This window comes from Monashia sp. HAY1-11D, from assembly GCF_056868035.1.
In genome coordinates this window covers 2959479-3017149 of sequence record NZ_CP200320.1, presented here as the reverse complement: position 1 = coordinate 3017149, position 57671 = coordinate 2959479, and the positions used below count along the sequence as shown (strand labels likewise).

Sequence of the window (57671 nt, the reverse complement as noted above, 5' to 3'; positions counted from 1 at the left end):
GGTCCGCCTGCAGGTAGATCTGGCCGTCGGTGATCGAGATGACGTTGGTCGGGATGTACGCCGAGACGTCACCGGCCTTCGTCTCGATGATCGGCAGACCGGTCATCGACCCGTGGCCGAGGTCGTCCGAGAGCTTCGCGCAGCGCTCGAGCAGCCGCGAGTGCAGGTAGAAGACGTCGCCCGGGTAGGCCTCGCGGCCCGGCGGGCGGCGCAGCAGCAGCGACACGGCGCGGTAGGCCTCGGCCTGCTTGGACAGGTCGTCGAAGACGATGAGCACGTGCTTGCCCTGGTACATCCAGTGCTGGCCGATGGCCGAGCCGGTGTAGGGCGCGAGGTACTTGAAGCCGGCAGAGTCGGACGCCGGCGACGCGACGATCGTCGTGTACTCGAGCGCGCCGGCCTCCTCGAGGGTGCCGCGGACCGACGCGATGGTCGAGCCCTTCTGGCCGATGCCGACGTAGATGCAGCGGACCTGCTGGTCCGGGTCGCCGGACTCCCAGTTGCGCTTCTGGTTGATGATCGTGTCGATGGCGACGGTGGTCTTGCCGGTCTGGCGGTCACCGATGATGAGCTGGCGCTGGCCGCGACCGATCGGCGTCATGGCGTCGATCGACTTGATGCCGGTCTGGAGCGGCTCGTGGACCGACTTGCGCTGGACGACCGTCGGGGCCTGCAGCTCGAGCGCGCGACGCTGCTCGGACTTGATCTCGCCCAGGCCGTCGATCGGGTTGCCGAGCGGGTCGACGACGCGGCCGAGGAAGTCGTCGCCGACGGGGACCGAGAGGACCTCGCCCGTGCGCTTGACGGTCTGGCCCTCCTCGATGCCGGCGAAGTCACCGAGGACGACGACACCGATCTCGTGGACGTCGAGGTTGAGCGCGAGGCCCAGCGTGCCGTCCTCGAACTGGAGCAGCTCGTTCGTCATGGCCGAGGGCAGACCCTCGACGTGGGCGATGCCGTCACCGGCGTCGGTGACGCGACCGACCTCTTCGCGGGAGGCCGCGCCCGGCTCGTAGGACTGGACGAAGGAGTCCAGTGCGTCCCGGATCTCCTCCGGACGGATCGAAAGCTCCGTCATGTCAGATCTTCTCCTCGGTTTCGACCCGGGGTTGCGGGCCGGTGGGTGTTCACAGCTGGTGGTGGGCCTCAGGCGCCCATGGCGCGACGTGCGCCGTCGAGCTTGCGGATGACGGTCCCGTCGATGACCTCGTCACCGATCTCGACCTTGACGCCGCCGAGGACCCGGGGGTCGACGACGGTGCTGACGTGGACCTTGCCGCCGTAGATGGCGGAGAGGCCGGCGGCGAGGCGCTCGCGGTCGCCGTCGCCGAGCGGGACCGCGGACGTCACCGTCGCGGTCTGCTGCTCCCGACGGGCGGCCGCGGTCTCGAGGTACCTCTCGACGGTGCGGTCGAAGCGGCGTCCGCGCGGCGACACGACGGCCTGGCGGGCCAGGACGAGCGTCTCCGGGGCAACCCTGCTCTCGAGGAGCGTCGCGACGAGCGCGGACCGGCGCTCGGCCGGGGCCGACGCGTCGGTGAGCGCGGTGCGCAGTGCGGGGTCGGCGGCGACGATCCGCTCGAACCGGAAGAGCTCGTCCTCGACGCGGTCGGCGCGGTCGGCCGTCTCGGCCTCGGCGATGACCGTCTCGACGGCGTAGCGCTCGAGGGTGTCGGACAGGTCGCGCTCGGAGCTCCACCGCTGGGCGGCCACGCCCTTGAGGACGACGAGCGCCTCGGCGCTCACCTTGCCCGCGAGCAGCCGCTCGACGAGCGAGGACTTCTCGGCCCCCTCCCGCGAGGGGTCCGCGACGGCGCGACGCAGGGTCACGTTGCCGTCGAGGAGGGCGACGACCGCGAAGAGCTCCTCGGCCAACCGCGAGCGGTCGGCACCGGCCACGAGCGCGCCGGTGAACGCGTCGCGGCTCGCGGCCGCTGCTGCGCGTGAGGATCCCTGCATCAGCGGTCCCCGACCTTCTCACGGACGACGTCGCCCGACTCGAGCTCGGCCAGGAAACGCTCGACGATGCCCTTCTGGCGGGTCTCGTCCTCGAGCGACTCACCGACGATGCGGCCGGCGAGCTCGGTCGAGATGCGGCCGAGGTCCCCACGCAGCGAGACGAGGGCCTGCTGGCGCTCGGCCTCGATCTGCTTGTGCGCCGTGTCGGTGATCCGGGCTGCCTCGCTGGCGGCGTGCTCGCGCATCTCGGCGATGATCTGCGCGCCCTGGGCCTTGGCGTCCTCACGGATGCGGGCGGCCTCGGCGCGGGCCTCGACGAGCTGGGCCTGGTACTGCTCGAGGGCGGCCTGGGCCTGGGCCTGGGCCTCCTCGGCCTTGTTCATGCCGCCCTCGATGGCCGCGGTGCGCTCGGCGTAGATCTGCTCCAGGCGCGGCACGACCTTCTGCTTCACGACGAAGTAGAGGATCGCGAACACCGCGAGACCGAAGAGGAACTCCAGCGGGTGCGGGATGATCGGTGCCGCGGTGGCCCAGAAGCCGCCCTCACCGCTCTCGGCGGTCATGGTCACTGCATGCATGCGGGTCTCCTAGAGAAAACGTACGGAGCGTCGACGAGCTGGTGGCCCGTGCGGGCGTCAGGCCTTGAAGACGAACGCGAGCGCGATACCGAAGATGGCAAGGGCCTCGGTGATGGCCATGCCGAGGAAGGCGATCGGCTGGAGCATGCCGCGGGCCTCGGGCTGACGGGCGACGCCGTTGATGTACGCGGCGAAGATCAGGCCGACACCGATACCGGGGCCGATGGCGGAGAGGCCGTAACCGAGGATGGCGATGTTGCCGGTCATGTTGATTCCATTTCCTTCTTGTCGGTCCCGCTGGCGGTTACCAACGGGGCTGGGTGAAGCGTCGGGGTGGAACGGTCGAGCGGGTGGAGCTGGTGGAGCTGTCCGTGCGGCCGTCAGTGCTCGTCGGCCAGGGCGCCGCCGATGTAGAGCGCGGCGAGCAGCGTGAAGACGTAGGCCTGCAGGAACTCCACGAGGAGCTCGAACAGGGTCATGACGAAGGCGAAGATCCACGTGACCCCGCCGGCGACGACGAGCACACCGCCGTTGGTGAGCATGTACCAGCCGCCCGTGATGAACAGGACGATGAGGATGTGGCCGGCGAACATGTTGCCGAAGAGTCGCAGCGCCAGCGTGACGGGCCGCGTGAACAGGTCGGTGATGAGCTCGAGGATGAAGATCGGGACGATCATGCCCTTGGGCAGACCCGCCGGGACGAGCGACTTCCAGTAGCCGACGAAACCGTGCTTGCGCATGCCGACGACGTGGAAGATGACCCACACGAGCAGCGACAGGGCGATCGGGAAGCCGATGCGGCTCATCGTCGGGTAGCTGAACGGCGGGACGACGCCGAACAGGTTGTTCACCAGGATGATGATGAACAGGGAGAAGAGCAGCGGGACGAACTTGAGGAACTCCTTGGAGCCGATGAGGTCCTTGGCGATGCCGTTGCGCACCATGCCGTAGACGGCCTCCGTGGCCATCTGGCCGCGGCTCGGCACGATGGCCTTCTTGCGCGTCGTCGCGAGCAGCCACCAGGCGATGAGCAGGCCGGACACGACCATGAGCAGCATCGGGCGGGTGATGGCCCACGCGCCGTCACCGATCAGCGGCTGCCAGAACTCGCCGACGCCAGGCGCCTCGAAGTCCGACGGTGCGGCGGCAACGATGCTCACGGGTTACTCCTTCGTACGTTCTGGGCTGCTCGGCCGACGACACCGGTCATCGGCACGGGGTGAGGTCCCGCGGTTGGGGTGGTGGGGTGCCAGGCCCTCGTGCTGCGCGTGCTGCTCGGCGGGCCGGGCGGCGTCGCGCCGGCTGGCGACGCGGGGTCCGCCTGGCTCAATGGGTACCGTATCGGAACCAGATCAGGTAGAGCGACAGGGCCATCCCCCCGACGATCCCCACTCCGACCAGCCACGACGTGCCCAGCCAGTGGTCCGCGAGGGCCCCCAGGCCGCCGTAGACGAGGGGCCCCGTCAGCAGGTAGGCCACGGATCGCCAGGCCGAGTCGGCCTCGCGCCGGTTGACGGCGTTGACCCGCTCGCGCGCCTCCTCCTCCTGCTCCGCCGCGGTGGGCGGACGCGTCGGCTCCTCGGGCTCGGGACCGGGTGGCGGTGTCGGTGGGGTGCTCATGGTGACCTCCCTGCTCACGACTCATCACGCGGCTCCCGCGGCGGCGTCGAGGGGCGGTCTGCGGGGGCATCGGACGCGGCCTCGGACCCGTCGTCGGTCGTGGGGTCGAAGGCGAAGATGCGCAGGTGACGGTAGGCACGCATCTCGAAGAAGAGCCAGACGACGGCGCAGACGGTGACGGACACCCCGATGGCGTACCCCGAGGCCCACGTGACGTCGCGGAGGGCGAAGAGGGTGACGGCGAGGACGAGCACCTTGAAGGTGTAGGTCAGCATGACGACGACCATGACCATCGTGGGTGCGAGGTGGGCCGTGTAGCGCATCGCGAGCAGCGTCAGCGTGAAGAAGAAGACGACGAGGGCCGCCCCGATGGCGGCCGACCAGGCGGCCTTCGGGCTGGAGAACAGCCCGACGAGGACGCAGACGACACCGGCGACGAGGGTCGGGGGCAGCGACCCGCGCAGGAGCTGCGCGAACGCATCGGACTGTGATGCGGTGCGGGCCGGGGTGGTGCTCACGGTGGACCTGCCTGGTGCGTCTGGTCGGCGGGGGCGAGTGGGCTGCGAACGGGCGCTTGGTGCTCGATCGCCGTGTGGGGCAAGGCGATCCGCGGCCCGGGGAGCGTCCTTCTCAGACTCCCCTCAGGTGCTTGTGAATGCTATCACAAGCGTTCGGAGGGCCTCCACCGCGGGAGCCAGACCGTGAGCACGACACCGGCGACGGCGGCCGCGCCGACGACGACGAGCGGTCGCCAGCCGTCCCAGATGACGAACGAGACGGACCCGAGGGCGACGATCGCGGCCCACAGGTAGAGGATGAGCACGGCCCGGCGGTGGCCGTGACCGATGCGCAGCATGCGGTGGTGCAGGTGCATCGCGTCGGCGTGCCAGGGCCGCTGGCCGGCGCGGGTCCTCCGGACGATGGCGAGGACCATGTCGAGCAGCGGCAGGAGGAGCACCGCGAGGGGCACGATGATCGGCAGGAACGCCGCCGTCACCTCGTTGCCGCTGACCTGCCCGGGGTCGACGTTGCCCGTCAGCGCGATCGTCGCCGCCGAGAGGAGCAGGCCCAGCGTCAGGGCCCCGGAGTCGCCCATGAACAGGCGCGCCGGGTGGAAGTTGTGCGGCAGGAAGCCGGCGCACACGCCCACGAGCGCCGCCGAGATGAACGTCGCCGTGGAGAAGACGTTCGCCGGCACGAACGAGCGGGACACGATGTAGCTGTACATGAAGAACGCGAGCGCGGCGATGCCGACGACACCCGCGGCCAGGCCGTCCAGGCCGTCGATGAAGTTGACCGCGTTGGTCCACACCATGACGACGATGACGGTGAAGAGCACGAGCACGGGAGTCGGCAGGATCGTCGTCCCGAAGATCGGCAGCGACAGCAGCTGCACCCCGGTGTAGGCCATGAGGCCTGCCGCGAGGATCTGCCCCGCGAGCTTGGTGATCCAGTCCAGCTCGCGGATGTCGTCGAAGGCCCCGAGGAGACAGACGATCCCGCCGGCCACGACGACGCCGATGATCTGCTTCGTCGAGAAGAGCGTGCCGAGGTAGGGCAGCGCCCGCGCCACGAGCGCCGCCGCGACGAACCCGATGTAGATGCCCACTCCCCCGAGCCGCGGGATCGGCGTCGTGTGGACGTCGCGCGACCGGACGGCCGTGAAGGCGCCCGTCGCGACCGCGAGGCTGCGCACGAAGGGTGTGGCGACGTACGTGACCGCCGCGGCCACGATGAGGACGAGGACGTACTCGTGCACCTACCGACCCTCGCTCGGGCGCCGACCGCGGACGGTCAGCGCGGGTAGGCGGGGAAGCGCGTCACGAGGTCGGTGACCTCGGCACGGACCTCCTTGCTCACCGGGTGGTCCGGGTCGGCGTCGCCCTGGGTCACCGACGTGTGGATCAGGCGGGCGATGGTCTTCATCTCCTCCAGGCCCATGCCCTGGGTCGTCACCGACGGCGTCCCGACGCGGATGCCCGAGGCGATGTTCGGCTTCTGCGGGTCGAAGGGGATGGCGTTCTTGTTCAGGACGATGCCGGCCGCGTCGGCGCGAGCCTCGGCGTCCCTGCCGGTGACGCCGATGCCCTGCAGGTCGAGCAGCGACAGGTGCGTGTCGGTGCCGCCGGTCGTGGGACGGATGCCGACGTCCTTGAGGCTCTGCGCGAGCTGCTTGCTGTTGGCGATGACGTCCTGGGCGTACTGGGCGTACTCGGGGCTCGCGGCCTCCTTGAAGTTGACCGCCTTGGCCGCGATGGTGTGCATCTGCGGACCGCCCTGCATCATCGGGAACACCGCCTTGTCCAGGGCCGCCGCGTGCTCGGCCTTGCACACCAGCGCACCCGAGCGCGGGCCGCGCAGCACCTTGTGCGTCGTGAAGGTGACGACGTCGGCGTAGGGCACCGGCGACGGGATCGCCTTGCCGGCCACGAGCCCGATGAAGTGGGCCGCGTCGACCCAGAGGATGGCCCCGACCTCGTCGGCGATGGCGCGGAAGCGCTCGAAGTCGATGAGGCGCGGGATGGCCGAGCCGCCCGCGCAGATGACCTTGGGGCGGTGCTCCTTGGCCAGGCGCTCGACCTCGTCGTAGTCGATGTCCTCGGTCTCCTTGTCGACGCCGTACGGGACGGCGTCGAACCACTTGCCGGAGAAGGAGACCTTGGCGCCGTGGGTGAGGTGGCCGCCCATCGGCAGGGCCATCGCGAGAAGGGTGTCGCCGGGCTTCATGAACGCCCCGTACACGGCCTGGTTGGCGGAGGCGCCGGAGTGCGCCTGGACGTTGGCGTGGTCGGCGCCGAACAGCTCCTTGGCCCGCTCGATGGCGATCGTCTCGGCCTTGTCGACCTCGGCGCACCCGCCGTAGTAGCGACGCCCCGGGTAGCCCTCGGCGTACTTGTTCGACAGCGTCGAGCCGAGCGCGGTCAGGACCGCGGGCGAGCTGATGTTCTCGCTCGCGATGAGCTGCAGGCCGCCGCGGATGCGGTCCAGCTCGGACAGGAGCACCCCCGCGATGTCCGGGTCGAAGGACTGGAGGGCGCCGAAGTCGGAGCCGTAGAACGTCGTGTCGTCAGCCATGGGGCATCTCCGGAGGGTGCGGGTTTCGGTGCGGGTTTCGGTGCGGGTTTCCGTGCGGGGCACTGGTGCGAGCGCGGACCAACTCTATGCCGTCGAGCCGTGGGCGGCGGCACCGCGTCCGTGCTGGGTGGGGTCGGCGCTCGGGTCCGGCGTGGGGTCGGGCGGCACCTCGCCGACGGGCTCGCCGGCGTCCGGGGCGTCGGCCGTGTCGGCGTCGGGGACGTCCACGCTGGCGACGGCGTCGGTTCCTGCGTCGTCGGTGGGCGGCTCCTGGGGCAGGAGCGCCGCGTCGAGGTCGGCCTGCGGGATGGCGCCGAGGCGCAGGGTGACGGGGACCTCCCCCGTGCAGTCGACGATCGTCGAGGGAGCGCCGCCCTCGGTCGGGCCGCCGTCGAGGTAGACCGCCACGGACTCGCCGAGCATGGCCTGCGCCTCGTCGACCGACCGCGCCGCGGGGTCCCCGGTCGTGTTGGCGCTCGTGACGGCCATCGGTCCGATGTCGCCGAGCAGGTCGAGGGCGATCTCGTCGTCGGGCACGCGCAGGGCCACGGTGCCGTTCGTCTCGCCGAGGTCCCAGTGCAGCGACGTCTGGGCCTTGAGCACGACCGTGAGCGGACCGGGCCAGAACCGCTCCATGAGGCGGTTGGCGTAGTCGGGCACCTGGGTGGCCAGCCCCTGCGCGGTCCGGGCCGTCGGGATGAGCACCGGCGGCGGCATGTCGCGCCCGCGGCCCTTCGCGGCGAGCACGGAGGCCACGGCGTTGGCGTCGAAGGCGTCGCAGCCGATGCCGTAGACGGTGTCGGTCGGCAGGACCACGACCTCGCCGCGTCGCACGGCCGCCGCGGCGGCGGGGATGCCCTCGGCGCGGCCGTCGGGGTCGGTGCAGTCGTAGCGCTCGCTCACCCGGCAGAGCCTAGTCGCGGCACCGACGCGGACCGCGACGTGTCCCGTGCGCGCGGGCGGCGCGTTCGGACCGCGCGCCCGGGCGTCGGGCCGAGCGGCCGGAGCGAACCGGCGAGACCCGCCCGGACGAAGCCGAACGTCGTGTGGATCCGGCCGCCCGACCCAGCGGAGTGGGTCGCGCTCGGTGCGGGGCTGACGCGTCAGGCGGGTCAGACGCGTCAGGCGCGGCGGGCGGTGGTGACCCGGGGCCGGCCGGCGAGGTCCTCGTGGTCGGTGACCTCGACCCAGAGCCCGGTGCGCGTCAGCCGTTCGGGGAGGCTGATCCCCTGCGAGTCGGCGTGCTCGACGAGCAGCAGGCCACCGGGGCGCAGCAGGTCGGCGGCCCGGCGTGCGACGGCGAGCGGGATGGCCAGCCCGTCCTCGCTACCGCCGTACAGCGCGAGAGCGGGGTCGTGGTCGCGGACCTCGGGGTCGAGCGGCACCTGGCCGAGCGGGATGTAGGGCGGGTTGACGGTGACGACGTCGACCCCGCCCTCCCAGTCGCACAGGCACGGGCCCGAGGCGTCGCCCCGGACGAGGTCGACATCGAGACCGAGCCGGTCCCGGTTGGCCACCGACCAGGCGTGCGCCTCCGGTGACAGCTCGACGGCCCGCACGGCGACGGCGGGCCGTTCGTCCTTGACGGCGAGCGGGATGGCGCCCGACCCCGAGCAGAGGTCGACGACCCGAACGACTCGTTCGGTCCCGGACGCGTCGGCAGGGCCCGGACGCGTCGGTGCACCGGCGCTTTCGGCACCGAACGACTCGTTCGGTGCGGGAGCGGGAGGAGGAGCGGGAGGAGGAGGAGGAGAAGGAGGAGGGGCGGTGGCGAGGAGGAGACGGTCGATCTCGGCGAGCGCGAGCTCGACGAGCACCTCGGTCTCGGGGCGAGGGACGAACACGCCCGGCCCGACGGACAGCGTCAGCCGGCGGAAGTGCGCGCGGCCGGTGAGGTGCTGCAGCGGCACCCGCGCGGCCCGCTCCTCGACGAGCCGCTCGAACGCGTCGGGCAGCCTCGTGCCGCCGAGGACCATCTGCCGGCGCACCTCGCCCGTGTCGAGCCCGAGCACGTGGGCGGCGAGCTCGAGCGCGTCGGCCTCGGGCGAGGGCACCCCCGCGTCCGCGAGCGCCTGCGCCGCGGCCCGGACGCCGGTGCGCAGGTCGGTCACCCTCCGGACCCCTCGGCGAGGGCGGCGAGCTTGGCGGCCTCGTCGGCGTCGAGGGCGGACTGCACGACCGGGTCGAGGTCGCCGTCGAGAACGGCGTCGAGGTTGTAGGCCTTGAAACCGGTGCGGTGGTCGGAGATGCGGTTCTCAGGGAAGTTGTACGTGCGGATGCGCTCGCTGCGGTCGACCGTGCGCACCTGCGAGCGTCGCGCCGCGGACGCCTCGGCGTCGGCGGCGTCCTGCGCGACCTGGTGCAGCCGCGCCCGCAGGACGCGCATGGCGGCCTCCTTGTTCTGCAGCTGCGACTTCTCGTTCTGGCAGGACACGACGAGGCCGGTGGGCAGGTGCGTGATGCGCACGGCCGAGTCGGTCGTGTTGACGCTCTGGCCGCCCGGGCCGCTCGACCGGTAGACGTCGATGCGCAGGTCGTTCGGATCGACGCTCACCTCGACCTCCTCGGCCTCGGGCATGACGAGGACGCCGGCCGCGGAGGTGTGGATGCGGCCCTGGCTCTCGGTCACGGGGACCCGCTGGACGCGGTGGACGCCGCCCTCGTACTTGAGCCGCGCCCACGGCCCCTCCCCGAGGCCGGGGGTACCCCTGGTCCTGATCGAGACGCGGACGTCCTTGTAGCCGCCGAGGTCGCTCTCGGTGGCATCCTCGACCGCGGTGCGCCAGCCCCGCCGCTCGGCGTAGCGCAGGTACATGCGCAGCAGGTCGCCGGCGAACAGCGCCGACTCGTCGCCGCCCTCCCCCGCCTTGACCTCGAGGATGACGTCGCGGTCGTCGTCGGGGTCGCGGGGCACGAGCATCCGGCGCAGGTGCTCCTCGGCCTCGGCGAGGACCGCCTCGAGCGCCGGGACCTCGTCGGCGAAGCCGGGGTCCTCGGCCGCGAGCTCGCGCGCGGCATCGAGGTCGTCACGGGCCGACCGCCACGCGCGCGCCGCTGCGACGGTCGGGGCGAGGGCCGCGTAGCGCTTGTTCAGCGTCCGGACGAGGTCCTGGTCGGTGTGCACGCCGGGGTCGGCGAGGCGGGTCTCGAGGTCGGCGTACTCGTCGAGGACGGACTGCACGGAGTCGAGCACCGGGCTCTCCTGCCTGGTCGGTGGCGTGGGCTCTGAAGGGCCGAGGACGACGAACGCCGGCCCCGGCGACGGACGTCGCGGGGCCGGCGTGCGGGAGACCTACTTGGCGGCCTTCTTGCCGTACCGGGCCTCGAACCGGGCCACGCGGCCACCGGTGTCGAGGATCTTCTGCTTGCCCGTGTAGAACGGGTGGCACTGGGAGCACACGTCGGCCGAGATCTGGCCGGAGGTCGCGGTGCTGCGGGTCGTGAACGTGTTGCCACAGGTGCAGGTGACCGTGGTCTCCACGTAGGTGGGGTGAAGGTCCTTCTTCACAATCGTCTCCTCGAGGTTGTCGGCCGGGTCGGTGTCCTCGCTCGCCACCCTGGTGGGTCGCTCTGCCGTGAACCGGTCCGAAGCAAGAGTGTGCCAGAAGGGCACACGTCCTCCCAAACGCGTGCCGGGCGGTCGGCATTCCCGCCGTGGCGGTGCCTCCGGGGCAGTACCGACGCGGTGCCGACGCGGTGCCGACGCGGTGCCGACGCGATGCCGACGCGATGCCGACGCGATGCCGACGGAGTGCCGCGGGGCCGCCGGGATGCCGGCGTCAGGCGTCCGCGAGGACGTCGAGGTGCGCGGGCTGGGCGACCGGCAGGACCACCTGCATCGTCGTGCCCTCCCCCTCGACCGAGGCGATGACGAGCTCGCCGCCGTGTCCCTCGACGATGGCGCGCACGATGGCCAGGCCCAGGCCCGTGCCCGGGATGGCGGCGGCGGTCGCGTTGCCGGCGCGGAAGAACCGCTCGGACAGCCGGGCGAGGTCGGCCGCCGGGATGCCGATGCCGGTGTCGCGCACGGACACGATCGTCGAGTCGCCGGCCCGCTCGGCCGACAGGACCACCTGCCCGCCCTCGGGCGTGAACTTCACGGCGTTCGAGCCGAGGTTGATGAGGGCGCGCTCGAGCTGGCCACGGTCGACGTGCACGACGAGGTCCTGCGCCACGGCGTGGCAGACGAGCTCGACACCGCCCGCGACCGCGACCGGCTCCATCGTCTCGGCCACGGTGGCGAGCAGGTCGGCGACCGCGACGTCCTCGGCCACGGACTGCAGGCCGCTCGCCTCGATCTTGTTGAGGACCAGCAGGTCCTCGATGAGGCCACGCAGGCGCGTGGCGTTGCGCCCGATGATCTCCAGGGCCACGTGCTGGCCCTGGCTGACGTCACCGAAGTCGCCGTCGGTGAGCAGCTCGAGGTAGCCGGAGATCGACGTCAGGGGCGTGCGCAGCTCGTGGCTGATGGTGGCCATGAAGTCGGTCTTCTGCCGGTCGAGCTCGGTGAGGCGGCGGACCTGCTCCTCCTGCATGAGCGTCAGGCGCAGGGTGATGATCGACTGGGCGGCGATGGCGGCGCACTGCTGTGCCGCCTGGATCTCGTGCCGGTGCCAGCGGCGCGGCCCGTCGACCATCATGATCGCGATGATGCCGAGGCCGCGGCCCCCGGTGCCGACGGGAAGCATGAGCAGCGACCGCGCGCCCGTGGCCCGGTGGAAGGCGCGGGCGCGCTCGTCCTGGTAGGCCTCGTGCGCGAGGAGGTCGCCGAGGTCGAAGAAGCCGGCATCGCGGCGCAGCTCGTCGTTGACGGTCCCGATCTGCTGGGCGAGCGAGCGCGGCAGCGGGGGCAGGTCCGGCAGGTCACCGGCGCACCACTGGAGACGGTCCTCGATGCTCTGCCCGTCGTCGGCCAGGGTGTAGAGCAGGACGCGGTCCGCCCCGAGCCCGACGCCGAGGCGGGCGCACACCCGCTGGAGCGCCTCGGTGACATCGCTCGCCGCGCGGACCCGGCGCCCGACGTCGAGGACGAGCCCTGCATCTCGAGGACGGCCGCCTGCTGGTCGACGAGCCGGGCGTTGGCGCGGGTCAGGTCGTTGAAGTCGCGCGCGAGCATCCGCACCTCGAGCGCGCCCTCCTCCTGGTTGGCCATGGCGATGACGTCGTCCTCGGCCTGGCGGCGCACGACCTCGCGCAGCCGGGCGATGGGCCGCCCCACCGCGCGGTCCATGCCGAACCCCGCCGCGACGAGGAGGAGGACGACGACGACGGTGACGCCGATGAGGACGTCGGAGGCGAGGCTCGTGCCGTTGCGGGAGTCGATGCGCGCCTCGTTGCGGTCACCGAGCACCTGGACCCCGAGGGCGGTGCTGGCGCCCAGGAACGTCGAGTAGGCGCCCTCCACGACGGCCTGGGTGGCAGGTGGCACCCCTGCCCCGGCTCCCCGGACGGCCTCGGCGCGCTCGACCTCCTGGAACCACCGGGTGGCCGCCTGGCGCTGCGCGGCGGCGAGGCGCTCGTACCCGGCGACGTCCTCCCGGGGCAGCTCCGGCTGGCGGATGGCCTCGAGGAGACGGTCGAGGTCGGCCTGGACCGTCGAACGGTAGCCGTCGGCCGGCAGGGTCGGCGGGCGGCCGACGGCGGCCAGCTGCCACGCGCCGTGCGCCTGGGTCATCGACAGGACGACGTCGTTGTTGGCGTCGTTGGCCGGCTCGAACACGAGGGTGAGTGCCCGGACCGACTGGCTCTGCATCTGGATCGTCACGACGGACACCACCGCGCCGGCCGTGACCAGCGCGACGATGATGCCGACGAAGATCCGGATCTGCGTGCCGACGGAGCTGCGCGTGAAGGGCCGCAGCCCGACGTTCACGCGGGACCCTCGTCGAAGCCCGTCCGCGTCATGACGCCCCAGACGTGCTTCTTGCCGCGCAGGCTCGCCCACCAGCCCTCAAGCCGCCACCAGACGGTCGCCTGGCGGTAGCCGACGTTCTCGAGGACCGACGCGACGACCGTGAGGCCGAGCGCCTGCCACCGGTCCTGCTTGTGGAAGGCCCACTCGTCGACGAGCATGGCCGCGAGCGTGACGAGAACCGCGTAGCCGTAGGCGAGGACGAGGAACAGGAGCGCGAACGGGATGTCGACGACCCCGAGCAGCAGTGCCAGCGGGACGATGACGATCCCGAAGAGCTCGAGCAGCGGCGCGAACAGCTCGAAGAGCCAGTAGTAGGGCAGGGCCACCCAGCCGACGCGTCCGTACCTGGGGCGGAAGAGCATCGAGCGGTAGGCCCAGAGGGTCTCCCAGAGGCCCCGGTGCCACCGACGCCGCTGGTTGCGCAGCACCTTCGCGGTGACCGGGACCTCGGTCCAGGACACCGGCTCCGGCACGAACTCGATGCGGTAGTCGCGCCCCTCGTCGCGCAGGCGCTTGTGGATGCGCATGACGAGCTCGAAGTCCTCACCGATGCTGTCCGGGTCGAGGCCGCCGACCTCGACGACGACGTCGCGACGGAAGAGCCCGAACGCCCCGCTGATGAGGATGAGGGAGCCCAGCCGCGACCAGCCGGTGCGGCCGAGCAGGAAGGCGCGCAGGTACTCGACGAGCTGGATGCGCGGCAGCCACGTCTGCGGCATCTCGACCCGCACGATGCGGCCGGCGATGACGCGGCTGCCGTTGACCGGGCGGATGGCGCCCCCCGTGGCGACCATGCGCGTCGGGTCGTCGGCGAAGGGGCGCGTGACGTGGAGCAGGCCGTCGGGCTCGAGGACGGAGTCGCCGTCGATCATCGCGACGAGCGGCTCGGTGGCGGCGTTGATCGCGACGTTGATGGCCTCGGAGCGGCCGGAGTTCTCCTTGCGGACGACGACGAGGCGGGTGCGGCCGTCGCGCGGCACGTGGACGCCGAGGATGCGCGCCCGGATCGGCACCTCGTGGGGCAGGACCCGGGGCACCTCGACGAGGTCGAACGCCTCCCGGAGGCGCTCGAAGGTGGCGTCCGTGCTGCCGTCGTCGACGACGACGACCTCGTGCCGCGGGTAGCGCAGCGTGAGGAACGACTTGACCGCCGTGACGATGCCGGCCTCCTCGTTGTAGGCCGGCACGAGGAGCGAGACGCCCGGTGCCAGGCCCGCGCCCTGCCACTCCACGGCCGTCGCGCGTCGGCGCTCCTGGGCCCGGAACTCGAGGTAGGCCAAGGCGATCAGGACGACGAGCGAGGTGTTGATGAGGAGGAAGTAGACGAGGATCGGGATGCTCGTGACGTCCATGAGCCAGACGACGGCCGAGCGCACGCCCTCGACGACGCCGGTCACGCCGACGCCCGCTGGAGCTCGGCCACGGTGCGGGCGGCGCGGACCGGCGGGGTGTCCTCCCGGCCGGCGAGCGCGGCGTGGCCGTCCGTGCCGAGCCCGATCAGCGCGGAGGCCGCGATCTCGGCCAGGCGCGGGTCGGGGTCGTCGAGCAACGTGGCGAGCACCGGCACGGCGGCTGCCTCGCCGAGGTCACCGAGCGCCGCGGCGCAGGCCCGGCGCAGGGACAGCGGCTCGTCACCGGCCACGTGGCGCGCGAGCACGGCGACGTCCTCGTCGCGGCCGAGGCGGCCGATCGCGGTCGCGCACGTCTCGCGGACGGTGAGGTCGGGGTCGGTCGCGAGCAGCCGGCGCAGCGCCGGCAGGCCCCGGGTGAAGCTGCGGTCGCCGGTGACGTGGGCGGCGACCATGCGGGTCCGCGCGGCGTCGTCCTCGAAGGCGGCGCCGAGGACGCCCGAGATGCCGACGCCCATCGACTGCAGCGTCTCGGCCGACGTGCTGGCGGGGATGCCGCCGTTGTCGGCGCCGGTGGCCGCGAGAACCGCAGCGGCTGCCGACGCGTCGCCGATGAGGCCGAGCCCGTAGGCGGCGCTGTTGCGCACCTGGACCGTGCTGTCGCCGAGGGCCTCGACGAGGAGCGGCACCGCGTCGGGGCCGCCGGCGAGGCCGAGCATCTGGGCCGCCTTGGCCCGGCGGACGAGCGAGCGGTGGCCCAGGTCGGCCTTGGCGCGCTCGACGGCGCCGTGGGCGGTGAGCACCTGCACGAGCTGCTCGGCGGGCAGGCCGCGGATCTTCGTCAGCAGGTCGACGACGACCTCGTCCAGGACGTCGCGGGTGACGCCGGTGGCCCAGGTCAGCTGCTCGGTGGCCGAGCCGTCGTCGTCCTCGCCGGACGCGACGACGATGAGCGGCCTGCGCAGGGGCGCGAGGAGCATCTCGTCGCGCTTCTGGCGGCCCAGCCGGCGCGACCGGACGGCGACGACGACGAGGACGAGGACCAGGCAGGTGGCCAGGACCGCGATCGTGGCGCCGAGCAGCAGGTGGGCGCCGATGGTCACCACGAGTGCGCCCTCACCGGGCCCGGGCGAGCATGCCGTTGACGCGATGGAGCAGCTCGCGGGGGCTGAACGGCTTGATGACGTAGTCGTCGGCACCCACCGCGAACCCGGTGTCGACGTCGGAGTCCCGGGACTTCGCGCTGAGCAGCAGCACCGGGACACCGGGGTGGTCGCTCTCGCGGATCTTGCGGAGCACGTCGATGCCGGACAGGCCCGGCATCATGACGTCGAGCACGACGAGCTGGGGCGGGTCGGCCTCGAAGGACTCCCACGCGGACGCGCCGTCCGGGACCGCCTCCACGGCGTAGCCGGCCTGGACGAGCTTGAACTCGACGAGGTCTCGGATGTCGGCGTCGTCGTCGGCGACGAGGACGCGAACCGGTCCGTCGCTGGCGAAGACGTGGTCGCCGGCAGGCGCGGTCATGGCACTCCATCGGTGGGGCTGGTGGGTCGATCCAGTTTACGAACATTTCGGACAGTTCCGACTCGAAACGCCGAGGTTCGGACGATGCGAGAGGGGCGGGACCGCGGTCGCGGTCCCGCCCCTCTCGGTGCCGGCGTCGGGTGAACGCCTCAGGCGTCGTCGTCGAGCCGGCTGCCGCTGGTCTGCTGCACCTGCACGAGGAACTCGTAGTTCGTCTTCGTCTTGCGCAGGCGGTCGACGAGCAGCTCGATGGCCTGCTGGGCGTCGAGGCCGCCGAGGACCCGACGCAGCTTCCACATGATCTTCAGCTCCTCGCTCGCGAGGAGGATCTCCTCACGCCGGGTGCCCGAGGCGTTGATGTCCACGGCCGGGAAGATGCGGCGGTTGGCCAGCTGCCGGTCGAGTTTGAGCTCCATGTTGCCGGTGCCCTTGAACTCCTCGAAGATCACCTCGTCCATCTTCGAGCCCGTCTCGACGAGCGCGGTGGCGAGGATCGTCAGCGAGCCGCCGTTCTCGATGTTGCGAGCCGCGCCGAAGAACTTCTTCGGCGGGTAGAGCGCAGCCGAGTCGACGCCGCCGGACAGGATCCGGCCGCTCGCCGGCGCGGCGAGGTTGTAGGCCCGGCCCAGCTTGGTGATCGAGTCGAGCAGGACGACGACGTCGTGGCCGAGCTCGACGAGTCGCTTGGCCCGCTCGATGGCGAGCTCGGCAACCGTCGTGTGGTCCTCCGCGGGCCGGTCGAAGGTCGAGGCGATGACCTCGCCCTTGACGGCGCGCTGCATCTCGGTGACCTCCTCCGGACGCTCGTCGACGAGGACGACCATGAGGTGGCACTCGGGGTTGTTCGTCGTGATGGCGTTGGCGATGGCCTGCATGACCATCGTCTTGCCGGCCTTGGCCGGCGCGACGATGAGCCCGCGCTGGCCCTTGCCGATGGGGGCGACGAGGTCGATGATGCGCGTCGTCAGCTGGCCCGGCTCGGTCTCGAGCCGCAGGCGCTGCTGCGGGTAGAGCGGCGTCAGCTTGCCGAACTCGACGCGCTTGGCGGCGTCGTCGGCACCGGCGCCGTTGATGCTGTCCAGGCGGACCAGCGCGTTGTACTTCTGCCGGCCGACGTTGCCCTGCGGCTGCTCGCCCTCGCGCAGCGCCTTGACCGACGTAGACGTCGTTCGGGCCGGCGAGGTAGCCGGACGTGCGGACGAACGCGTAGTTGTCGAGGACGTCGAGGATGCCGGCCACGGGCACGAGGACGTCGTCGTCGCCGACCTGCAGGTCGGTCTCGACCCAGTCCTGGCCACCTTCGCGGCCCCGGCCCCGCTTGCGGTCACGGTTGCGCTGCCGGTTGCGGCTGCGGCGGCCGCCGCGATCGTCGTCGTCGATCCGGTTCTGGTCGCGGTTCTGGTCCCGGTTCTGGTCGCGGTTCTGGTCCCGGTTCTGCTCGCGGTTCTGGTCGCGGCTCTGGTCCCGGTTCTGCTCGCGGTTCTGCTCCCGGTTCTGGTCCCGGTTCTGGTCCCGGTTCTGAGTCCCGCGGTTCGGGCGGTCACCCTGGCGCTCGTTCTGGCGGCCGTCACGTGCCTCGCGCACCGCGGCGTCCGCACGCTCGTCACGGTCCGTGCGGTCGGTGCGGTCGCCACGGTCCGTCCGGTCGGCACGGTCCGCGCGGTCGGTGCGCTCGGAACGCTCGGAACGCTCGGAACGCTCGGAACGCTCGGCACGCTCGGCACGGTCGGCACGCTCGGTGCGCGCGCCAGCGCCCCGGTCCTCACGACGCTCGCGGGAGGAGTCGCCGCCCTCGGAGGTGGGCGTCCGATCGCCCGCCGACGCCGGCGCGCTCGCCGCGGCCGAGGCGTCGGGCTCGAGCGCCGTGCCCGCCGGACGACTGGCCCGACGCGACGTGCGGACGCGGGCCGCGCCGCCCTGCTCGCCCGCGACGTCCGTGGGCGCAGATCGGGTCTCGGCCTCGACGGCGGCGCTCGACGCGCCCGAACCGTCGGACGGCGCAGAACCGGTCGCCGGCGCGGAACCGGCGGCCGGCGCGGACGAGCCGCCGGACTGACGGGCCCGGATGGCCTCGACGAGGTCGCTCTTGCGCATCCTCCCGGTGCCCTTGATGCCCATGGAGGACGCGACGCCCTTGAGCTCGTCCAGCTTCATCGCGGACAGGCCCGACACCGGGCGGGTGGTGGTTTCTGACACGAAGGATCCTTCCCCCTCGTTTGCGACCCGGGACGAACTCCCACGGGTCGGACTTGGGCCAGTGCTGGCCTGAAGGTGGTCCACGACGGCGCACGGCGCCGTGAGGCGGTGGAGAGGGCCTCGGCGTGGGGGTGATACACCGGCCTGCGAAGCTCGCGGCGTGTGGTGCACCCGCAGGATACCATCCGACCCCCTCGCGGGTGGGACGGACCTGACGTCCTCGCCGTGCGCCGGGAGCGAGCGGCCTGCTCGTCGCGGCCGCGGCTCAGAGCGCGGAGACGACGGCCCCGGTCGCGGGCACGCCGGGGGCCAGGCGGCGCCAGCCGACGCATCCCGGCGGGACCTGCACGTCGGCGCTCCGCGCGCGGGTCGTCAGGACGAGGACGCTCGGCCCCGCACCCGACACCACCGCGGCCTGGCCCCGGGCGCGCAGCACGTCGACGACGGCCATCGTGTCGGGGTACGAGGACCGCCGGGCCTCCTGGTGCAGCCAGTCGCGCGTGGCCGCGTGCAGGTGTGACGGCTCGGTGGTCAGGGCGTGGACGAGGAGCGCAGCGCGTCCCGCGCCCGCTGCGGCGTCGCGCAGCGGCACCACGTCGGGCAGCACCGAGCGCGCGGTGCGCGTCGCGAGCTGGGTGTCGGGGACGAGCACGACGACCTCGACGTCGGGGTGCAGGACCGGGCGCGCGGTGACCGTGCGCTCACCGCGGTCGGCGCCGGTGCCGTCGGGCATCCAGCTGACGGTGAGCCCGCCGAAGACGCTCGCGGAGGCGTTGTCGGGGTGCCCCTCGAGCCGGCTGGCGATGTCGTCGGCGAGGTCGAGGTCGACCGGCACGTCCGCCCCCGGCTCGGGCCATCCGTCGGTCCGGTACGAGGCGGCGGCATCCGCGTCCCAGCCCGCATCCGGCCCTGAAAGTGCTTGTGCGGCAACGACTCCCGCGACGATAGCGGTTGCCGAGGAGCCCAGACCGCGCCCGTGCGGCACGCCGTTGCGTGCGGTCAGGGTCAGTCCCGCGGGGGCCTCGACGCCGAGTCGGTCCCACGTGTGGCGCATCGCGGCGTGCACGAGGTGGCTCTCGTCGGTGGGCACGTCCCCGGCGGCCTCGCCGGCCACCGTGATGACCAGCCCCGGCGTGTCCGCCGTCGTGACGACGTACTCGTCCCAGATGCCGAGGGCGAGCCCGATCGAGTCGAACCCGGGGCCGAGGTTGGCGCTGCTCGCCGGCACGCGGACGCGCACCGAACGTCGAGCGGCGACACGCCTCACGCGTCAGTCCTCGAGGCTGAGCGCCCGCGCCGCGCTCACCGCGTCGACCGGGACCCGGACCGGGGTCACGTCGCCACCGTCGGCGGTGCGCAGCGCCCACTGCGGGTCCTTGAGGCCGTGACCGGTGACGGTGCAGACGATGCGCGCCCCAGGGGGGACGAGGCCGGCCTCGTGGCAGGCCAGCAGGCCGGCGACTGACGCGGCGGAACCGGGCTCGACGAAGACGCCCTCCTGCGCCGACAGGAACCGGTGCGCGAGGAGAATCTGCTCGTCGGTGACGGCGTCGATGCGACCGCCGGACTCGTCACGGGCCGTGAGGGCCTGCTCCCACGAGGCCGGGTTGCCGATGCGGATCGCCGTCGCGATGGTCTCGGGCTCGTCGACCGGGTGGCCGAGGACGATCGGCGCGGCCCCGGCCGCCTGGAAGCCCCACATGACGGGCAGGTGGGTCGCCGGCCCGGCGGGGGCGTCGGTGACGGGCGTGGCGAGGTACTCGCGGTAGCCCTTCCAGTACGCCGTGATGTTGCCGGCGTTGCCGACCGGCAGGCAGTGGATGTCGGGCGCGTCACCGAGGGCGTCGACGACCTCGAACGAGGCCGTCTTCTGGCCCTCGATGCGGGCCGGGTTGACGGAGTTGACGAGCTCGACCGGGTAGGCCTCGGCGAGCTTGCGCGCGAGGTTGAGGCAGTCGTCGAAGTTGCCGTCGACCTGCAGCAGGGTCGCGCCGTGGGCGATGGCCTGGCTCAGCTTGCCCATGGCGATCTTGCCCTCGGGCACGAGAACGCCGCACGCCATGCCGGCCTTGGTCGCGTACGCCGCGGCGGACGCGCTCGTGTTGCCGGTGCTGGCGCAGATGACGGCCTTCGCACCCTTCTTGGCGGCGAGGCTGATCGCCGCGGTCATGCCGCGGTCCTTGAACGAGCCGGTGGGGTTGAGCCCCTCGTACTTGAGGTGCACCTCGGCCCCGACCCGCTCCGACAGCTTCTCCGCCGGGATGAGCGGCGTGCCGCCCTCGCGAAGCGTCACGACCGGTGCGCCCTCGAGCATCGGCAGCCGGTCGGCGTACTCGGGGATGACACCCCGCCACTGGTGAGCCATCAGGAACCTTCCACGCGCATGACGGAGTTGACGCCACGGACGACCTCGAGCGTGCGCAGCGCCTCGACCGTGGCCGACAGCGCCGCGTCGCTCGCGGTGTGGGTGACGATGATGAGGGTGGCCCGGGCGCCCTGGCCGTCCTCGTCGCGGACGAGCTGCTGCCGGACGGTCTCGATGGACACGTCGTGGTCGGCGAACGCCGCGGCGACCTGGGCGAGGACGCCGGAGCGGTCGGCCACCTCGAGACTGATGTGGTACCGGGTCTGGGCCTGGCCCATGGGCAGGACCGGCAGCTCGGCGTAGCTCGACTCGCCCGGCCCGAGGCCCCCGCCGACACGGTGCCGGGCCACGGCGACGATGTCGCCGAGGACGGCCGAGGCGGTGGGGTCGCCGCCGGCGCCCTTGCCGTAGAACATGAGCTGCCCCGCGGCGTCGGCCTCGACGAACACGGCGTTGAAGGCCTCGCGGACGCCGGCGAGCGGATGGGTGCGCGGGATCATCGCCGGGTGGACCCGGACGCTGACGCCGGCGTCCCCGCGCTCGCAGATCGCGAGCAGCTTGACGACGGCGTCCATCTCGCGGGCCGCCGCGACGTCGGCGGCGGTGACCTCGGTGATGCCCTCTCGGTGCACGTCCGTGCCGGCCACGCGGGTGTGGAAGGCGAGCGAGGCGAGGATGGCGGCCTTGGCCGCGGCGTCGAAACCCTCGACGTCGGCGGTGGGGTCGGCCTCGGCGTAGCCGAGGGACTGCGCCTGCTCGACGGCGTCCGCGAACCCGGCACCGGTCGTGTCCATCTTGTCGAGCACGTAGTTGGTCGTGCCGTTGACGATGCCGAGCACCTTGGTCACCTCGTCACCCGCGAGCGACTCGCGCAGCGGGCGCAGCAGCGGGATGGCACCGGCGACGGCGGCCTCGTAGTACAGGTCGACGCCGTGCCGGGCGGCCGCGGCGTAGAGCGTCGGCCCATCCTCGGCAAGGAGCGCCTTGTTGGCCGTGACGACGGAGGCGCCGTGCTCCATGGCGCGCAGGATGAGCGAGCGTGCCGGCTCGATGCCGCCGATGACCTCGACGACGACGTCCGCCCGCGTGACGAGGCCCTCCGCGTCGGTCGTGAACAGGCCCGGGTCCACGCCGAGGTCGGACCGGTCGCGGCCGCCCCGGCGCACGGCGATGCCGGCGATCTCGAGCGGCGCGCCGACCCGCGCGGCCATGTCGTCGGCGTGCTCGACGAGCAGGCGCGCGACGGCGCCACCGACGACGCCGGCCCCGAGGAGGGCGACGCGCAACGGCTTCCGGTCACTCACAGCGCGCTCCACGGTGCGAATCCTGCCGTCCGTCCGGCCCCCGGCCGGCCATTGTTTCGCGATCCGGACATGCGCGAGACAGGATCTGCGGCTCCATCAGACATCGAGCGCGAGCAGGTCGTCGACGGTCTCGCGCCGGACGATCAGGCGGGCGAGGCCGTCGCGGACGGCGACGACGGGCGGCCGCGGCGTGTGGTTGTACTGGCTCGACAGCGAGCGGCAGTAGGCGCCCGTGCAGGGCACGGCGACGAGGTCGCCGGCCGCGACGTCGGCCGGCAGGAACTCGTCCTTGACGACGATGTCGCCGCTCTCGCAGTGCTTGCCGACCACCCGGGCGAGGACCGGCGCGGCGGTGGACGCCCGGCCGGCGAGCGTGCACGAGTAGTTGGCGTCGTAGAGGGCGGTGCGCACGTTGTCGCTCATCCCGCCGTCGACCGAGACGTAGACGCGCTGGGCGCCGCCGTCGAGGTCGACGGGCTTGACGGTCCCCACCTCGTACAGCGTGAAGGTGCTCGGGCCGGCGATGGCACGCCCGGGCTCGATCGAGATGCGTGGAACGGCGACGCCGTCGGCACGGCACTCGCGCTCGACGATCTCGGCCATGCCCGCCGCGAGGTGCTTGGGCGGCAGCGGGTCGTGCTCGGTCGTGTAGGCGATGCCGAAGCCGCCACCGAGGTCCAGCTCGGGCAGCTCGACGCCGAGCTCGCGGGCGACCTGCGTGTGCAGCCCGAGGATGCGTCGGGCCGACACCTCGAAGCCCGACGTGTCGAAGATCTGGGAGCCGATGTGGCTGTGCAGGCCGAGCAGCCGGAGGCGGTCGGGCCGCCCGAGGATGCGGCGGACCGCCTCGAAGGCCTGGCCGCCCGAGAGCGACAGGCCGAACTTCTGGTCCTCGTGGGCCGTCGCGATGAACTCGTGCGTGTGGGCCTCGACACCGACCGTGACCCGGACGAGGACCGGGGCCACCACGCCGAGCTCGGCGGCCACCCCGGCCACCCGCTCGATCTCGTCGAAGGAGTCGACCACGATGCGCCCGACGCCGTACTCGAGGGCCTGGCGGATCTCGGCGAGGCTCTTGTTGTTGCCGTGCAGGCCGATCCGCTCCCCCGGCACTCCGGCCCGCATGGCGACGGCGAGCTCGCCACCGGTGCAGACGTCGAGGTGCAGACCCTCGTCGTGGATCCATCGCGCGACCTCGGTGCACAGGAACGCCTTGCCGGCGTAGTAGACGTCGGCACCACCGCACAGGTCGTCGAAGACCTCCGCGTACGTCTGCTTGAACTCCCTTGCGCGCGAACGGAAGTCGTCCTCGTCGATGACGTAGGCGGGAGTGCCGAAGTCGCGGGCGAGGTCGACGACCGAGACGCCGCCGACCGTGAGCGCGCCGTCACCTCCCCTGCCGACCGACGAGGCCCACAGCGACGGCACCAGCGCGTTGATGTCGACGGGGGTCTGGAGCCACGCCGGCCCTCGGTAGCCCTCGGCGTGGAGCGCTCCGGCTTCGTGTGCGCGCATTCCTACATCCTCTCGGGGGCCGCCGCTGCGAGGCGGCCGAGTCCATTGCGCAAGACGACGCGAGCGGCGTCGGCGAGCGCGAGTCTGGCCCCGTGGACCGGCTCCACGGGTGCCCCCACGGCGAGCGGCCGCGTCGGGTGGTCCCACTCGTCGGCGAGTCGCCCCAGCTCGACGAGTGCGCGGACCTGGGCGGCCGGGTCGCCGCGGTGGTGCTCGAGCCGCTGGGGCAGGTCGGCGAGGGCGACGAGCAGGTGCCGCTCCGTGACGTGGGTCAGGGTCTCGAGGCGCGTCGACGGGCGGACCTGCACGCCGGCGGCCTCGGCGTTGCGGACGAGCCGGCACAGCCGGGCATGGGACAGCTGGACCCCGCGGAGCGGGTCCCGCGTCCCGCGCTCCCCCGGCCGCTCGGTCCGGTCGACGTGCGCCGTCCCGTGCGGGCAGGCGTAGGTGTCGGCCTCGCGCCGGACGACTTCGATGATCGCCGCGCGGTCGGCGTCCTCGAGCGTGATGGCGATGAGGCCCGTGGGCGCCACCTCGACGGCCGACACCGGGCGCTGCTCCGTCAGGCCCCGGGCCAGGACGCGTGCGAGGTCACGGGGCGCGAGGTCCAGGCGCGGACCCCACCGCTGGGCGACGGGGGTGACCCAGTCGGCGACGACGCCGGCGGCGCGCGGGTCCGTGGGCCGGAACAGCGGCCCGACTGGTGGTCCGGCCTCGGCCTCGTCGGGCAGCTCGCCGGTGCGCGCGGCCCGCGTCGCCACGCCGCACAGGAGGGCGCGCAGCTGCTCCGGCGTCATGGCGCCGAGTCTACGAGCCGGTGGCGAGGCGTCCTCGGCCGCCCGACGCTGACGGAGGCCGGACGGCACGAGGCCCCGAGACGGCGTTGCGCGCTGTCTCGGGGCCTCGTCCCGGCTGGTGCCCCCGGCAGGATTCGAACCTGCGCTCCCGCCTCCGGAGGGCGGTGCTCTATCCCCTGAGCTACGGGGGCGTGCACTTTCGTGCGCCCGGTGAGAGTAGCAGCCCGGCCGGACCATCCGTGAATCGCGTCGGCCCTCGCTCAGGGCCGCGGCGCGATGTCGGCACGACGGTCGAGCGAGAGGTCGACGGGGCGGTTCTCCTCGACCCAGGCGTCTATCCGTTCCCACCACGTGAAGAGCCAGTCGATGCGCTCCTCGCGCCCGGCCGGCACAGCCTCGGCAGGCACCCGCCACCACCGCATGATGATCTGCTTGTCCATCGGCAGCTCGCGCCAGACGTCCCGGACGGTGACGAGGTGGTCGAGCCCCGTGTGCGCCACGAAGACGACGTCCGCCGTGGGTGCCGCGTCGAGCGCGGCGATGACACCGCCCGGTCGCGGCGGAAGGACGTTGGTCATGTGCTCGGCGCGGGCCGCCATGTCCGCGTGACCCTTTCGGCGCAGCGTCTCGATGGACCGCGCCCGGCGCGCGGGGCTGAAGTTGCCCCCTTCCGGGAAGATGACGAAGGCGTCGTCGTCGTCGAGCCCGGTGGCGAGCTCGGCGATCTCGCGTTCCACCGCCTCGCTGTCACGCGAGGACCGCGGGTTCGGTGAGATGAACCGGGCCGGGAGCCGGTGCAGGACCAGACCGATGGCCGGGTCCAGCGCCATGGTGTCCTTGAGGACGACCCGGGGCTCGCGCCCGTACCAGCGCTGGAGCGCGTAGACGACGGTGAACGAGTCGGCGGGACCCGCGTGCCGGCACAGCACGAGCACCGGCCCGGGCGCCGTCTGGTCCGGCGCCTCGCCCTCGCGGACCACACGCAGCCGCAGCACCCGGCGGGCCTCGCGGAACATGACGACGAGATAGGTGCGCACGAGCGCGTAGTGGGCCCGTTCGAACATCGGACGCCGGATCGCCCAGCCGAGTCCCGAGGCGACCCAGAGGTCGAGCATGACGAGGATCAGGACCGCCTCGAGGAGCACGTGGACCAGCGCGATCCAGAGGAGCCGCAGCGGCCGCCGTCGGCCGGGGACCAGGGGCGACAGCGCCCCGGCGAGCACGAGCGCCAGCGGCAGGGCCACGACGGCAGCACCGGCCAGCGCCAGGAGCACCACGGCGAAGACCAGACGACGCACGGCCCCGAGCGCCCCGTGGAGCCAGGGCCGGATCACCGCCCTCGCCGGTCCTCGGCGTCGCCGGGCCGGCCCGGGGTCGGGAACGCGCCCAGCGCGTCGAGGTAGGCGCCCGCCGAGCGGTGCGCGGCCTCGATGCGTCCGCGCACGAGCGAGAAGTCGCGGTACGTGCGCACGGTGTCCACCTCGTCGGCGGCGGCGCCGGTCGGCAGGACGTGCACCTCGACGTCGTCGGGGACCTCGGCGAGCTCGCGCACGAAACGGTGCCGACGGGCGATCTCGAACGAGACCCGCGCGACGTGCCAGGGCCGCGTGGGCACCTCGAGCGGGCGGTCGACGCGGCCGACCTGCAGGACGAAGACCCGCCGCGCCCCGAGCCCCACGGCCCGCCCCAGGGGGATCGAGTTGACGATGCCCCCGTCGAGGTAGTGCTGGCCGTCGACGAGGGCGGGCGGCAGCAGGCCCGGCACCGCTGCGGACGCGACGACGGCGTCGACGACCCGCCCACCCGTGAACCAGTGCTCCGAGGCCCGCTCGACCGACGCGGCACAGCACTGGAAGCGGACGGCGAGGTCCTCGAACGTGCGGTCGCCGAGCTCCTCGGCGATGCGGTCCCGCAACGGACGCGCCGAGTGCAGGTGGGTCCCCGTCCGGATGGCTCGCCGGAGCTGCCGCACGGCCCGGTCGCCGTAGACCTCCCGGCCCTCAGCGGCGCTCTGCCACAGGGCGTGGAGACGGTCGGCCACACGGGGCGTCGGGTCGGCCGCGACGAGGGCGCCGTTGATCGCGCCGACCGACGTGCCGACGACGAGGTCGGGGACGATGCCGCGTTCGAGCAGGGCCCGGAGCATCCCCACCTCGACGGCACCGAGCAGCCCGCCCCCGCCGAGGACGAACGCCGTGCCGTGCGCAGCCACGCTGTGACGCTACCCCGGTCCGGGCCTGGCTTGCGGACACCTGCGAACTGTCCGCGCGGCTCGGAGCCCCGCGGGCCCGGGTTCTGCGAGGGTGGGCCCGTGCTCATCTCCCGACCCGTCGCCGAAGGCATCCGCGCCGGCACGGTCACCCAGGCCTTCCGCCGGTGGGACGCCCCGCGCGTCAAGGTCGGTGGCACGCAGCTGACCCCCGCCGGACTCGTGCGTTTCGACGCCGTGACGCTCGTGCGTGACGTCGCACGTCTCACCGAGCGCGACGCCCGCCGGGCCGGGGTCAAGGACCGCGCGACCCTGCTCCGGGCCCTCGAGCCGAAGCAGCGGACGCCGTCCCCCCGCGGCGGCAGGGGTGGGGACAAGGTCTACCGCGTGCGCCTCTCCTGGGCGGGTGAGGACCCCCGGATCGCCCTGCGCGAGAAGCTTCCCGAGGCCGAGGAGCTCGAGGACATCGGCCGGCGCCTCGACCGCCTCGACGCTCGTGACACCGGTCCCTGGACCCTCGAGATCCTCGAGTGGATCCGCGACAACCCCCGCACCGTGGCCCGCGAGCTGGCCGCGCTGCTCCACCGGGACCTGCTCCCGATGAAGGTCGACATCCGCAAGCTCAAGGCCCTCGGCCTGACGATCAGCCACGACGTCGGCTACGAGCTCGCGCCCCGCGGTCAGGCCTACCTGGACTGGCGCACCGCCCGGGAGGACAGTGACGGCTGAGCCCCCGCGGAGGCTCAGCGCTGGGTCGTGTCGGTGACCTCGCCGACGAGCTCCTCGAGGACGTCCTCGAGGAAGACGACGCCGGTGACGCGGGCCTCGTCGTCGATGACGCGGGCCAGGTGGGCGCCGGTGAGCTGCATCGTGGCGAGGACGTCCTCGACCTCGTCGCCCTCGCGGACGGTCGCCAGGCGCCGGACGCGCTTGGGAGGCACCGGCTGCTCGTGGCGCTCGTCGTCGGCGTACAGGATGTCCTTGAGGTGGATGTACCCGGCGATCTCGCCGGCTGCGTCCCGCACCGGGTAGCGGCTGAAGCCGTGCCGCGCCACGAGGCGCTCGATGTCGGCGGGGGTCGCCCCGAGCTCGACGGTCGTCAGCCCGCCGGCCGGCACTGCGACGTCGCGGGCCAGCTTGTCGGAGAACTCGAGCGTCTTCGTGACCAGGCCGTGCCGCTCCTCCTCGATGAGCCCTTCGCGACGGGACTCGCCGACGATGTGCGCGACCTCCTCGACGGTGAAGGCCGACGTCAGCTCGTCCTTGGGCTCGACGTGGAGCAGCCGTACGAGGCCCTTGGCCGTGGCCTCCATCGCCGCGACGATGTGCCGCAGCGTCCGGGCGACGAGGAACAGGGGCGGCACCAGGACGAGCGCCGCCCGGTCGGGGCCGGCGATGGCGAGGTTCTTCGGGATCATCTCGCCGACGACGACGTGCAGGTAGGAGACGGCGAGCAGCGCGAGCGCCAGGGCGGCGCCGCTCGCCCACGCGTCGGACAGGCCGACGCCGTGGAACACCGGTTCGAGCAGGTCGTGCAGCGCCGCCTCGGCGAGGGCGCCCAGCCCGACCGAGCACACCGTGATGCCGAGCTGGGCCGTGACGAGCATCGAGCCGAGCCGCTCGAGGGCCTGCAGGCACGACGCGGCCCGCTTGCTGCCGGCCTCCGCGAGCGGCTCGAGGGTCGAGCGGCGCACCGCCATCGCCGCGAACTCGGCACCGACGAAGAAGGCGTTCCCGAACAGGAGGAGCACCGAGACGACGTACACCCACGCGCCGCTCACGAGCCGTCCTGCCCCACGACAGGAGCGGCCGCGTCGCGCGCGCCGTCGTGCGGGCCGCCCCCGTCTGCGGCGTCCGGCAGCGACTCGGGGTCCGGGACAAACCGGAGCCGGTCGACGCGGCGTCCCTCCATGCCCACGACGTTGATCCGCCAGCCCGGTACGTGCACGCTGTCGCCGACGGCGGGCACGCGTCCGAGGGCGGCCATGACGAAACCGCCCATCGTCTCGTACGCGGACCCGTCCGGGACGTCGGCGTCGAAGGCGTCGCGCACCTCGTCCGGGCGCCAGAGCCCGGGCACGGTCCACGAGCCGTCGAGCAGCTCGCGCCCGCTCTGGCGGCTGCGGTCGTGCTCGTCGGAGACCTCGCCGACGATCTCCTCGACGACGTCCTCGAGGGTGACGACCCCGGAGGTGCCGCCGTACTCGTCGACGACCACGGCCATCTGGAACCCGCCCTCGCGCAGCTGGCGCAGGAGCGGGTCGAGCCGGATCGTCTCCGGCACGACGAGCCGCTCGGACATCAGGGCCGACACCGGCACGTCCTTGCGCCGCTCGTGCGGCACGGCCATGGCCTTCTTGACGTGCACGACCCCGTCGACGTCGTCCCAGTCGTCGCCGAGCACCGGGAAGCGGGAGAAGCCGGTGCGCCGGGACAGGCGAAGCACGTCGTCGGCCGACTCGTCACGGTGGATGCCGGTGCAGCGCACCCGCGGCGTCATGACGTCGTCGGCGGTGCGCTCGCCGAACCCGAGCGAGCGGGTCAGCATGCGGGCCGTGACCTGGTCGAGGGTGCCCGCCTCGGCCGAGCGCTGCACGAGGCTGGCGAGCTCCTGCGGGGTCCGGGCACCCGACAGCTCCTCCTGCGGCTCGATGCCCACCGAGCGCAGGAACCCGTTGGCCGAGCCGTTGAGCACGACGATGAGCGGCCGGGCGACGAGGGCGAAGACGCGCACGGGCAGCGCGACGACCTTCGCGGTCGCGAGCGGCACCGAGATGCCGAGGAACTGCGGCAGCAGCTCGCCGAAGACCATCGAGAAGACCGTGGCGAGCACGAGGGCGATGGCGCTCGCCAGGGCCTGCACGGCACCCGTCCCGAGCCCGAGAGCGGTCAGCGGCCCCGACACGAGCTGGCCGATCGACGGCTCGGCCAGGTAGCCGACGACGAGCGTCGTGATGGTGATGCCGACCTGGGCCGCCGACAGCTGCGTCGAGAGCTGCTTGAGCGACTGCAGCACGACGCGGGCCCGGGAGTCGCCCTCGTCGATGGCCCGTTGCACCGTCGGCCGGTCGAGGGCGACGAGCGAGAACTCGGCCGCGACGAAGACGGCGGTACCGGCCGTGAGCAGCACCGCACCGAGGACGAGGAGCCACTCGGTCATGCGGGCGGGCCTCCCGCGGCGACGGGACGCTGGACCGGATCGGGATCGCACGTCATGGTGCGCCCACTATAGGGAGCGGCACGGGCCGTGGACCCCGGTGTGGTTGAGTGGGCGCCACACGCGGCGGTCGGCGGCGCGGACGCGGACCGCCGACCCCCGGACCGGCGCTCGGGCCGGACGCCGGGTCGCGCCGGGAGACGAAGGGAGCGTCTGGTGGGTGCACGGTCGGGGTTCCCGGGGCTCATCGAGGTGCGCGGCCTGACGAAGCGGTTCGGGTCGCTGACGGCCGTCGACCACCTCGACCTCGACGTCGAGCCGGGCCGGATCACCGGGTTCCTCGGGCCCAACGGCAGCGGCAAGACCACGACCCTGCGGATGCTCCTCGGGCTCATCCGCCCGAGCGCCGGCACCGCGACGATCGACGGCCACCGCTACGTCGACATCCCCAACCCGCTCACCGTCGTCGGCTCGGCCCTCGAGGCGACGAACTTCCACCCCGGCCGCAGCGGGCGCGACCACCTGCGCGTCCAGGCGTCGGTGGCCGGCGTGCCGAGCCGCCGGGTCGACGAGCTGCTCGAGCTCGTCGGCATCCCCGCCGCCGCCCGCAAACGCGCCGGCGGCTACTCGATGGGCATGCGCCAGCGGCTCGGCCTGGCGGCGGCGCTCCTCGGCGACCCGCAGGTCGTCATCCTCGACGAGCCGGCCAACGGCCTCGACCCCGAGGGCATCCGCTGGCTGCGCAGCTTCCTGCGCCACCTCGCCGCCGAGGGCCGCACGCTGCTCATCTCCAGCCACATGCTCTCCGAGGTCGAGCAGACCGTCGACGACGTCGTCATCATCGCCAACGGCAGACGCGTCGCCCAGGGCACCGTTGCCGAGCTGCGCGGCGAGCCGACCGCGTTCGTCCGCACGTCCGACCCCGAGCGGCTCGCCGCCGCGCTCCGCGGTCGTGGCCTGCGCGTCGACCCGGTGGACCGAGGGGCCCTGCGCGTGACGACCGAGGACCTCGCGGTGGTCGGCGACGTCGCGCACGCCAACGACGTCGCCGTCCACGAGCTGCGGGCCGAGCAGACCCACCTCGAGGAGCTGTTCTTCAACCTCACCGAGTCGGGCGAGCACCGCAACCGCAACCTCGGCGCGACCGCGGGCCCGGACCGGGCCGACGGCGTGCCGCCCGACCTGCCCCCGCCGAGCGGCCGGCCGGTCGACCCCGCGCTCGTCGCCGACCCCTCGGACCAGGAGCGTGGGACCCGATGAGCGCCGCGATCCGGTCCGAGTTCCGCAAGTTCCTCACGACGCGGCTCTGGTGGGGCATGGCCATCGCCGTCGTCCTCACCGGTGCGGCGTTCGCCGTGCTCTTCGCCTTCGTCTTCACCAGCGACGCCGTCCGGGGTCCGCAGGCGGCGGCCGCGCCGCGCACCGACGCGGCCCTCGCCAAGGCGGTCTTCACCGGCGGCATCCAGGTCGGCTACCTGCTCACCCTCGCCGTCGGCGTCATGACGATCGGCTCGGAGTACCGCCACAAGACCATCACGGCGACCTTCCTGGCCACACCCCGGCGGGGACGCGTCATGGGCGCCAAGGTCGTCTCGCTGCTCGGCATCGGCGCCTTCTACGGCGTGCTGTCGCTGTCCGGTGCCGTCGCGGCCGGCACGCTGGTGCTCCGGTCCAAGGGCCACGAGCCGTTCGCCGACCCGGCGATCTGGCGCACCCTGGCGCTGTCCCTGCTCGTCCTCGGCCTCTGGGGGCTGATCGGCCTCGGGGCCGGCATCCTCATCCCCAACCAGGTGGCCGCGCTGCTCATCTCGGTCGCCGTCGCGTGGATCGTCGAGCCGGTCCTCAGCCTCGTGCTGGCCCTGACCGACTGGGGCAAGGCGGTCGCGCCGTACCTGCCGAGCCGGGCCACGGCGGCGATGCTCGACACCAGCGGCGGCGGCTTCAACGGCGAGGTGCTCGAGCAGCTGTCGTGGTGGGCCGGTGCCCTCGTGCTCGCCGGGTACGCCGCCCTCATGGCCGGCCTCGGTACGTGGCGCACGGTGCGCAGCGACATCAGCTGACGCGGCGTTGGTCACGTCGGGCCGGGCCCCGGCCCGACGTGACCAACGCCTCGTCAGGATCCCGGTTCGACATCCCGGCTCGGGTCCGGTATCGGAGCGCGCGGGGCTAGGCTTGACCCCTGTTAGGCACCGACGCACCCAAGCCAACGAAAGAGGCGCATTCGCCGTGTCCGATCAGTCCACGTCCGGAGACCCGATCGCAGCATTCGGTCCGAACGAATGGCTCGTCGACGAGCTCTACCAGCAGTTCCTGACGGACAAGGAGTCCGTCGACAAGGCCTGGTGGGGGTTCTTCGAGGACTACCGACCCGGTGACACGGACGCCAACGGTGCGACGTCCCACCCGACGGGTCAGGCCGCCACGCCGGCCAACGGCGCGACGAACCGCACGGCCGCGCCTGCCCCGGCCGCTCGTCAGGCGGCCCCCGCCACCAAGCCGGCGGCACCGAAGCCCGACACCAAGCCCGACACCAAGCCCGACACCAAGCCCGACACCAAGCCCGAAGCCAAGGCGGAGCCCAAGACCGACGCCAAGGCCGAGCCCACGACGCAGCCCAAGCCAGAGCCGGCAGCCGAGGCCCCGAAGCCGCGCGACATCCCCGCCGTGAAGGAGACCGGCCCGGTCAACGAGGACCAGGTCATCCCGCTGCGGGGTGCGCCCGCGCGCGTCGTGGCCAACATGGAGACCTCGCTGACGGTCCCGACGGCCACGAGCGTGCGTGCCGTGCCGGCCAAGCTGCTCATCGACAACCGCGTCGTCATCAACAACCACCTGGCCCGTTCCCGCGGCGGCAAGGTCAGCTTCACCCACCTCATCGGGTTCGCGATGGTCAAGGCCATCGCCCTGATGCCCGAGATGAACAACGGCTTCACCGACGTCGGGGGCAAGCCCGCGCTCGTGCGCCCGGCACACGTCAACTTCGGTCTGGCCATCGACCTGGCCAAGCCGGACGGCAGCCGCACCCTCGTCGTCCCCTCGATCAAGTCGGCCGAGGAGATGGACTTCGTCCACTTCTGGACCGCCTACGAGGACCTCGTCCGCAAGGCACGCGGGAACAAGCTGACCGTCGAGGACTTCCAGGGCACGACGATCTCGCTGACCAACCCCGGTGGCATCGGCACCGTCCACTCGGTGCCGCGCCTCATGAAGGGCCAGGGCGCCATCATCGGCGTCGGTGCCCTCGAGTACCCGGCCGAGTGGCAGGGCGCGAGCAACGAGACGCTGAACCGCAACGCGGTGAGCAAGATCCTCACGCTCACCTCGACCTACGACCACCGGATCATCCAGGGCGCCCAGAGCGGCGAGTTCCTCCGCATCATCCACGAGCTGCTCCTCGGCAAGAACGCGTTCTACGACGAGATCTTCGAGTCGCTGCGCATCCCCTACGAGCCCGTCCGCTGGATCCAGGACATCGACTCCTCGCACGACGACGACATCAACAAGGTCGCGCGTGTCCAGGAGCTCATCCACGCCTACCGCGTCCGCGGCCACCTCATGGCCGACACCGACCCGCTCGAGTACAAGCAGCGTCGCCACCACGACCTCGACGTCACGACCCACGGCCTGACGCTGTGGGACCTCGACCGCACCTTCGCCACCGGCGGGTTCGGCGGCGTCCCGTTCCTCAAGCTGCGCAAGATCCTCGGCATCCTGCGCGACTCGTACTGCCGAACCGTCGGCATCGAGTACATGCACATCCAGGACCCCGAGCAGCGCAAGTGGATCCAGGACAAGGTCGAGCGGCCCTACGAGAAGGCCAGCCGCGACGAGCAGATGCGGATCATGCGTCGGCTCAACGCCGCCGAGGCCTTCGAGACCTTCCTGCAGACGAAGTTCGTCGGCCAGAAGCGCTTCTCCCTCGAGGGCGGCGAGTCGGTCATCGCGCTCCTCGACCGCGTCCTGTGCCGCGCCGCGAGCGAGGACCTCGACGAGGTCTGCATCGGCATGCCGCACCGCGGTCGCCTCAACGTCCTGGCCAACATCGCCGGCAAGTCCTACGGGCAGATCTTCCGCGAGTTCGAGGGCACCCAGGACCCCAAGTCGGTGCAGGGCTCGGGCGACGTCAAGTACCACCTCGGGACCGAGGGCGAGTTCGTCGCCGAGGACGGCAGCAAGACCAAGGTGTACCTCGCGGCCAACCCCTCGCACCTCGAGGCCGTCAACCCGGTGCTCGAGGGCATCGTCCGGGCCAAGCAGGACCGGCTCAACCTCGCCGGGGAGGCCTTCACCGTCCTGCCGGTCCTCCTGCACGGGGACGCCGCGTTCGCGGGCCAGGGCGTCGTGGCCGAGACGCTCAACCTGTCGCAGCTGCGCGGCTACCGCACCGGCGGCACGATCCACGTCGTCATCAACAACCAGGTCGGCTTCACCACCTCGCCGAGCAGCTCACGCTCGTCGGTGTACGCCACCGACGTCGCGCGGATGATCCAGGCGCCGATCTTCCACGTCAACGGCGACGACCCCGAGGCGTGCGTCCGCGTCGCCGAGCTCGCCTACGACTTCCGCCAGGCGTTCAACAAGGACGTCGTCATCGACATGATCTGCTACCGCCGGCGCGGCCACAACGAGGGCGACGACCCGTCGATGACCCAGCCGCTCATGTACAACCTCATCGAGGCCAAGCGCTCGGTGCGCAAGCTCTACACCGAGTCGCTCATCGGCCGCGGCGACATCAGCGTCGAGGACGCCGAGGCGGCACTGCGCGACTACCAGCAGCAGCTGGAGCGGGTGTTCATCGAGACGCGCGAGGCCAAGAAGAGCGCGGCCGCAGCGCCCCCCGCGGCAGCCCCGGCCGACGCCGACAGCGACGCGCCCGACAACGCCGGCCTCGAGCGACCCACCGCCCAGGTGCAGGACGACGCCCGCCCCGTGCGCTCGGCCACCGACACCGGTGTCCCGGCCGGCGAGCTCGTCCACATCGGCGAGAGCTTCGCCAACCCGCCGCAGGGCTTCACGATCCACCCGAAGCTCAAGCAGCTCATGGACAAGCGCGCCAAGATGGTCCACGAGGGCGGCATCGACTGGCCGATGGCCGAGCTGCTCGCCTTCGGCACGCTCCTCAAGGAGGGCACCCCGGTGCGCCTTGCCGGTCAGGACAGCCGGCGCGGCACGTTCGTGCAGCGGCACGCGGTCCTCATCGACAAGGACAACGCGGAGGAGTGGACCCCGCTGCTCTACCTCGGCGAGGGCCAGGCCCGCTTCTGGGTCTACGACTCGCTGCTGTCCGAGTACGCGGCCATGGGCTTCGAGTACGGGTACTCGGTGGAGCGGCCCGACGCGCTCGTGCTCTGGGAGGCCCAGTTCGGCGACTTCGCCAACGGCGCCCAGACGATCGTCGACGAGTTCATCTCCAGCTCGGAGCAGAAGTGGGGCCAGCGCAGCTCGGTCGTGCTCCTTCTGCCGCACGGCTACGAGGGCCAGGGGCCCGACCACAGCTCGGCGCGCATCGAGCGCTACCTGCAGCTGTGCGCCGAGAACAACATGACGGTCGCGTACCCCTCGACCGCCGCGTCCTACTTCCACCTCCTGCGCCGGCAGGCCTACAACCGCCCGCGCACGCCGCTCGTCGTCTTCACCCCGAAGTCGATGCTGCGCAGCAAGGCGGCGGCCAGCGACGTCGAGGCGTTCACGACCGGCGGCTTCAGGCCCGTGCTCGCCGACCACGAGGGCGTGACGGGTGACGTCACGCGCGTCCTGTTCGCCTCCGGAAAGGTCGTCCACGAGCTCGACGCCGAGCGCGAGAAGCGCGGTGACCGCTCGACGGCCATCATCCGCGTGGAGCAGCTCTACCCGATTCCCGAGAAGGAGATCAAGGAGGCGGCCGCCCGCTACCCCGGCGCCGAGCTCGTCTGGGTCCAGGACGAACCGCGCAACCAGGGTGCCTGGCCGCTCATGGCCCAGTGGCTGCACGAGGACCTCTGCGAGATGGGCGAGAACCGTCCCTGGCGGGTCGTGGCCCGCAAGGCCGCCGCGTCCCCCGCGACCGGCTCGTCGAAGAAGCACGCGAGCGAGCAGGCCGAGCTGCTGGCCCGGGCGTTCGACCGCTGAGCCGGCACCTCACGACGCTCCCCCGTCCGAGGACCCCCGCCATCCGTGGCGGGGGTCCTCGCGGCTGTTCGGCCCGCCTGCGCCGACGCCCGCGACGGACGCGATAACCTCCCCACGTGTACTTCACCGACCGGGGCATCGAGGAGCTGGCGGCTCGACGCGGCGAGGAGGAGGTCACCCTCGAGTGGCTCGCCGAGCAGCTGCGCCTCTTCGTCGACCTCAACCCCGAGTTCGAGGTGCCGGTCGAGCGCCTGGCCACCTGGCTCGCCCGGCTGGACGACGACGAGGACTGACCCGTGAGCGACAGCAGCGACAGCGACACCCGAGACCCGTACGGCGTGGGCCCGGCCTACCCCTCGTCGCACACCCAGTTCACCGACTCGACGCCGAACCGCTACCCGACGCCGTCGCCGCCGGACGAGCCGGCCGCGCCCGAGGAGGCGCCGTACTACACGCCGAGCGCCGAGCTGACCGTCACCGAGGGCGTCCGCGACGTCGGCATGGTCTTCGTCGGCGCCTCGATGACCGCCGGCTACGGCGACCCGAAGGGCCTCGGCTGGGTCGGCCGCGTCGTCGCGCGGACGCAGCACCCCGACCTCGACCTCACCGCCTACAACCTCGGCGTCCGGGGCAACACCTCCGGTGACGTCGTGGCCCGCTGGGGGGCCGAGTGCCATCCACGCTGGAAGGGCCGCGGCGAGCGCCGCCTCGTGCTGTCGGTCGGCACCAACGACGTCGTGTCGGGCATGACGATGGCCCGCTCGCGGCTCAACCTCGCCAACATCCTCGACGAGGCGACGAACGCCGGCATCGGCGTCTTCGTCGTGGGCCTGGCCCCGAGCCTCGACGCCGAGCTCAACCGGCGCCTGGAGGCGCTCGCCGAGGCACAGGCGGACGTGTGCGCGCGGCGCGGCATCACCTACGTCGACTGCTTCCGCCCGCTCGTCACGCACGACCAGTGGATGGCCGACCTCGCCGCGAGCCCCGACCGTGCCCACCCCGGCCAGGCCGGTTACGGGCTCATCGCGTGGCTCGTGCTCCACAACGGCTGGAACGACTGGCTCTCGCTCAGCTGACGGGTCGTCCGCCGCGCCCGCCCGAGCCGTCGGAGCCGTCGGGCTTGTCCGTCTCGTCGGGCTCGCCGGTCTCGTCCGGGCCGTCCGGCTCGGCGCCCGGGCCGCGACGCATCGGTGAGGCCAGCGCCGCGCCGATGCTGGCCAGCGCCATCGCGGCGACGCCGAGCGCCACCGACGTCCGGCCCGAGTCGTGCAGCGACCAGGCCACGGGCAGCAGCAGGGCGTTCCACAGCAGCGTCGGCGTGCGCGGCCAGTCCGCGGCCCGGAACCAGCCTCGGGCCAGGGCGCCGAGGCCCGCGCCGAAGACGAGGATGAGCAGGCCCGAGGTCACCGCCGTCGTCACGGTGGCGGTCGCGCCGGCGGCGATCTCGTAGCCGTAGAAGGCCGCGAAGCCGACGACGACGAGCGCCTCGAGGAGGGTCAGGACGCCAGCCAGCCGAGCGGGTCCGACGGTGGTGGCCACTGGCCGTGACGGCGGGGTCGGGGCGGCGCTCACGGGCGAAGCGTACCGAGCCGTCGCGCACGCCCGGTGGACCGGTCTGGAACTGGGAGGGATCTGCCGATAGGATCTTTCCTTGGTGTGATCTGCGCCCGCGGCGTTGAACACGGACATGGATGTCGGTCACACTGGTTCACGGCCTCGACGCGTACGGAACACCTTCGTGCGCGTCGTCGTTGGTCAGGGGGTGACCCCCTGGACCACCTCCGCCGAGACCCAGGCACCGACAATGACGATGGCGCCCGAGACCTGCAGCAGGACGGCACCCCGTTCCTGCCTGCCGCAACCAACCTGAAGGAGCAAGATCCGCATGGACTGGCGCGACCGCGCTGCCTGCCTGGATGCCGACCCCGAGCTGTTCTTCCCGATCGGGAACACCGGCCCGGCCATCCTGCAGATCGAGGAGGCCAAGGCCGTGTGCCGGACCTGCCCCGTCATCGACACCTGCCTCAAGTGGGCGCTCGAGACCGGCCAGGACGCCGGCGTCTGGGGCGGCCTCTCCGAGGACGAGCGCCGAGCGCTCAAGCGTCGCAACGCGCGCGCCCGTCGAGCGGGCTGAAGCCGGCGACCACCCTCATCGCACCCGACGCGAGCCCGGTGACCTCACGGTCGCCGGGCTTTTCGTTGCTCCGGTCGAGGAGGCCCGGCCTCAGTCGAGGGGCCGCAGGCTCGCGGTGAACCGGGCGCGGGTGCCGTGCGGGAACAGTGGCTCCCACGTGATGCGTCCCTGCAGGTCGGCCACGAGGGACTGGACGATCTGGGTGCCGAGGCCCGAGCCGGGACGCCGGGCCGGGTCGATGCCCTTGCCGTCGTCCTCCACCGACACGACGACCATGGACCTGCCCCGCTCGTCGGTCTGCCGGTCGACGTGGATGCGCACCTGTCCCCCGGCGTCACCGAGGCCGTGCTCGATGGCGTTCTGCACCAGCTCGCTCATGATCATGGCCAGCGCCGTCGCGTCCTCGGCGCGGATGCTGCCGAAGGAGCCCTCGGTGGCGGCTCGCACCGGTGCCCCGTTCGCCGCCACCTCGACGACGGCGTTGAGGCCGCGCTGGGCGATCGCGTCGAAGTCGACGGTCTCGTCGAACCCCTGGCTCAGCTGGTCGTGGACCATCGCGATGGTGCCGACCCGACGCTCGGCCTCCTCGAGCGCGACCCTCGCCTCACCCTGCGGCACGCGACGCGCCTGGAGCCGCAGGAGCGCCGCCACGGACTGGAGGTTGTTCTTGACGCGGTGGTGGATCTCGCGGATGGTCGCATCCTTGGTCATCAGTTCGCGCTCGCGCCGGCGCAGCTCGCCGACGTCGCGCAGGAGCACGATGGCTCCGAACCGCTGACCGGCCTCGGTGAGCGGGATGGCGCGCATCGACACCGTCGTGCCACCGGCGACGACCTCGGTCCGCCAGGGCTGGCGGCCGGTGACGACGAGCGGCAGCCCCTCGTCGACCGGGTACGACTCGCGCACGTTGTCGGTGACGATCTGCGCGAGGCTCGCGCCGACGACCTCGCCGAGGTGACCGAGGCGGTGCAGGGCCGAGACGGCGTTCGGGCTCGCGTAGGTGACGACTCCGTCCACGTCGAGGCGGATGACGCCGTCACCGACGCGCGGGGCGCCGCGGCGCAGCCCGGTGGGGGCGCTGCCGTGGGGGAACTCGCCGCCCGTGATCATCCGGCACAGGGCGTCGGCGGTGGCCAGGTAGGTCAGCTCGAGGCGGCTCGGGGTCCGCGTCGTCCAGAGGTTCGTGTGCCGGGTCATGACGGCGACGACGTGGCCACCGCGCACGACGGGGATGTACTCCTCGCGCACCGACTGGTCAGGTCCCTGCTCGTGCTGCACGACGACCTGTCGCACCCGCAGGATGCGCTGCTCGGCGGCGGCCTCGTCGAGCAGGTCACGGGTGCGTCCCGGGTCGGCGACCCGTCCGACCTGGTCGTCGACGAAGACGAGCTGGCCGGTGGTCGGGCGCACGTGGGCGACGGCCTCCCAGCGGTCACCCACCGAGCGGACCCACAGGACGAGGTCGGCGAAGGACAGGTCGGCCACCAGCTGCCAGTCGCCGACGAGCAGCTGCAACCACTCGACGTCATGGTCCGGCAGGTCGGTGCGTCCGCGCAGGAGCTCGCTCAGGGTGGCCACTCCACGAGCCTAGTGAGCCCCCGCGGGACGTCGCGGCGCCGCCCGGCACCTGGCCCCTGAGGCGCCGGTGGCCGCGCCGGGGCATGACCTCCGGGGTCATGCCGCGACGCGGCCACCGGGCCCGGGTCGGGATCAGCCGTGCGCGTCCGCCGCGGCTGCCCGGGCGGTCGCCTTCCTGCGTGCAGCCGTGGTCCGGGCGGCCGCAGCCTTCTTCTTGGCGGTGAGCGTGCTCGGGGCGACGCCGTTGGTCGCGGCTGCCGCCCGGGCGGCAGCCGTGGTGCCCTGGCCCGCGCCCGCCGTCTCCCTGGCCGCCTTCTCCTTGGCCGCCTTCTTCGCGACCTTCCGGGCGGTCCCGCCCTTCGCGGCCGCCTTGCTGGCAGGCGCCTTCGTCCCGGCCGCCTTCCTCGCGGCACTCTTGCCGGCGGCACTCTTGCCGGCGGCACTCTTCGCGGCCGCGCTCTTGACGGTGCTCGCCTTGCGCGCGGCCCGCTTCGTGGCCGACGCCTGCTGCGTCGGCGCCGCCGGCTCGAGGGCCGGGCTCTCGTCGTGCCGGGCCGGCCGCGGCGGGGCGGAGGAGGCCGGACGGGTCACCGTACGCAGCGTGCGCAGCGCGACCGAGAGTGCGGCGATGCCCGCGTGGCTCATCCGCTCGATGCCGCCGAGCGCCTGCCGGGCCCGCCCGAGGGCGTCGGCGTTGAGCTCGGACCACGCCTCGAGGCGCGCCGCCGGCTCGGCGGAGCGGTCGCTGACCTCGAGGATCGAGCGGGTCAGGCTCTCCAGCACGGCGTAGAGGTCGTCGCGCATGGCGCCGCGGGCGAGCGCGTCCCAGCGGTCCTCGCGCGGCAGCGCCGAGACCCGCGTCAGCATCGCGTCGATGCTGAAGGTCTCGGAGGCGCGGAAGTAGACGCCGACGACGTTCTGGAGGGGCTCGCCGGTGTCCTCGGCCAGCTCGATGCAGTCGAGCAGCGAGTACGCGTCGAGCAGGGACGCCGCCGACAGCGCGAGCTCCTCGGGCACGCCCTTGCCCTGCAGGTCGCCGGCGCGACGCACGAGGCGGGCGCGCTCGCTGCCCTGGAGCAGCTCGGACATCCGGCCGGCGTACGCCTCGACGCCCGGACGGAACCGGGCCACCTCGCCGGCGATGTCGAGCTCGGCCGGGCGAGAGGTGAGGAACCAGCGCACCGCCCGGTCGAGGAGCCGACGGAACTCGAGGTAGAGCGCCGTCTGCGCGGCCGTCGTCACCTGGTTGTCGGTGCCCTCGACCCGGCGCACGAACCCGGCCAGGTCGAAGACCTCGCGGCACACGACGTACGCGCGGGCGACCTGCTCCGGTGAGGCGCCGGTCTCCTCGCTGGCACGGTAGGCGAACGTGATGCCACCGCGGTTGACCATCGAGTTGGCGACCGCGTTGGTGATGATCTCGCGCCGCAGCGGGTGGGCTGCGATCTGTTCGGCGTACTTGCGGCGCAAGGGTTTCGGGAAGTAGTCCGTCAGCGTCGTCGCCAGCCACGGGTCGTCGGGCAGCGTGGTCGCGATGAGCTGGTTCTTCAGGTACAGCTTCGCGTACGCGACGAGCACCGAGAACTCGGGCGAGGACAGGCCCAGGCCGTCCTTCTGCCGGCGCGCGATCTCCGAGTCGCTCGGCAGGAACTCGAGCGCGCGGTCGAGGTCGCCGTGCTCCTCGAGGAACTGGATGAGCCGCTCGTGGACCCCGAGCATCGCGTGCTGCTGGGCGCGGGCGTTGCCGAGCAGGACGTTCTGCTCGTAGTTGTCGCGCAGCACCTGCTCGGCCACCTCGTCGGTCATCGAGGCGAGGAGGGTGTTGCGCCGCTTCGTCGTCAGCTCGCCGGTGCGGGTCAGCTCGGTGAGCAGGATCTTGATGTTGACCTCGTGGTCGGAGGTGTCGACGCCCGCGCTGTTGTCGATGGCGTCGGTGTTGACCCGGACACCGGACAGCGCGGCCTCGATGCGGCCGAGCTGGCTCAGGCCGAGGTTGCCGCCCTCGCCGACCACCTTGCACCGGAGGGCGCTGCCGTTGACGCGGATAGCGTCGTTGGCGCGGTCGCCGATCTCGGCGTTCGTCTCGGCCGAGGCCTTGACGTAGGTGCCGATGCCGCCGTTCCACAGCAGGTCGACCGGTGCGAGCAGGATCGCCTTCATCAGCTCCGCGGGCGTCATGCTCCGGGTTCCGGAGCGCAGGCCGAGGGCCTGGACCATCTGCGGCGTCACCGGGATCGACTTGGCCGAGCGCGGGAACACGCCGCCGCCCGCGCTGATGAGCGACGCGTCGTAGTCGGCCCAGGAGGAGCCCGGCAGGTCGAACATCCGGCGCCGCTCGGCGTACGACGTGGCGGCGTCCGGGTCGGGGTCGACGAAGATGTGCCGGTGGTCGAAGGCGGCCACGAGCCGGATGTGCTCCGACAGGAGCATGCCGTTGCCGAAGACGTCACCGCTCATGTCGCCGACGCCGACGACGGTGAACCCCTCGCTCTGCGTGTCGAGACCGAGCTCGCGGAAGTGCCGCTTGACCGACTCCCAGGCCCCACGGGCGGTGATCCCCATGCCCTTGTGGTCGTAGCCCGCCGAGCCGCCGGAGGCGAACGCGTCGTCGAGCCAGAAGCCGTAGTCGGCGGAGATGCCGTTGGCGATGTCGGAGAACTTCGCCGTGCCCTTGTCGGCCGCGACGACGAGGTAGGTGTCGTCCTCGTCGTGGCGCACGACGCGGCGCGGCGGCACGGCCTGGCCCGACACGAGGTTGTCCGTGAGGTCGAGCAGGCCGCTGATGAACAGCTTGTAGGACGCGATGCCCTCGTCCAGCCAGGCGGCGCGGTCGAGCGCCGGGTCGGGCAGCTGCTTGGCGTAGAACCCGCCCTTGGAGCCGGTCGGCACGATGACGGCGTTCTTGACCATCTGGGCCTTGACGAGGCCGAGGATCTCGGTCCGGAAGTCCTCCCTGCGGTCCGACCACCGCAGGCCGCCCCGGGCGACCTTGCCGAAGCGCAGGTGCACGCCCTCGACGCGGGGGCTGTAGACCCACACCTCGAACATCGGCCGTGGTGCCGGGAGGTCGGGGATCTTCCTGGGGTTGAGCTTGAGGGAGACGTACGACTTGTCGTGGCCGTGCTCGTCGGGCTGGTAGAAGTTCGTGCGCAGGCTCGCCTGGATGACACCGAGCAGCGCCCGGACGATGCGGTCGTGGTCGAGGCTCGCGACGTCGTCGAGGGCGTCCTTGATCCGGGTGACGATCGTCTTCTGCCGTGCGGCACGCTTGTCGCGGCCGGCCTCGGTGTCGGGGAAGGCGTCGGGATCGAACCGGGCCTCGAAGAGCTCTACGAGGCTGCGGGCCAGGCCCGTGTGCGTCCCGAGCGCCGACTCGACGTAGTCCTGCGAGAACGTCGACCCGGTCTGGCGCAGGTACTTGGCGACGGTGCGCAGGATGACGACCTGGCGCCACGTCAGCCCCGCCCCGAGGACGAGTGCGTTGAAGCCGTCGGACTCGGCGCGACCGTCCCAGACGGCACGGAAGGCGTCCTCGAACCGGCGACGCACGTCGTCGGCGGCCGACCCGGACCCGCCCCACGCGTCGGCGTCGGCGCGCAGCCCGAAGTCGTAGATGCGCAGGGTGCGCCCGTCGGGACCGCGCAGCTCGTACGGGCGCTCGTCGCCGACGTCGACACCGAGGTGGGTGAACAGGGGCAGCACCTGCGTCAGCGACAGCTCGGCTCGCCGGTAGAGCTTGAAGCGTCGCTCCTGGGCGGAGTCGCTGGACGGGTCCTCGTAGAGGTGCAGCGCCGTGGTGAGGTCGCCCTCGCCGAGCCCCTCGATGCGGTCGAGGTCCTCGACCGCGGTCGCGACGTCGAAGTCCTCCTTGTACGCCTCCGGCAGCGCCTTGGCGTACGCCGCCATGGCGCGCGCGGCGCCGTCGGTGCCCCGGGCGTTCGCGAGCGCGTCGGCGAGGTCCTCGTCCCACGTCCGGGTGGCGTCGATGACCTTCTGCTCGAGCGCGGCCTCGTCGATGTCGGGGATGTCGACGCCGGCCGGCATCCGCACGACGAAGTGCAGGCGGGCGAGGACCGACTCGCTGACGCGCGTCGTGTTGTCGATGTTCTCGCCCCCGAAGGCCTCGAGGAGCAGGGCCTCGATGCGCAGGCGGACCGTCGTGTTGTAGCGGTCGCGCGGCAGGTAGACGAGGCACGAGACGAAGCGGCCGAACTGGTCCCGCCGCAGGAACAGCTTGGTCTTGCGACGCTCCTGCAGGTGCAGCACGCTCGTGGCGATGTCGGCCAGCTGCGCCGCGCTCGTCTGGAACAGCTCGTCCCTCGGGTAGGTCTCGAGGATCTGGAGGATGTCCTTGCCCGAGTGGCTGTCGGCCGACAGGCCGGTGATCCGCAGGACCTCCTGCGCGCGCACGTCGACGAGCGGGATGTCGTGGATGGTGTCGTTGTAGGCGGCCGACGCGTAGAGCCCGAGGAAGCGCTGCTCGCCGACGCACTCGCCGTGGGCGTTGAACCTCTTGATCGAGATGTAGTCGAGGTAGACGTCGCGGTGGACGGTGGCGCGCGAGTTGGCCTTGGTGATGATGAGGATCGACGAGTCGCGCGCGGCGCGGCTCGCGGCCGGCGTCAGCACGAGGCCGCTGGCGGCACGCGGGCGGTCGTAGCGCAGCAGGCCCAGCCCGGTGCCCGGCACCTGCCGCGAGATGTCCTTGCCGTCCTCGTGGGTCAGCGAGTACTCGCGGTAGCCGAGGAAGGTGAAGTTGTTGTGCGCCAGCCACTCGAGGAACCGGGCGGCCTCGCGGGCCTGGTGCGGGTCGGTGCCGGGGGGCGTGGCGGAGCGCAGCTCGCTCGCGATCGTCAGGGCGTGCGCCCGCATCTTCGGCCAGTCCTCGACGGAGTCGCGGACGTTCTCGAGGACGTGCCGCAACCGGTTCTCGAGGTCGGGCAGCGCGTCGTCGGGCAGCCGGTCGATCTCGAGGTGCATCCACGACTCGCGGACGAGGCCGACGCCGCCGCTCGGCACCGTCGTGCTGCCGTCGGTGACGATGGTCTGCAGCTCACCGGTGATGGTGCGCGACACCGTCATCTGCGGGTGGACGATGAGGTGGACCCCACGGTCGAAGCCACCGAGGGCGGCCACGACGGAGTCGACGAGGAAGGGCATGTCGTCGACGACGATCTGCACGACGGTGTGGGTGGTGGACCAGCCCTCGTCCTCGGGCGTGGGGTTGAAGGCGCGGACGTTGAAGGTGCCGACCGGCCGCTCGGTGGCGAACGTCCGGTGCGCCTCGGCGATGGTGGCGAGCTCGCGGGTCGGTCGCGCGAGGAGGTCCTCGGTGGCGACGAGCCGGTAGTACGCGAGGAGGAACTCCTCCAGCTCGCTCGTGTGGTCTCGGGTGGCCCGACCCCTCTTCGGGGCCGGTGCGACGGCGGTCGCCGCAGCCTTCAGGACGTCGATTCGAGTCTGTTCGAGTGACGCGGACATGCGCTCTTCGGATTCCTCACCGTGGGCCTCGGGCACGGCACGCCGTCGTGCCGGCCTCTCACCCTGCGAGCCTATCCCCGTTCCCGGTTGCGGCCACACCACCCCCTCGGCTCGTCGCGGGGCGGTGGAGATGGGCGGTGGAGATGGGCGGTGGAGGCGGGCGGTGGAGAACTGCCGGGCCGCGGCGCCGCGACTGCCTAGAGTGGGGCCATGACCGACGGCACCGGGCAGCGGGCGGCGCGCGACGCCGACCGCGCGACGCTCCGGGCCCTCGCCGATGCCCGGGCCGGCGCCCGCACGTGGTCCGACGCGCTCCTGACGCACCTGCCCGACGTCGGCGACCTCGCGACGCAACGGCTCCTCGACGCGTGGGTCGAGCAGGGCGCCGACACGCTCCGCGCCCTGTCGGAGGCCCTCGAGGAACGGCTCCTCGACCTCGGTGCCGCCGGCGTGACGGAGGCTACGGCGGCGACGGACGCGCCCCGCGCGGACGGAGCGTCCGGCGAACCAGGGACGTCGGGCGCGGCCGCGGTCCGCGGGGCCGGAGGGGGGACGCGGTGACGGGCACGGACGGCGACGCGGCGTCGATCTCGGCCCTCGGTGGGGTCCTGCGCACGGCCGCCGACCGCCTCGTCGGCCACGTGCACGAGCTCGACGCTCCGGCCGGCCGCCAGGTGCGCCGCGGCGGACCCGACGTCACGGCCGCAGAGCGCGACCTGCTGACCCGGACGGCCACCGAGCTCGACGGCGTGGGTGGGCTGCTGCAGGCGCTGACCGCCGCGACCGCCGAGAGCGCGGCGCGGCTGCGCGCCCTCGAACCGGACCTGCAGCGTGCAGGACTCGTCGTCGAGGGCCAGATCGTCGTCGAGGCACCCGGTCCGAGCCGCGTCGAGCCGCAGACGCGGCTGCGCGAGCGCGAGCGGCTCCAGGAGCTGCTCAACCGCATCACGGCGGCCCGTGCGCGCGAGCTCGCGCACCTGCGCCGCGAGCTGGAGCGATCGACCGCCGCGCTCGCCCGGCTCTCGGACAGGTGCCGCGCCGGCGCGTGACGGGCGCGAGCGCGCGGTCTGCAGGGTCGGCGACGGTGATGGGACGAGGGGTGCCGAGCACGTGGCATAGCGTGTCGCCCATGAAGATCTCCGAGACGATCTCGTACGTCGCCGCTCCGGACGCCGTGTTCGCCATGGTCACCGACCCGCACTTCCAGGAGCGCAAGTGCGTCGAGGCCGGGGCCCTGCGCCATGAGGCCGCCGTGAGCCCGACCGGCGACGGCGCCCGCGTCGTGACCCGGCGTGACCTGCCGACCGACGGGCTGCCCGACTTCGCCAAGTCCGTCGTCGGCGGCACGCTGTCGATCACCGAGACCTACGAGTGGTCCGGCGCCGCGCCCGATGCCAGCCGCAAGGGGACCCTGACCGTCGAGGTCGCCGGCGCGCCGGTCGCGATGCGCTCCGACGTGCGCCTGTCCCCCACCGTCGCCGGCACGACGATCAGCATCGAGGGCGACCTCAAGGCCTCGATCCCGCTGCTCGGTCGCAGGATCGAGAAGGCCGCCGAGCCGGCCGTCGTCAACGCCATCCGCAGCGAACAGCGCACGGGCCGGGCCTGGCTCGCCGAGCGCGGCTGACCCCGCGCCCCTGCACGCGGAGAGGCCGGCCGCGTGGGCCGGCCTCTCGCACCGGCGCGCGCTCAGCCCATGTGCGGGTAGGCGTGGTCGGTCGGCGGGACGAAGGTCTCCTTGATCGAGCGGACGCTGGTCCAGCGCAGCAGGTTCTGCGCCGCACCCGCCTTGTCGTTGGTGCCGGACGCGCGTCCCCCGCCGAAGGGCTGCTGGCCGACCACCGCACCCGTCGGCTTGTCGTTGATGTAGAAGTTGCCGGCCGCGAAGCGCAGGCGCTGGGTCGCATCGGCGATGGCGCGCCGGTCCTGGGCGATGATCGAGCCGGTGAGGCCGTACGGCGCGAAGCGCTCCATCTGGTCGAGAACGGCGTCGTACCGCGCGTCGGGGAAGACGTGGACCGACAGGATCGGCCCGAAGTACTCGGTGCGGAACGACTCGTCGGACGCGTCCCCGACCTCGAGGACCGTGGGGCGCACGAACCAGCCCACCGAGTCGTCGTACGTGCCGCCGGCGATGACCTCGATGCCGTCCGTGGCGTGCGCCCGGTCGATGGCGTCCCGGTGCTTGGCGAACGCCCGCTCGTCGATGACGGCGCCCATGAAGTTGGACAGGTCGGTGACGTCGCCCTGGGGCAGACCGTTGGTGATGTCGACGAGGTCGGACCTGATGCGGTCCCACACCGAGGCGGGCACGTACGCCCGCGAGGCGGCGGAGCACTTCTGGCCCTGGAACTCGAACGCGCCGCGGATCATCGCAGTGCGCAGCACGTCCGGGTCGGCGCTCGGGTGGGCGAGGATGAAGTCCTTGCCGCCGGTCTCACCGACGAGGCGCGGGTAGGTGCGGTACCGGTCGAGGTTCGTGCCGACCTCGTGCCACAGGCGCTTGAAGGTCGGGGTCGAGCCGGTGAAGTGGATGCCGGCGAGGTCCTCGTCGGCCAGGGCCGCCCTGCTGACCTCGACGCCGGTGCCGGTCACCATGTTGATGACGCCGGGCGGCAGGCCGGCCTCCTCCAGCAGCTCCATCGTCAGCGTGGCGGCCAGCTGCTGGGTCGGGCTCGGCTTCCACACGACGGTGTTGCCCATGAGGGCCGGGGCGGTCGGCAGGTTGCCGGCGATCGCCGTGAAGTTGAAGGGGGTGATGGCGTAGACGAAGCCCTCGAGCGAGCGGTAGTCCGACCGGTTCCAGATGCCCTTGGCGTGCAGCGGCGGCTGCTGCTCGAGGATCTGGCGCGCGAAGTGGACGTTGATGCGCCAGAAGTCGATGAGCTCGCAGGCCGCGTCGATCTCGGCCTGGTAGGCGGTCTTGCTCTGGCCGAGCATCGTCGCGGCATTGAGGCGCGCGCGCCACGGGCCGGCCAGCAGCTCGGCGGCCTTGAGCAGGATGGCGGCGCGGTCGTCGAAGGACAGCGCGCGCCACATCGGGGCGGCGGCCTTGGCCGCGTCGACGGCAGCCTGGCCCTCCTGCACCGTGGCGTCGCGCAGGGTGCCGAGCACCTTGGCGTGGGCGTGCGGCTGACGCACCGCGATCTCGGGGCCCGTGCCGGTGACCCGCTCACCGCCGATGGTGTGCGGCAGGTCGCGCTGGCTGGAGCCCAGCTCGGCCAGGGCGACCTCGAGCGCCTTTCGCTCGGGCGAGCCCGGCGCGTAGTCGAGCACCGGCTCGTTGGCCGGTGCGGGCACGTGGGTCACGGCGTCCATCACAATCTCCTGCGGGTTGGCGCGGTCTTCTGCCCGACACGGGCGATGGGGTGGCCCGCCTCGTGGGCGGGACCACCCCATCGTTCCATGACGTCGGGCGTGCCCGGCAGCGTCGTCAGTGCAGGACCGGGATGCCCCACGGGTACCGGAACGCCTGGCCGCGGTTGGCCGCCATCGCGGCCCGGACGTGGAACCACAGCGCGGCGGCCACGGCCACGATCCACACGATGACCGCGATGGGGATGAGGATGACCGTGAAGAACATGAGCCAGCCGACGATGATGGCGGCCCACACGGCGAGGTTGAAGTTGAAGGAGCCGGCGGCGGCCTGTCGCACGAAGGCGCTGCGGTCCTTGTAGGCGACCCAGATCAGGAGTGGGCCGACGAAGCTGAGCCAGCCCACGGACACGACGGCTGCGACGATGGCGGCCAGGTGTCCCAGGATCGCCCACGTGCGCTCGTCGCTCGTCGGGGTCAGGGCCTGCCCGGACGGGTTGGGAATCGGGTGTGTCATGGCTCCATCGTGGCCCCGACCGGGCTCCCTGCGCTGCCGGGGACGGCCCTGATCGGACCCTGACCGGCCCCTGACTGCTGCGGAGGAGGAGGTCAGGCGCCGGCGCCGACGGCGTCCTCGACGGTGAGCGAGCAGACGGCGCTCGTGTCGGCGGCGATGCCGAGCGTGCGGAGCAGGGTCAGGACCATCTCGTGGTGGCCGCGGGCGCTCGGGTGGAAGGAGTCGTCCAGCCATCCCTCGGGTGCGACCTCGGCGCCCGCGGCGTCGGCCGCCTGACGCCACGAGGCCGCATGGTCGACGACGAGGACACCGAGCGCCTCGCCGACCTCGCGCACGGCGTCGGCGTAGAGGGCGATGAGCTCGGGCGTGCGCGGACCGTCGGCGAGCACCGGGGGCGGCGTCTGGAGCACCACGGTGGCCCCGATGTCGCGCGAGCGCTGCACGATCTGGTCGATGCGGTAGCGGTAGGCGCGGATGCCGTCGGCCCCCGCGACGATGTCGTTCGTCCCGAACATGACGAGGACGACGTCGGGGCTGAACCGACCTGCGCGCCAATGGAACTCAGGGAGCAGGTCCTCGGCCGTCGTCCCCGAGACCCCCGAGTTGACGACGGCGTCACCGCGGCGGCCGAGCTCGCCACGGACGCGCTCCGCGAAGTGCTCGACGTAGCTGCGCCGGCCGTGGGTGTGCACGACGCCCTGCGTGATGCTGTCACCGAGGAACACCCAGGTGACCGGCGGGCCGGCGAGGATCTCCCGGAGCCGGTCGGCGTCCCGGCGTGCGTACTCGTCAGCGGTGAAGTCCATTACCGCAACGTAACAACCCCTCCGCCCGCCGCGACCCCCCTCGCCCAGCAGGTGGGACGCTCACGCGACGTCGCTGCCCGCCGCGGGCGACCACGCCGCCGCGTCCGGTCCGTCGTGGGCGAACGGCCACGGTGCCGGGGCGTCGAGTCCGTGCAGCGTCGGCTCGACGGGCAGGCGGTCGGCGAACCGGGCCACGGCGCCGGCCACCGCGCGGTCGGCGAGGATCCTGCGGTGTCCGAGGCCCACCGTGCTGAGCAGCCGCGCGCCCGGCCAGGACCGGACGAGTGCGGCCGACGCCTCGTGCGGCACCTCGCGGTCGCCGAGGTCGTGGACGACGAGAAGGTCCGGGCGACCGGGGCCTGCCGCGGGTCCGAGGCGGGGGTCGGCCGCGCGCTCGAGGTCGCCCCCGAGCCGGACGAGGTCGAGCTCGGAGACGGCGTGGCCCGTGCGTCGTCGGGCCCTCGCCTCGAGACGGCGCACCGTCCGCGCGCCGAGTCCGAGGTCGACGCGGAGCCGCTCGACGAGGTGCGGAACCCCGGGCACCGGTGCGACGAGGACGAGCCGCTCGGCACCGACCCACCCGTCGCGCAGGGCGAGGAGCGCGGCCAAGGCACCCATCGAGTGCGCGACGACCGCTCGCGCCGGGCCGAAGCGGGCAGCCACCGCATCGAGGGACCGACCCAGCTCCACGGCGTCGCTCGTCCCGTCTGCGTGACGCCCCCGGTCCGAGTGCCCGTGACCGAGCCCGTCGAAGGCCACCGCCTGCAGACCGGCGTCGGTCAACGGCCCGACGAACGGCAGGAGGTGCTCGAGGGTCCCGCCCCAGCCGTGGACGAGGTAGACCACCGGGCCCTGCCCCCACGACCACCCCCGGACGACCCGCCCCTGCACCGGCACCTCGAAGGGCGCACCGAGCAGCTCGCGCACCGTGGGCGCCGCGTCGTCGGGCGGCGGCGCGGCGACGAGGCCGCTGCGCGCGACGCGGGGGACGCGGAACCACACGCCTTCGAGCAGGCGCGCCGCAAGGGGCGGAGCCAACCGGCCGAGGGCTCGCAAAGCCATCGACGAAGGCGTCCGAACGATCGTGCTTTTCTGCGATGCTGGGTAGGCCATGACGGTCCTTCCGGGAGATTGGCCCTGCGGTGGGCGGTGGGAACGCGGTCAGGCCAACCGGGCGACCGGCCGGCACGCGTCGAGGAGACGCTCGAAGGCCCGGCCGGCGCGGGCCCGAGCCCCGGCGTCGCGGAGGAGCCGGCTGGCCTGGTGGTGCGCCAGGACGATGCCCTCGAGCTCGTAGGCGAACTGCTCGGGCTCGACGTCGGCGCGGAAGTGCCCCTCGGCCACGGCCGTGCCGACGATGAGCGCGACCGACTCCTGCTTGTCGCGCTCGGCACGCACGAGCTCGTCGCGCACGGGCCCCTCCTGGTCGTCGAACTCGCTTGCGGCGTCGACGAAGATGCAGCCGCCGCCGTACCCGTTCGACTGCCACTCGAGCCAGGCGTCGAAGAAGGTGCGAAGACGCGGCTCGCCGCGCGGCGATGCCAGGGCAGGGCGCAGCACGACGTCGGTGAACCGCTCACGGGCGTGCCGGAGCACCTCGACCTGCAGGGCCTCCTTGGAGGCGAAGTGGGCGTACAGCCCGCTCTTGCTCAGCTTGGTGGCGGCGGCCAGTGTGCCGATCGTCAGGCCCCCGAGCCCGACGCGGGACGCGAGCTCGGCCGCCTCGTCGAGGACTGCCTGCTTCGTCGCGTCACCCTTGCCCATGGGGCCATAAAAGCACGACCGTTCGGCCTAGGCAAGAGCCGTGGATCGCTCAGACGGTCAGACGCCCTCGCGACGCGGGTCGAGCCAGTCCCGCAGGATCGGGCGCCACACGGCGACGCTGTCCGGCACCACGGACTCCGGCTCCTCGTCGACGATCCGGACCAGCTCGGGGAGGTCGACCCATGCGCCCCACGACACCTCCTCCACCTGCCAGCGCACCGGCCCGTCCCACGTCGCCGTGTAACGGAAGGCGCGGTAGCGGGTCGCGGCGTCGGCGTAGTCGGCGACCCCGAGCGGCACGAGCGGCACGCCGTGCACGCCGAGCTCCTCCTCCAGCTCGCGGAGCGCCCCGTCGCCGGGCTCCTCCCCCGCCAGCACCACCCCACCGGCCGCGAAGTCGAGCAGGCCGGGGTACACGTCCTTCGTCGTGGTGCGCCGGTGGAGGTACACGCGACCGGCCGGGTCCCGCACGACGATCGAGGACGCCGCGTGGCGCAGGTTGCGCGACCGCATCACCGACCGGGGCGCGCTGCCGACGACGCGTCCGGCCTCGTCGTAGAGCGCGACCTGCTCGTCCACCGGGACCCCTTGCGGCTCAGGCGAAGAAGCCGCGCACGTCGTCGAGCTCGGTGACGTCGTACCAGAGCAGCTCGTCGGCTTCGTCGTCCGGTCCTGCTGCCGACACCTCGTCGTCGACGTGGAAGGACGCGACGCGCGACAGGGGCAGCGGTGCGGTGACGACGACCCGCGACACCGGCGCTCCGCCGCTCGGGACCGCCCGGTGCACGACGGCATCGGCATCGGCGTCGGCGGAGGCCACGACCCGGCGGTCCGCGCGCGCGACCCGCAGGCCGCCGGCCGCGTCGACGGCATCGCTGAACGCGGCGTACTCGAGGTCCTCGAGGTCATGGCCCGGCGCCGACGCCTCGAGCGCGGGCGTCACGGCGAAGGCGAGGCGTGGCGTCCCCGGACCTGCGGACAGCCGTCCGGACGACGCGAAGCTCCTCGAGCCCGTCGCGCCCGAGCGGCACGTAGACGCGGACGACGGGCATCAGGACTCCCTCCCGCTGCGCAGCTCCTCGAGGGACTCGAGGATGGACTGGCCGAGCACGTCGACGTCGGGCATCGCGCCGCGGTCGGCGTTGAGGCCGTAGTACACGCCGCCGTCGTAGGAGGTGATGCCGATCGACAGGGCCTGCCCCTTGGCGAGCGGCGTCACCGGATAGGTCGAGAGCATCTTCGCGTCCCCCGCGTAGAGCGGCGTCTGCGGCCCGGGCACGTTGGTGATCATGACGTTGTAGAGACGCCGCGACATCGCCGAGCCGACGCGGGCGCCGAGGGCGTGCAGGGTCGGCGGCGCGAAGCCCGCGAGGTTGGCCAGCGACGTCGCGCCCACGGCCTGGCCACCCTCCATCTGCTGGCGCATCGCGAAGGCGATCTGGTGCAGCCGCATCGAGGCCCCGGGCTCGCCGACGGGCAGGTTGACCACGCAGGCCATGACCTGGTTGGCGTACATGCCCGACGGGTCGTCGCCGTAGATGCTCACCGGCACCATGGCGCGCACCGTCGTGGCCGCCGACACCGGCTCGCCGCGGCCCAGCAACCACGTTCGGAACCCGCCCGCGATCGTCGCGAGCACGACGTCGTTGATCGTGACGTCCTCGGCGTAGGCGCCCCGCGCGAGGCACGCGCGCACCCGCCGGTAGTCCTCGAGGTCGGTGGCGATCATGACCCACCGCCGGGCCGAGCCGATCTCGGCGTTGAGCGGGGAGTCCGGCGCCGGCCGGGCCGCCGTGCGGGCGACCGTGGACAGCAGGTGGCCCGCCGACTCCGCGGCTCGGACCGCGACGTTGAGGGCGTCGTTGACGCCGCCGCGGACCAGGTCGACGACCTGCGTCGGGCGCCGGACCGCGTCGACGAGCGCCTCGGTGACGAGCTCGACAGAGGACGGCGACCGCTGCGGGTCCCAGGGGACGAGCTCCTCGTCGAGCTCCCCGCCCTTGACCGCGTCGACGAGGACGTGCGCGATGTCGAGCGCGTTGACGCCGTCGATGAGGGCCTGGTGGGTCTTGGTGACGATCGCGAACCGGCCGCCCGAGAGGCCCTCGACGAGGTACACCTCCCAGAGGGGATGGGTGCGGTCCAGGCGCCGCGGCTGGACCCGGGCGACGAAGTCCTGCAGCTGGCGGTCCGTGCCGGGGCGGGGCAGCCCGGCGCGGCGCACGTGGTAGCTCATGTCGAACGACTCGTCGTCGACCCAGACCGGGTTGGCGATGCGTCCCGGCACGTCGCGGACCTTCTGCCGGAACCGTGGGATGGCCCCGATGCGGCTGCCGATGATGCCGACGAGCCGGTCGTAGTCGAAGCCCTCGCGCGGTGGCTCGAAGACCATGACCGACCCGACGTGCATCGCGGTCGTCGACTCCTCCAGGTAGAGGAACGACGCGTCGAGCGAGGTCAGCCGGTCGGACATGGTCACACTCTGCCAGACCCCCACATCTAGGATCGTGGCCATGCGTGTGATCCGGGCCCTGTCACCCGTCGTCTGCGTCCTCGCGCTCGCGGGCACCGCCGCGTGCAGCACCACCGGCGCCGGCGCGGGCACGTCGGCCGCCGGCGTCGGCGCCACCGGCACGGTCAGGCGGCTCGCGGTGACGATCACCGGCAGCACCGTCACCCCGGCGCCGGCGCAGGTCGACGTGCCGGTCGGCTCGACGCTCGAGCTCGTCGTCACGAGCGACCACGACGACGAGCTGCACGCCCACGGGTTCGACCAGGAGGTGCAGCTGCGGGCGGGCACCCCGGCGAAGCTCCGGCTCACGGCCAAGGACCCCGGCCTCTACGAGGTCGAGACGCACGAGCCCGCCCTGACGCTGCTCACCGTCGCGGTCCGCTGAGCGGGTCGGACGCGTCGTGACCGCCGCACCCGACGGCCGTGCGCCGGGGCTCGCCCCCGTGCTGGCGCCGGCGCTCGCCCCGGCGCACGGCGTCGGGAGCCGCGGGGACCTGCCCCTGCCCTTCACCGCCCTCGTCGTGGCCGCCGTGTCGGCCCTGCTCATCTCGTTCGTCGCCATCGGCGTGCTCTGGCGCGAGCCCCGGCTCCGCCGGGACCAGGGCCTGCCGCTGCCCCTGGCCGTGGGTCGGGTCCTCGACTCGCGATGGCTGCGCGTCCTGGCTCGGCTCGCCGTCGGGGCCGTAACGGTGTGGACGCTCGTGGCGCTCGTCGGTGGGCCCGACTCGGCCCGCAACCCGGTGCCGCACGTCGTGTACGTCTGGTTCTGGGTGGGTCTTGCCTTCGGCTCGATGCTTCTCGGGCCGGTGTGGCGTGTCGTCAACCCGCTGCGTCTCGTGCACCGCCGGCTGCTCGCGCTCGCGAAGGTGCCGCCGGACACCGCCGTCGCCCGCTACCGGGCCGGACTCTGGCCGGCGGCCCTCGGGCTTGCCGCGTTCACGTGGCTCGAGCTCGTCGCGACCGACAACACCGACCTGCTCGTCCTGCGGCTCGTCATCGGCGCGTACGTCGCAGTGACCGTCCTCGGCTCGGTGGTCTTCGGCCCGGCCTGGTTCGACGAGGCCGACCCCTTCGAGGCCTGGTCGCGCCTCCTCGGCCTGCTGTCCCCGCTCGGACGTCGGCCCGACCGCCGCTGGGTCCTGCGGACGCCGCTGCACGGCATCAACACGCTGCGCGGCACCCGCGGGCTCGTCGCGACGGTCGCCGTCATGCTCGGCAGCACGGCCTACGACGGGTTCTCGGCGAACCTGTCCTGGTCGACGTTCGTGCAGAGCTCGCCGTTGCCCTCGGTCCTGCTCAAGACCGGCACGCTCGTCGGCTTCTTCCTGCTCGTCGCGGTGACGATCTGGCTGGCCTCCGTCGTCTCGGTACGCCTCGCCGGCGAGCCCGTCGGCCGCTCGAGGGAGTTCGTCAGCGACATCGCCCCGTCGCTCGTGCCCATCGCCGCTGGCTACGTCGTCGCGCACTACTGGTCGCTGCTCGTCTACCAGGGGCAGTACGCGTGGGTCCTGCTCACCGACCCCCTCGGCACCGGCGCCGACCTCCTCGGCACGGCCCACCTCGTGCCGAACGACGCCTTGATCCAGCCGACGCTCGTGGCCACGATCCAGGCCGTGAGCATCGTCGTCGGCCACCTGCTGGGCGTCCTGGCAGCGCACGAGCGCGCCATCACCGTGCTCCCGCGTCGGGCCGCCGTCATCGGCCAGGTGCCACTGATGGTTGTGATGATCGTCTACACCCTCGGTGGGCTGACGATCCTCTTCACGCCCTGACGGCCTGTCGACGCCACCCGACGCGTCGCCGCCGACCGAGCGACCCCTGCTGGGGCACCGTCCACGGAGCCACGTGCGATGCGAGGTCGGCCACCGCGCGGCGCAGCGCCGAGTCGGGGGCGTGCTCGACGACGGAACGTCCGGCGAGCATCGCACCGTCGACGGCCTCGGGGTCATCGGGCACGAACCGGACCCCGCCGAGCCCGGCGAACCGCGCGAGCGAGTCGGCGATGCGGCCCTGCGGCCGCGACCCGACGGCCGAGGCCCGCACCCGGTTGACGACCGGTACGGGGTCCCCGGAGGGGACGGTACCGAGCGCCTGGAGCCCCCGGACGAAGCGCTGCAGGCCGACCGGGTCGCCGCCGCCCACGGCGACCACGAGGTCGGAGACGGCGAGCGCCGTCAGGGTGGCCTCGTTGCGTCGCGGGGCCGAGGTGTCGTAGCTCAGCTCCTCGTCGTCCTCGAGGCAGAAGCCGCAGTCGACGACCACGGCGTCGACGAGCGAGCGGGCGAGGTCGAGAACGCGCTCGAGCGCGCCGGCGCGCACCTCGGGCCAGCGTTCGGCCTTCGGCAGGCCGGTCATCACGCGCAGGCCCCGGACGACCTCCGGTGCGATGCGGGCCAGCGCGGGCAGGTCGAGCAGGCCCTGGTCGGCAGCACGGCACGCGGCCGCCACACCAGGGGCCTCGTCCAGCACGCCGAGCGCCTGCGCGACGCACCCACCGTAGGTGTCGGCGTCGACGAGCAGCACGGACACCCCACGGGAGGCGAGCTCGGCGGCCAGGGTCGTGGCCACCGTCGTTCGGCCGGGAGCCCCGTTCGGCCCCCACACCGCCAGGACCGGTGCCCGGCTCGGCCGCCCGGTGAGGACATCGGGGGCGCCCGCGTCGCGGGAGTCCTGGTTCAGGTCGCCGGTAGCGGCCGGAGCGGACGCGCCTCGAGGGGTCCACCCGACCGGCTCGTCCGCGGGCGAGGGAGGGAGCACGTCGGCGGGCCCGGGGTCGCCACCGGCGACGTGGGCCTCCTCCCCCACGGCAGCGCCGGGAGCGGCGTGACCGAACGCGGCCTCGAGGGCGTCGGCGTCGTCGGGGACCCGGTCCGCGAGTGCCTCGGCGAGACGCTCGGGCTCGGCGTCGACGGGAACCACCCGGTGGATGGACAGCTGCCGCAGGCGCCGCTCGGCGTCCTCGTCCGCCCCGGGGACGAGCCCGACGACGACGAAACCGCTGCGGCGCAGTCGGTCCACGACCTCGAGGTCGAGCCCGCGCAGGTCCCACGAGACGACGGCCACCGAACCGAGGCCGGCCTCGGCGACCGACAGCAGCTCGGCAACGTCCGCGCACCGTCGGGCGATCGTCACCCCCGGCAGCGCCTCGAGGGCCTCGGCGACCGGCGACTCCCACCGGGGGCTCAGGCCGGTCAGGACCTCGGTCATGCCCCGGGACCCGAGACGGCCCCGACGACCGGGACGAGGGTGAGCCGGGCGTCCCCGTCGACGGCCTCGACCAGCGGCGTGACCTTCTCGCTCGGCACGAGCAGCTGGACCGAGGTGGTCGCGTCGGAGCCGAAACCGCTCTGGCTGGTCAGGACCGCCGACACTGCGGCGGCCTGGATGAGCCGCGTCGTGCGGGCGGCGGCCGCATCGGACGTCGTGGCGGCGCGCGGCGTGACGAACACGTCGACGCGCGTGCCGCGAGCCAGCCCCTGGGCGGACGCGGCATCGGCCCTGACGGTGACGCGCTGCACGTCGACCTGGTCCCCGCTGCCCACGGCCGAGGCCGGCACGAGCTCGCCCGCGCGGACGTCGCGCAACAGGTACGACCCGACCGGCGCCGGGGCGTCCGCGGTGAGGTAGGTCGACAGGCCCTCGCCCAGCTGGACGTCGGCCCGCACGAACGACGAGGCCTCGACGCGGTCACCCGCGACGAGATCGCTGCCGGCGACCCATACCGGCACCCGGTCGTCGGCACTCGCGACCGCCTTGGCCCCGAGCGTCGCCGCGAGCACGACGAGCAGGACACCGACGACGAGCCGACTGTCACGCCAGCCCGGTCGCTCGAGGCGTCTGGCAACCGGCCGCGCCAGCTCGGACATGGGACCCCCTGTGTGACGATGCGAA

The 57671-nt window shown here is 72.8% G+C and carries 51 protein-coding genes, 1 tRNA gene and 1 pseudogene (1 of these 53 only partly in view); 12 read left to right on the top strand and 41 right to left on the bottom strand.

All coding sequences use genetic code 11. The features are described 5' to 3' along the window. From atpA to AC1VM9_RS13810, 26 genes and pseudogenes are all read right to left on the bottom strand, one after another. Positions 1-1078, bottom strand: the 5' portion of a protein-coding gene (gene atpA, locus AC1VM9_RS13935) for a F0F1 ATP synthase subunit alpha (protein ID WP_481339304.1). Its footprint begins 554 nt before the window's first position; 1078 of the gene's 1632 nt are visible here — the first part of the coding sequence; it begins with the start codon at positions 1076-1078; its stop codon lies beyond the left edge, outside the window. A 68-nt stretch (positions 1079-1146) separates the two neighbouring features. Beyond that, positions 1147-1959 (bottom strand): F0F1 ATP synthase subunit delta, encoded by an 813-nt coding sequence (locus AC1VM9_RS13930; protein WP_481339302.1) that lies wholly within the window; start codon positions 1957-1959, stop codon positions 1147-1149. Beyond that, entirely contained in the window at positions 1959-2537 is a 579-nt protein-coding gene (locus AC1VM9_RS13925) for a F0F1 ATP synthase subunit B (RefSeq protein WP_481339300.1), read from the bottom strand. The genes AC1VM9_RS13930 and AC1VM9_RS13925 overlap by 1 nt, the downstream gene beginning before the upstream one ends. A 57-nt stretch (positions 2538-2594) precedes the next feature. Continuing rightward, positions 2595-2804 carry an ATP synthase F0 subunit C gene (gene atpE, locus AC1VM9_RS13920; RefSeq protein WP_026863922.1) on the bottom strand — a complete coding sequence of 70 codons (210 nt, stop codon included), beginning with the start codon at positions 2802-2804 and terminating at the stop codon, positions 2595-2597. Between the two features lie 113 nt (positions 2805-2917). After that, positions 2918-3697 (bottom strand): F0F1 ATP synthase subunit A, encoded by a 780-nt coding sequence (gene atpB / locus AC1VM9_RS13915; RefSeq protein WP_483123042.1) that lies wholly within the window; start codon positions 3695-3697, stop codon positions 2918-2920. Positions 3698-3863: 166 nt separating this feature from the next. Next, the gene (locus tag AC1VM9_RS13910) at positions 3864-4157 is read right to left on the bottom strand and encodes a hypothetical protein (RefSeq protein WP_481339296.1); all 294 of its coding nucleotides are present in this window, start codon (positions 4155-4157) and stop codon (positions 3864-3866) included. A 14-nt stretch (positions 4158-4171) separates the two neighbouring features. After that, positions 4172-4675 (bottom strand): Cg1360 family ATP-synthase-associated protein, encoded by a 504-nt coding sequence (locus AC1VM9_RS13905; RefSeq protein ID WP_483123041.1) that lies wholly within the window; start codon positions 4673-4675, stop codon positions 4172-4174. A gap of 143 nt (positions 4676-4818) precedes the next feature. Then, positions 4819-5916, bottom strand: coding sequence for a glycosyltransferase family 4 protein (locus tag AC1VM9_RS13900; protein ID WP_481339292.1), 1098 nt, complete (start codon positions 5914-5916; stop codon positions 4819-4821). Positions 5917-5951: 35 nt separating this feature from the next. Continuing rightward, on the bottom strand, positions 5952-7232 hold the full coding sequence (locus tag AC1VM9_RS13895) for a serine hydroxymethyltransferase (RefSeq protein ID WP_483123040.1): 1281 nt from the start codon (positions 7230-7232) through the stop codon (positions 5952-5954). Between the two features lie 84 nt (positions 7233-7316). Beyond that, entirely contained in the window at positions 7317-8135 is an 819-nt protein-coding gene (locus tag AC1VM9_RS13890) for an L-threonylcarbamoyladenylate synthase (protein ID WP_483123039.1), read from the bottom strand. Positions 8136-8353: 218 nt separating this feature from the next. After that, a complete protein-coding gene (locus AC1VM9_RS13885) occupies positions 8354-9343 on the bottom strand; it encodes a N5-glutamine methyltransferase family protein (protein WP_481347246.1) in 990 nt (329 codons plus the stop codon). Beyond that, entirely contained in the window at positions 9340-10425 is a 1086-nt protein-coding gene (gene prfA / locus AC1VM9_RS13880) for a peptide chain release factor 1 (protein WP_481347247.1), read from the bottom strand. Before prfA ends, AC1VM9_RS13885 begins: the two co-directional genes overlap by 4 nt. A 99-nt stretch (positions 10426-10524) precedes the next feature. Then, complete coding sequence (rpmE, locus tag AC1VM9_RS13875) at positions 10525-10740, bottom strand: 50S ribosomal protein L31 (protein ID WP_481339419.1); 216 nt, start codon at positions 10738-10740, stop codon at positions 10525-10527. A gap of 271 nt (positions 10741-11011) precedes the next feature. Further along, positions 11012-12202 (bottom strand): sensor histidine kinase, encoded by a 1191-nt coding sequence (locus AC1VM9_RS13870; RefSeq protein ID WP_483123038.1) that lies wholly within the window; start codon positions 12200-12202, stop codon positions 11012-11014. An 898-nt stretch (positions 12203-13100) separates the two neighbouring features. After that, on the bottom strand, positions 13101-14543 hold the full coding sequence (locus tag AC1VM9_RS13865) for a glycosyltransferase family 2 protein (RefSeq protein WP_481347249.1): 1443 nt from the start codon (positions 14541-14543) through the stop codon (positions 13101-13103). Continuing rightward, positions 14540-15601: a HEAT repeat domain-containing protein gene (locus AC1VM9_RS13860; RefSeq protein WP_481347250.1), complete on the bottom strand. Its 1062-nt coding sequence runs from the start codon at positions 15599-15601 to the stop codon at positions 14540-14542. Before AC1VM9_RS13860 ends, AC1VM9_RS13865 begins: the two co-directional genes overlap by 4 nt. Positions 15602-15611: 10 nt before the next feature. Next, positions 15612-16022, bottom strand: coding sequence for a response regulator transcription factor (locus tag AC1VM9_RS13855; protein WP_481339274.1), 411 nt, complete (start codon positions 16020-16022; stop codon positions 15612-15614). Positions 16023-16171: 149 nt separating this feature from the next. Beyond that, a pseudogene (rho, locus tag AC1VM9_RS13850) lies at positions 16172-18176 on the bottom strand (transcription termination factor Rho). 307 nt (positions 18177-18483) lie between these two features. Next, the gene (locus AC1VM9_RS13845) at positions 18484-19485 is read right to left on the bottom strand and encodes a homoserine kinase (RefSeq protein WP_481347499.1); all 1002 of its coding nucleotides are present in this window, start codon (positions 19483-19485) and stop codon (positions 18484-18486) included. Positions 19486-19488: 3 nt separating this feature from the next. Next, a complete protein-coding gene (gene thrC, locus AC1VM9_RS13840) occupies positions 19489-20583 on the bottom strand; it encodes a threonine synthase (RefSeq protein WP_481343591.1) in 1095 nt (364 codons plus the stop codon). Next, positions 20583-21887 (bottom strand): homoserine dehydrogenase, encoded by a 1305-nt coding sequence (locus AC1VM9_RS13835; RefSeq protein ID WP_481343590.1) that lies wholly within the window; start codon positions 21885-21887, stop codon positions 20583-20585. The genes thrC and AC1VM9_RS13835 overlap by 1 nt, the downstream gene beginning before the upstream one ends. Before the next feature lie 96 nt (positions 21888-21983). After that, entirely contained in the window at positions 21984-23402 is a 1419-nt protein-coding gene (gene lysA, locus AC1VM9_RS13830) for a diaminopimelate decarboxylase (RefSeq protein ID WP_481343589.1), read from the bottom strand. 2 nt (positions 23403-23404) lie between these two features. After that, on the bottom strand, positions 23405-24199 hold the full coding sequence (locus tag AC1VM9_RS13825; RefSeq protein ID WP_483123037.1) for a DALR anticodon-binding domain-containing protein: 795 nt from the start codon (positions 24197-24199) through the stop codon (positions 23405-23407). Positions 24200-24315: 116 nt separating this feature from the next. After that, a tRNA-Arg gene (locus AC1VM9_RS13820) sits at positions 24316-24390 on the bottom strand. Between the two features lie 69 nt (positions 24391-24459). Next, a complete protein-coding gene (locus tag AC1VM9_RS13815; protein ID WP_483123035.1) occupies positions 24460-25533 on the bottom strand; it encodes a 1-acyl-sn-glycerol-3-phosphate acyltransferase in 1074 nt (357 codons plus the stop codon). After that, the gene (locus AC1VM9_RS13810; RefSeq protein ID WP_481342943.1) at positions 25530-26411 is read right to left on the bottom strand and encodes a patatin-like phospholipase family protein; all 882 of its coding nucleotides are present in this window, start codon (positions 26409-26411) and stop codon (positions 25530-25532) included. Before AC1VM9_RS13810 ends, AC1VM9_RS13815 begins: the two co-directional genes overlap by 4 nt. Positions 26412-26510: 99 nt before the next feature. Between AC1VM9_RS13810 and AC1VM9_RS13805 the strand changes: the two genes are divergently transcribed. Further along, positions 26511-27137 (top strand): ASCH domain-containing protein, encoded by a 627-nt coding sequence (locus AC1VM9_RS13805; RefSeq protein WP_481342944.1) that lies wholly within the window; start codon positions 26511-26513, stop codon positions 27135-27137. Positions 27138-27151: 14 nt separating this feature from the next. On the opposite strand, the gene AC1VM9_RS13800 is transcribed toward AC1VM9_RS13805, so the two are convergent. Both AC1VM9_RS13800 and AC1VM9_RS13795 read right to left on the bottom strand, forming a co-directional pair. Next, the gene (locus tag AC1VM9_RS13800) at positions 27152-28189 is read right to left on the bottom strand and encodes a hemolysin family protein (protein ID WP_481342945.1); all 1038 of its coding nucleotides are present in this window, start codon (positions 28187-28189) and stop codon (positions 27152-27154) included. After that, positions 28186-29568: a hemolysin family protein gene (locus AC1VM9_RS13795; protein ID WP_481342946.1), complete on the bottom strand. Its 1383-nt coding sequence runs from the start codon at positions 29566-29568 to the stop codon at positions 28186-28188. Before AC1VM9_RS13795 ends, AC1VM9_RS13800 begins: the two co-directional genes overlap by 4 nt. 213 nt (positions 29569-29781) lie before the next feature. Between AC1VM9_RS13795 and AC1VM9_RS13790 the strand changes: the two genes are divergently transcribed. From AC1VM9_RS13790 to AC1VM9_RS13770, 5 genes are all read left to right on the top strand, one after another. Beyond that, the gene (locus AC1VM9_RS13790; RefSeq protein ID WP_481342947.1) at positions 29782-30825 is read left to right on the top strand and encodes an ABC transporter ATP-binding protein; all 1044 of its coding nucleotides are present in this window, start codon (positions 29782-29784) and stop codon (positions 30823-30825) included. Continuing rightward, positions 30822-31625 carry an ABC transporter permease gene (locus AC1VM9_RS13785; protein WP_481347580.1) on the top strand — a complete coding sequence of 268 codons (804 nt, stop codon included), beginning with the start codon at positions 30822-30824 and terminating at the stop codon, positions 31623-31625. The genes AC1VM9_RS13790 and AC1VM9_RS13785 overlap by 4 nt, the downstream gene beginning before the upstream one ends. Positions 31626-31791: 166 nt before the next feature. Continuing rightward, positions 31792-35673 carry a multifunctional oxoglutarate decarboxylase/oxoglutarate dehydrogenase thiamine pyrophosphate-binding subunit/dihydrolipoyllysine-residue succinyltransferase subunit gene (locus tag AC1VM9_RS13780; RefSeq protein ID WP_483123034.1) on the top strand — a complete coding sequence of 1294 codons (3882 nt, stop codon included), beginning with the start codon at positions 31792-31794 and terminating at the stop codon, positions 35671-35673. Positions 35674-35789: 116 nt separating this feature from the next. Then, positions 35790-35966 (top strand): DUF6104 family protein, encoded by a 177-nt coding sequence (locus tag AC1VM9_RS13775; protein WP_481342950.1) that lies wholly within the window; start codon positions 35790-35792, stop codon positions 35964-35966. Between the two features lie 3 nt (positions 35967-35969). Next, the gene (locus tag AC1VM9_RS13770; protein WP_481342951.1) at positions 35970-36749 is read left to right on the top strand and encodes a GDSL-type esterase/lipase family protein; all 780 of its coding nucleotides are present in this window, start codon (positions 35970-35972) and stop codon (positions 36747-36749) included. Here the strand turns inward: AC1VM9_RS13770 and AC1VM9_RS13765 are convergent. Then, on the bottom strand, positions 36742-37245 hold the full coding sequence (locus AC1VM9_RS13765) for a hypothetical protein (protein WP_483123032.1): 504 nt from the start codon (positions 37243-37245) through the stop codon (positions 36742-36744). The genes AC1VM9_RS13770 and AC1VM9_RS13765 overlap by 8 nt on opposite strands. A gap of 313 nt (positions 37246-37558) precedes the next feature. Here AC1VM9_RS13765 and AC1VM9_RS13760 point away from each other — a divergent pair, with 313 nt between their 5' ends. After that, the gene (locus AC1VM9_RS13760) at positions 37559-37807 is read left to right on the top strand and encodes a WhiB family transcriptional regulator (protein ID WP_013493302.1); all 249 of its coding nucleotides are present in this window, start codon (positions 37559-37561) and stop codon (positions 37805-37807) included. Between the two features lie 90 nt (positions 37808-37897). On the opposite strand, the gene AC1VM9_RS13755 is transcribed toward AC1VM9_RS13760, so the two are convergent. Together AC1VM9_RS13755 and AC1VM9_RS13750 are read right to left on the bottom strand one after the other, a co-directional pair. Then, positions 37898-39385, bottom strand: a complete 1488-nt coding sequence (locus AC1VM9_RS13755; RefSeq protein ID WP_481342953.1) for a sensor histidine kinase — start codon at positions 39383-39385, stop codon at positions 37898-37900. Between the two features lie 132 nt (positions 39386-39517). Then, the gene (locus AC1VM9_RS13750; protein WP_483123031.1) at positions 39518-44866 is read right to left on the bottom strand and encodes an NAD-glutamate dehydrogenase; all 5349 of its coding nucleotides are present in this window, start codon (positions 44864-44866) and stop codon (positions 39518-39520) included. Positions 44867-45076: 210 nt separating this feature from the next. On the opposite strand from AC1VM9_RS13750, the gene AC1VM9_RS13745 reads away from it, so the two are divergent. From AC1VM9_RS13745 to AC1VM9_RS13735, 3 genes are all read left to right on the top strand, one after another. After that, positions 45077-45427 carry a hypothetical protein gene (locus tag AC1VM9_RS13745; RefSeq protein WP_483123030.1) on the top strand — a complete coding sequence of 117 codons (351 nt, stop codon included), beginning with the start codon at positions 45077-45079 and terminating at the stop codon, positions 45425-45427. After that, positions 45424-45915, top strand: a complete 492-nt coding sequence (locus tag AC1VM9_RS13740) for a hypothetical protein (RefSeq protein ID WP_481343358.1) — start codon at positions 45424-45426, stop codon at positions 45913-45915. The genes AC1VM9_RS13745 and AC1VM9_RS13740 overlap by 4 nt, the downstream gene beginning before the upstream one ends. Before the next feature lie 80 nt (positions 45916-45995). Next, a complete protein-coding gene (locus AC1VM9_RS13735) occupies positions 45996-46493 on the top strand; it encodes a DUF2505 domain-containing protein (protein ID WP_483123029.1) in 498 nt (165 codons plus the stop codon). A 62-nt stretch (positions 46494-46555) separates the two neighbouring features. On the opposite strand, the gene pruA is transcribed toward AC1VM9_RS13735, so the two are convergent. From pruA to AC1VM9_RS13695, 8 genes are all read right to left on the bottom strand, one after another. Continuing rightward, positions 46556-48184, bottom strand: a complete 1629-nt coding sequence (gene pruA, locus AC1VM9_RS13730; RefSeq protein ID WP_483123028.1) for an L-glutamate gamma-semialdehyde dehydrogenase — start codon at positions 48182-48184, stop codon at positions 46556-46558. Between the two features lie 115 nt (positions 48185-48299). Then, complete coding sequence (locus tag AC1VM9_RS13725) at positions 48300-48698, bottom strand: DUF4870 domain-containing protein (RefSeq protein WP_481343355.1); 399 nt, start codon at positions 48696-48698, stop codon at positions 48300-48302. Positions 48699-48790: 92 nt separating this feature from the next. Continuing rightward, positions 48791-49504 (bottom strand): SGNH/GDSL hydrolase family protein, encoded by a 714-nt coding sequence (locus tag AC1VM9_RS13720; protein ID WP_483123027.1) that lies wholly within the window; start codon positions 49502-49504, stop codon positions 48791-48793. A 60-nt stretch (positions 49505-49564) separates the two neighbouring features. Beyond that, complete coding sequence (locus AC1VM9_RS13715; RefSeq protein ID WP_483123026.1) at positions 49565-50566, bottom strand: alpha/beta fold hydrolase; 1002 nt, start codon at positions 50564-50566, stop codon at positions 49565-49567. A 99-nt stretch (positions 50567-50665) separates the two neighbouring features. After that, a complete protein-coding gene (locus tag AC1VM9_RS13710; RefSeq protein ID WP_483123025.1) occupies positions 50666-51268 on the bottom strand; it encodes a TetR/AcrR family transcriptional regulator in 603 nt (200 codons plus the stop codon). A gap of 57 nt (positions 51269-51325) precedes the next feature. Further along, positions 51326-51847, bottom strand: a complete 522-nt coding sequence (locus tag AC1VM9_RS13705) for an NUDIX domain-containing protein (RefSeq protein WP_483123024.1) — start codon at positions 51845-51847, stop codon at positions 51326-51328. A gap of 16 nt (positions 51848-51863) precedes the next feature. Then, on the bottom strand, positions 51864-52250 hold the full coding sequence (locus AC1VM9_RS13700; protein WP_483124021.1) for a DUF6912 family protein: 387 nt from the start codon (positions 52248-52250) through the stop codon (positions 51864-51866). 69 nt (positions 52251-52319) lie between these two features. Beyond that, positions 52320-53741 carry a WS/DGAT/MGAT family O-acyltransferase gene (locus tag AC1VM9_RS13695; RefSeq protein ID WP_481343419.1) on the bottom strand — a complete coding sequence of 474 codons (1422 nt, stop codon included), beginning with the start codon at positions 53739-53741 and terminating at the stop codon, positions 52320-52322. Positions 53742-53781: 40 nt separating this feature from the next. On the opposite strand from AC1VM9_RS13695, the gene AC1VM9_RS13690 reads away from it, so the two are divergent. Together AC1VM9_RS13690 and AC1VM9_RS13685 are read left to right on the top strand one after the other, a co-directional pair. Next, entirely contained in the window at positions 53782-54165 is a 384-nt protein-coding gene (locus tag AC1VM9_RS13690; RefSeq protein ID WP_483123022.1) for a hypothetical protein, read from the top strand. 16 nt (positions 54166-54181) lie between these two features. Further along, complete coding sequence (locus AC1VM9_RS13685) at positions 54182-55552, top strand: hypothetical protein (RefSeq protein WP_483123020.1); 1371 nt, start codon at positions 54182-54184, stop codon at positions 55550-55552. Here AC1VM9_RS13685 and AC1VM9_RS13680 read toward each other — a convergent pair. After that, positions 55542-56987, bottom strand: coding sequence for a CpaE/TadZ family protein (locus AC1VM9_RS13680; protein ID WP_483123018.1), 1446 nt, complete (start codon positions 56985-56987; stop codon positions 55542-55544). The two genes, AC1VM9_RS13685 and AC1VM9_RS13680, sit on opposite strands and share 11 nt — an antisense overlap. Next, positions 56984-57646 (bottom strand): CpaB family protein, encoded by a 663-nt coding sequence (locus tag AC1VM9_RS13675; protein WP_481343415.1) that lies wholly within the window; start codon positions 57644-57646, stop codon positions 56984-56986. Before AC1VM9_RS13675 ends, AC1VM9_RS13680 begins: the two co-directional genes overlap by 4 nt. Between the last annotated feature and the right edge of the window lie 25 nt (positions 57647-57671).

Excerpts from the sequence above, each read along its gene's own strand:
- AC1VM9_RS13680 (WP_483123018.1), bottom strand. The coding sequence starts at position 56,987 with ATGACCGAGGTCCTGACCGGCCTGAGCCCCCGGTGGGAGTCGCCGGTC.
- AC1VM9_RS13930 (WP_481339302.1), bottom strand. The coding sequence starts at position 1,959 with ATGCAGGGATCCTCACGCGCAGCAGCGGCCGCGAGCCGCGACGCGTTC.
- AC1VM9_RS13675 (WP_481343415.1), bottom strand. The coding sequence starts at position 57,646 with ATGTCCGAGCTGGCGCGGCCGGTTGCCAGACGCCTCGAGCGACCGGGC.
- AC1VM9_RS13910 (WP_481339296.1), bottom strand. The coding sequence starts at position 4,157 with ATGAGCACCCCACCGACACCGCCACCCGGTCCCGAGCCCGAGGAGCCG.
- AC1VM9_RS13715 (WP_483123026.1), bottom strand. The coding sequence starts at position 50,566 with ATGGCTTTGCGAGCCCTCGGCCGGTTGGCTCCGCCCCTTGCGGCGCGC.
- AC1VM9_RS13695 (WP_481343419.1), bottom strand. The coding sequence starts at position 53,741 with ATGTCCGACCGGCTGACCTCGCTCGACGCGTCGTTCCTCTACCTGGAG.
- AC1VM9_RS13735 (WP_483123029.1), top strand. The coding sequence starts at position 45,996 with ATGAAGATCTCCGAGACGATCTCGTACGTCGCCGCTCCGGACGCCGTG.
- lysA (WP_481343589.1), bottom strand. The coding sequence starts at position 23,402 with ATGCGCGCACACGAAGCCGGAGCGCTCCACGCCGAGGGCTACCGAGGG.
- AC1VM9_RS13925 (WP_481339300.1), bottom strand. The coding sequence starts at position 2,537 with ATGCATGCAGTGACCATGACCGCCGAGAGCGGTGAGGGCGGCTTCTGG.
- pruA (WP_483123028.1), bottom strand. The coding sequence starts at position 48,184 with ATGGACGCCGTGACCCACGTGCCCGCACCGGCCAACGAGCCGGTGCTC.
- AC1VM9_RS13745 (WP_483123030.1), top strand. The coding sequence starts at position 45,077 with ATGACCGACGGCACCGGGCAGCGGGCGGCGCGCGACGCCGACCGCGCG.
- AC1VM9_RS13690 (WP_483123022.1), top strand. The coding sequence starts at position 53,782 with ATGCGTGTGATCCGGGCCCTGTCACCCGTCGTCTGCGTCCTCGCGCTC.
- AC1VM9_RS13720 (WP_483123027.1), bottom strand. The coding sequence starts at position 49,504 with ATGGACTTCACCGCTGACGAGTACGCACGCCGGGACGCCGACCGGCTC.
- AC1VM9_RS13825 (WP_483123037.1), bottom strand. The coding sequence starts at position 24,199 with ATGACGCCGGAGCAGCTGCGCGCCCTCCTGTGCGGCGTGGCGACGCGG.
- AC1VM9_RS13760 (WP_013493302.1), top strand. The coding sequence starts at position 37,559 with ATGGACTGGCGCGACCGCGCTGCCTGCCTGGATGCCGACCCCGAGCTG.
- AC1VM9_RS13750 (WP_483123031.1), bottom strand. The coding sequence starts at position 44,866 with ATGTCCGCGTCACTCGAACAGACTCGAATCGACGTCCTGAAGGCTGCG.
- AC1VM9_RS13725 (WP_481343355.1), bottom strand. The coding sequence starts at position 48,698 with ATGACACACCCGATTCCCAACCCGTCCGGGCAGGCCCTGACCCCGACG.
- thrC (WP_481343591.1), bottom strand. The coding sequence starts at position 20,583 with ATGGCTCACCAGTGGCGGGGTGTCATCCCCGAGTACGCCGACCGGCTG.
- AC1VM9_RS13710 (WP_483123025.1), bottom strand. The coding sequence starts at position 51,268 with ATGGGCAAGGGTGACGCGACGAAGCAGGCAGTCCTCGACGAGGCGGCC.
- AC1VM9_RS13855 (WP_481339274.1), bottom strand. The coding sequence starts at position 16,022 with ATGACCGCGCCTGCCGGCGACCACGTCTTCGCCAGCGACGGACCGGTT.
- atpE (WP_026863922.1), bottom strand. The coding sequence starts at position 2,804 with ATGACCGGCAACATCGCCATCCTCGGTTACGGCCTCTCCGCCATCGGC.
- AC1VM9_RS13785 (WP_481347580.1), top strand. The coding sequence starts at position 30,822 with ATGAGCGCCGCGATCCGGTCCGAGTTCCGCAAGTTCCTCACGACGCGG.
- AC1VM9_RS13795 (WP_481342946.1), bottom strand. The coding sequence starts at position 29,568 with ATGACCGAGTGGCTCCTCGTCCTCGGTGCGGTGCTGCTCACGGCCGGT.
- AC1VM9_RS13895 (WP_483123040.1), bottom strand. The coding sequence starts at position 7,232 with ATGGCTGACGACACGACGTTCTACGGCTCCGACTTCGGCGCCCTCCAG.